This window comes from Peribacillus frigoritolerans (genome assembly GCF_030676415.1).
Taxonomy (GTDB): domain Bacteria; phylum Bacillota; class Bacilli; order Bacillales; family DSM-1321; genus Peribacillus; species Peribacillus frigoritolerans_A.
Genome location: NZ_JAUUTW010000017.1, coordinates 1 through 56,478, shown reverse-complemented (window position 1 = coordinate 56,478; position 56,478 = coordinate 1). Strand labels below are relative to the sequence as shown.

General features: G+C 39.6%; 57 protein-coding genes, 15 tRNA genes, 1 rRNA gene and 1 riboswitch (1 of these 74 only partly in view). Of the genes, 20 read left to right on the top strand and 53 right to left on the bottom strand.

Features of this window, described 5'->3' with window-relative positions; genetic code table 11:
* A protein-coding gene (locus tag Q8G36_RS16690; RefSeq protein WP_370694065.1) for a sigma-54 interaction domain-containing protein crosses the window boundary here: on the top strand, positions 1-764 show its 3' portion. It extends 118 nt beyond the left edge of the window; only the last 764 of its 882 coding nucleotides appear in the window; the start codon falls outside the window, past its left edge; it ends in the stop codon at positions 762-764.
* Positions 761-883 (top strand): hypothetical protein, encoded by a 123-nt coding sequence (locus Q8G36_RS29315; RefSeq protein WP_340874585.1) that lies wholly within the window; start codon positions 761-763, stop codon positions 881-883. The genes Q8G36_RS16690 and Q8G36_RS29315 overlap by 4 nt, the downstream gene beginning before the upstream one ends.
* Positions 884-1,117: 234 nt before the next feature.
* Here the strand turns inward: Q8G36_RS29315 and Q8G36_RS16685 are convergent, their stop codons facing one another.
* The 9 genes from Q8G36_RS16685 to Q8G36_RS16645 form a co-directional block, all read right to left on the bottom strand.
* Positions 1,118-1,840 carry an anti-sigma factor gene (locus Q8G36_RS16685; RefSeq protein WP_305160937.1) on the bottom strand — a complete coding sequence of 241 codons (723 nt, stop codon included), beginning with the start codon at positions 1,838-1,840 and terminating at the stop codon, positions 1,118-1,120.
* Positions 1,841-2,395, bottom strand: a complete 555-nt coding sequence (locus tag Q8G36_RS16680) for an RNA polymerase sigma factor (RefSeq protein ID WP_305160938.1) — start codon at positions 2,393-2,395, stop codon at positions 1,841-1,843.
* Positions 2,396-2,475: 80 nt separating this feature from the next.
* Positions 2,476-2,946, bottom strand: a complete 471-nt coding sequence (locus Q8G36_RS16675; RefSeq protein ID WP_305160939.1) for a COG4315 family predicted lipoprotein — start codon at positions 2,944-2,946, stop codon at positions 2,476-2,478.
* 21 nt (positions 2,947-2,967) lie between these two features.
* Positions 2,968-3,705: an extracellular solute-binding protein gene (locus Q8G36_RS16670; protein WP_370694070.1), complete on the bottom strand. Its 738-nt coding sequence runs from the start codon at positions 3,703-3,705 to the stop codon at positions 2,968-2,970.
* A 426-nt stretch (positions 3,706-4,131) separates the two neighbouring features.
* Positions 4,132-5,241, bottom strand: coding sequence for a GerAB/ArcD/ProY family transporter (locus Q8G36_RS16665; protein ID WP_305160941.1), 1,110 nt, complete (start codon positions 5,239-5,241; stop codon positions 4,132-4,134).
* A 187-nt stretch (positions 5,242-5,428) separates the two neighbouring features.
* Positions 5,429-6,529 carry a GerAB/ArcD/ProY family transporter gene (locus tag Q8G36_RS16660; protein ID WP_305160942.1) on the bottom strand — a complete coding sequence of 367 codons (1,101 nt, stop codon included), beginning with the start codon at positions 6,527-6,529 and terminating at the stop codon, positions 5,429-5,431.
* Between the two features lie 57 nt (positions 6,530-6,586).
* Positions 6,587-6,808 carry a hypothetical protein gene (locus Q8G36_RS16655; RefSeq protein ID WP_305160943.1) on the bottom strand — a complete coding sequence of 74 codons (222 nt, stop codon included), beginning with the start codon at positions 6,806-6,808 and terminating at the stop codon, positions 6,587-6,589.
* The gene (locus Q8G36_RS16650; RefSeq protein WP_305160944.1) at positions 6,805-7,998 is read right to left on the bottom strand and encodes a Ger(x)C family spore germination protein; all 1,194 of its coding nucleotides are present in this window, start codon (positions 7,996-7,998) and stop codon (positions 6,805-6,807) included. The genes Q8G36_RS16655 and Q8G36_RS16650 overlap by 4 nt, the downstream gene beginning before the upstream one ends.
* 53 nt (positions 7,999-8,051) lie before the next feature.
* A complete protein-coding gene (locus tag Q8G36_RS16645; protein WP_370694066.1) occupies positions 8,052-9,644 on the bottom strand; it encodes a spore germination protein in 1,593 nt (530 codons plus the stop codon).
* A gap of 374 nt (positions 9,645-10,018) precedes the next feature.
* Here Q8G36_RS16645 and Q8G36_RS16640 point away from each other — a divergent pair, with 374 nt between their 5' ends.
* Positions 10,019-12,085 (top strand): Na+/H+ antiporter, encoded by a 2,067-nt coding sequence (locus Q8G36_RS16640; protein WP_305160946.1) that lies wholly within the window; start codon positions 10,019-10,021, stop codon positions 12,083-12,085.
* Positions 12,086-12,526: 441 nt separating this feature from the next.
* Here Q8G36_RS16640 and Q8G36_RS16635 read toward each other — a convergent pair whose 3' ends face one another.
* From Q8G36_RS16635 to Q8G36_RS16610, 6 genes are all read right to left on the bottom strand, one after another.
* The gene (locus Q8G36_RS16635) at positions 12,527-12,943 is read right to left on the bottom strand and encodes a DUF3021 domain-containing protein (protein ID WP_305160947.1); all 417 of its coding nucleotides are present in this window, start codon (positions 12,941-12,943) and stop codon (positions 12,527-12,529) included.
* Entirely contained in the window at positions 12,943-13,398 is a 456-nt protein-coding gene (locus tag Q8G36_RS16630; RefSeq protein WP_305160948.1) for a LytTR family DNA-binding domain-containing protein, read from the bottom strand. Before Q8G36_RS16630 ends, Q8G36_RS16635 begins: the two co-directional genes overlap by 1 nt.
* A 192-nt stretch (positions 13,399-13,590) precedes the next feature.
* A complete protein-coding gene (locus tag Q8G36_RS16625) occupies positions 13,591-14,079 on the bottom strand; it encodes a PaaI family thioesterase (protein WP_305160949.1) in 489 nt (162 codons plus the stop codon).
* A gap of 348 nt (positions 14,080-14,427) precedes the next feature.
* Complete coding sequence (locus tag Q8G36_RS16620; protein WP_305160950.1) at positions 14,428-16,218, bottom strand: hypothetical protein; 1,791 nt, start codon at positions 16,216-16,218, stop codon at positions 14,428-14,430.
* Positions 16,219-16,255: 37 nt separating this feature from the next.
* Positions 16,256-16,579, bottom strand: a complete 324-nt coding sequence (locus Q8G36_RS16615; RefSeq protein WP_305160951.1) for a hypothetical protein — start codon at positions 16,577-16,579, stop codon at positions 16,256-16,258.
* A 20-nt stretch (positions 16,580-16,599) separates the two neighbouring features.
* Positions 16,600-17,784: a glycosyltransferase family 4 protein gene (locus Q8G36_RS16610; protein WP_305160952.1), complete on the bottom strand. Its 1,185-nt coding sequence runs from the start codon at positions 17,782-17,784 to the stop codon at positions 16,600-16,602.
* Positions 17,785-18,331: 547 nt separating this feature from the next.
* Here Q8G36_RS16610 and Q8G36_RS16605 point away from each other — a divergent pair.
* Positions 18,332-19,168 carry an RMD1 family protein gene (locus tag Q8G36_RS16605; protein WP_305160953.1) on the top strand — a complete coding sequence of 279 codons (837 nt, stop codon included), beginning with the start codon at positions 18,332-18,334 and terminating at the stop codon, positions 19,166-19,168.
* A gap of 631 nt (positions 19,169-19,799) precedes the next feature.
* Here the strand turns inward: Q8G36_RS16605 and Q8G36_RS16600 are convergent.
* The 7 genes from Q8G36_RS16600 to Q8G36_RS16570 all read right to left on the bottom strand — a co-directional run bounded on the left by Q8G36_RS16600 (position 19,800) and on the right by Q8G36_RS16570 (position 26,205).
* Positions 19,800-20,282: a GNAT family N-acetyltransferase gene (locus Q8G36_RS16600; protein ID WP_305160954.1), complete on the bottom strand. Its 483-nt coding sequence runs from the start codon at positions 20,280-20,282 to the stop codon at positions 19,800-19,802.
* Positions 20,283-20,606: 324 nt separating this feature from the next.
* Positions 20,607-21,176 carry a YdhK family protein gene (locus tag Q8G36_RS16595; protein WP_305160955.1) on the bottom strand — a complete coding sequence of 190 codons (570 nt, stop codon included), beginning with the start codon at positions 21,174-21,176 and terminating at the stop codon, positions 20,607-20,609.
* A 139-nt stretch (positions 21,177-21,315) separates the two neighbouring features.
* A complete protein-coding gene (locus tag Q8G36_RS16590; RefSeq protein ID WP_305160956.1) occupies positions 21,316-21,459 on the bottom strand; it encodes an anti-repressor SinI family protein in 144 nt (47 codons plus the stop codon).
* Positions 21,460-21,850: 391 nt separating this feature from the next.
* Positions 21,851-22,468 carry a hypothetical protein gene (locus Q8G36_RS16585; protein WP_305160957.1) on the bottom strand — a complete coding sequence of 206 codons (618 nt, stop codon included), beginning with the start codon at positions 22,466-22,468 and terminating at the stop codon, positions 21,851-21,853.
* Positions 22,469-23,218: 750 nt separating this feature from the next.
* A complete protein-coding gene (locus tag Q8G36_RS16580) occupies positions 23,219-24,001 on the bottom strand; it encodes an arylamine N-acetyltransferase family protein (protein WP_305160958.1) in 783 nt (260 codons plus the stop codon).
* A 199-nt stretch (positions 24,002-24,200) separates the two neighbouring features.
* Positions 24,201-25,181, bottom strand: coding sequence for an NAD(P)H-quinone oxidoreductase (locus Q8G36_RS16575; protein WP_305160959.1), 981 nt, complete (start codon positions 25,179-25,181; stop codon positions 24,201-24,203).
* 178 nt (positions 25,182-25,359) lie between these two features.
* Positions 25,360-26,205: a manganese catalase family protein gene (locus tag Q8G36_RS16570; protein WP_305160960.1), complete on the bottom strand. Its 846-nt coding sequence runs from the start codon at positions 26,203-26,205 to the stop codon at positions 25,360-25,362.
* Positions 26,206-26,498: 293 nt separating this feature from the next.
* Here Q8G36_RS16570 and Q8G36_RS16565 point away from each other — a divergent pair, with 293 nt between their 5' ends.
* The 3 genes from Q8G36_RS16565 to Q8G36_RS16555 all read left to right on the top strand — a co-directional run bounded on the left by Q8G36_RS16565 (position 26,499) and on the right by Q8G36_RS16555 (position 28,273).
* Positions 26,499-27,017, top strand: coding sequence for a DUF2243 domain-containing protein (locus tag Q8G36_RS16565; RefSeq protein WP_305160961.1), 519 nt, complete (start codon positions 26,499-26,501; stop codon positions 27,015-27,017).
* Positions 27,007-27,795 carry a cytochrome c oxidase assembly protein gene (locus Q8G36_RS16560; protein ID WP_370694067.1) on the top strand — a complete coding sequence of 263 codons (789 nt, stop codon included), beginning with the start codon at positions 27,007-27,009 and terminating at the stop codon, positions 27,793-27,795. Before Q8G36_RS16565 ends, Q8G36_RS16560 begins: the two co-directional genes overlap by 11 nt.
* Before the next feature lie 112 nt (positions 27,796-27,907).
* Positions 27,908-28,273, top strand: a complete 366-nt coding sequence (locus Q8G36_RS16555; protein WP_305160962.1) for a carboxymuconolactone decarboxylase family protein — start codon at positions 27,908-27,910, stop codon at positions 28,271-28,273.
* A gap of 106 nt (positions 28,274-28,379) precedes the next feature.
* Here Q8G36_RS16555 and Q8G36_RS16550 read toward each other — a convergent pair whose 3' ends face one another.
* A complete protein-coding gene (locus Q8G36_RS16550) occupies positions 28,380-29,012 on the bottom strand; it encodes a spore coat protein (RefSeq protein ID WP_305160963.1) in 633 nt (210 codons plus the stop codon).
* A 177-nt stretch (positions 29,013-29,189) separates the two neighbouring features.
* Here Q8G36_RS16550 and Q8G36_RS16545 point away from each other — a divergent pair, with 177 nt between their 5' ends.
* Both Q8G36_RS16545 and Q8G36_RS16540 read left to right on the top strand, forming a co-directional pair.
* Positions 29,190-29,333: a hypothetical protein gene (locus tag Q8G36_RS16545; RefSeq protein WP_167555965.1), complete on the top strand. Its 144-nt coding sequence runs from the start codon at positions 29,190-29,192 to the stop codon at positions 29,331-29,333.
* Positions 29,334-29,433: 100 nt separating this feature from the next.
* The gene (locus Q8G36_RS16540) at positions 29,434-29,943 is read left to right on the top strand and encodes a DUF3231 family protein (RefSeq protein ID WP_305160964.1); all 510 of its coding nucleotides are present in this window, start codon (positions 29,434-29,436) and stop codon (positions 29,941-29,943) included.
* Positions 29,944-30,042: 99 nt separating this feature from the next.
* Here Q8G36_RS16540 and Q8G36_RS16535 read toward each other — a convergent pair whose 3' ends face one another.
* The 5 genes from Q8G36_RS16535 to Q8G36_RS16515 form a co-directional block, all read right to left on the bottom strand.
* On the bottom strand, positions 30,043-30,213 hold the full coding sequence (locus Q8G36_RS16535; RefSeq protein ID WP_179891032.1) for a hypothetical protein: 171 nt from the start codon (positions 30,211-30,213) through the stop codon (positions 30,043-30,045).
* Positions 30,214-30,235: 22 nt separating this feature from the next.
* Complete coding sequence (gene thiC, locus Q8G36_RS16530) at positions 30,236-32,017, bottom strand: phosphomethylpyrimidine synthase ThiC (RefSeq protein ID WP_305160989.1); 1,782 nt, start codon at positions 32,015-32,017, stop codon at positions 30,236-30,238.
* A gap of 135 nt (positions 32,018-32,152) precedes the next feature.
* A riboswitch (TPP riboswitch) is annotated at positions 32,153-32,267 on the bottom strand.
* A gap of 112 nt (positions 32,268-32,379) precedes the next feature.
* A complete protein-coding gene (locus tag Q8G36_RS16525) occupies positions 32,380-33,168 on the bottom strand; it encodes an HAD family hydrolase (protein ID WP_305160965.1) in 789 nt (262 codons plus the stop codon).
* 168 nt (positions 33,169-33,336) lie between these two features.
* Positions 33,337-33,870, bottom strand: a complete 534-nt coding sequence (locus tag Q8G36_RS16520; RefSeq protein ID WP_305160966.1) for a histidine phosphatase family protein — start codon at positions 33,868-33,870, stop codon at positions 33,337-33,339.
* A gap of 237 nt (positions 33,871-34,107) precedes the next feature.
* A complete protein-coding gene (locus Q8G36_RS16515; protein WP_305160967.1) occupies positions 34,108-34,560 on the bottom strand; it encodes a hypothetical protein in 453 nt (150 codons plus the stop codon).
* Positions 34,561-34,976: 416 nt separating this feature from the next.
* Between Q8G36_RS16515 and Q8G36_RS16510 the strand changes: the two genes are divergently transcribed.
* The 3 genes from Q8G36_RS16510 to Q8G36_RS16500 are packed head-to-tail and all read left to right on the top strand — an operon-like array spanning position 34,977 to position 37,907.
* Complete coding sequence (locus Q8G36_RS16510; protein ID WP_305160990.1) at positions 34,977-35,954, top strand: FecCD family ABC transporter permease; 978 nt, start codon at positions 34,977-34,979, stop codon at positions 35,952-35,954.
* Between the two features lie 12 nt (positions 35,955-35,966).
* Complete coding sequence (locus Q8G36_RS16505; protein ID WP_370694071.1) at positions 35,967-36,971, top strand: FecCD family ABC transporter permease; 1,005 nt, start codon at positions 35,967-35,969, stop codon at positions 36,969-36,971.
* A 21-nt stretch (positions 36,972-36,992) separates the two neighbouring features.
* Complete coding sequence (locus Q8G36_RS16500; RefSeq protein WP_305160969.1) at positions 36,993-37,907, top strand: iron-hydroxamate ABC transporter substrate-binding protein; 915 nt, start codon at positions 36,993-36,995, stop codon at positions 37,905-37,907.
* Between the two features lie 345 nt (positions 37,908-38,252).
* Here Q8G36_RS16500 and Q8G36_RS16495 read toward each other — a convergent pair whose 3' ends face one another.
* Positions 38,253-39,392 (bottom strand): zinc-dependent alcohol dehydrogenase, encoded by a 1,140-nt coding sequence (locus tag Q8G36_RS16495; protein WP_305160970.1) that lies wholly within the window; start codon positions 39,390-39,392, stop codon positions 38,253-38,255.
* Positions 39,393-39,569: 177 nt separating this feature from the next.
* The gene (locus tag Q8G36_RS16490; protein ID WP_305160971.1) at positions 39,570-40,490 is read right to left on the bottom strand and encodes a glycerophosphodiester phosphodiesterase; all 921 of its coding nucleotides are present in this window, start codon (positions 40,488-40,490) and stop codon (positions 39,570-39,572) included.
* A 746-nt stretch (positions 40,491-41,236) separates the two neighbouring features.
* Here Q8G36_RS16490 and Q8G36_RS16485 point away from each other — a divergent pair.
* Positions 41,237-42,463 carry an MFS domain-containing histidine kinase gene (locus Q8G36_RS16485; protein WP_305160972.1) on the top strand — a complete coding sequence of 409 codons (1,227 nt, stop codon included), beginning with the start codon at positions 41,237-41,239 and terminating at the stop codon, positions 42,461-42,463.
* A gap of 60 nt (positions 42,464-42,523) precedes the next feature.
* Here the strand turns inward: Q8G36_RS16485 and Q8G36_RS16480 are convergent, their stop codons facing one another.
* A complete protein-coding gene (locus tag Q8G36_RS16480; protein ID WP_305160973.1) occupies positions 42,524-43,348 on the bottom strand; it encodes an ABC transporter permease in 825 nt (274 codons plus the stop codon).
* A 31-nt stretch (positions 43,349-43,379) separates the two neighbouring features.
* Complete coding sequence (locus Q8G36_RS16475; RefSeq protein WP_370694072.1) at positions 43,380-44,150, bottom strand: ABC transporter ATP-binding protein; 771 nt, start codon at positions 44,148-44,150, stop codon at positions 43,380-43,382.
* A 385-nt stretch (positions 44,151-44,535) separates the two neighbouring features.
* Here Q8G36_RS16475 and Q8G36_RS16470 point away from each other — a divergent pair, with 385 nt between their 5' ends.
* Both Q8G36_RS16470 and Q8G36_RS16465 read left to right on the top strand, forming a co-directional pair.
* Complete coding sequence (locus tag Q8G36_RS16470; RefSeq protein ID WP_305160975.1) at positions 44,536-45,525, top strand: ABC transporter substrate-binding protein; 990 nt, start codon at positions 44,536-44,538, stop codon at positions 45,523-45,525.
* A gap of 30 nt (positions 45,526-45,555) precedes the next feature.
* Positions 45,556-46,449, top strand: coding sequence for a TauD/TfdA dioxygenase family protein (locus Q8G36_RS16465; protein WP_305160976.1), 894 nt, complete (start codon positions 45,556-45,558; stop codon positions 46,447-46,449).
* 144 nt (positions 46,450-46,593) lie between these two features.
* On the opposite strand, the gene Q8G36_RS16460 is transcribed toward Q8G36_RS16465, so the two are convergent.
* Positions 46,594-47,181: a DUF6241 domain-containing protein gene (locus Q8G36_RS16460; RefSeq protein ID WP_305160977.1), complete on the bottom strand. Its 588-nt coding sequence runs from the start codon at positions 47,179-47,181 to the stop codon at positions 46,594-46,596.
* Positions 47,182-47,417: 236 nt separating this feature from the next.
* Between Q8G36_RS16460 and Q8G36_RS16455 the strand changes: the two genes are divergently transcribed.
* The gene (locus Q8G36_RS16455) at positions 47,418-48,374 is read left to right on the top strand and encodes an alpha/beta hydrolase (RefSeq protein WP_305160978.1); all 957 of its coding nucleotides are present in this window, start codon (positions 47,418-47,420) and stop codon (positions 48,372-48,374) included.
* Between the two features lie 84 nt (positions 48,375-48,458).
* On the opposite strand, the gene clpP is transcribed toward Q8G36_RS16455, so the two are convergent.
* The 3 genes from clpP to Q8G36_RS16440 all read right to left on the bottom strand — a co-directional run bounded on the left by clpP (position 48,459) and on the right by Q8G36_RS16440 (position 50,528).
* Positions 48,459-49,043, bottom strand: coding sequence for an ATP-dependent Clp endopeptidase proteolytic subunit ClpP (gene clpP, locus Q8G36_RS16450; protein WP_305160979.1), 585 nt, complete (start codon positions 49,041-49,043; stop codon positions 48,459-48,461).
* 30 nt (positions 49,044-49,073) lie between these two features.
* A complete protein-coding gene (locus Q8G36_RS16445) occupies positions 49,074-49,784 on the bottom strand; it encodes a sigma-70 family RNA polymerase sigma factor (RefSeq protein ID WP_305160980.1) in 711 nt (236 codons plus the stop codon).
* Between the two features lie 417 nt (positions 49,785-50,201).
* A complete protein-coding gene (locus tag Q8G36_RS16440; protein ID WP_305160981.1) occupies positions 50,202-50,528 on the bottom strand; it encodes a hypothetical protein in 327 nt (108 codons plus the stop codon).
* Between the two features lie 554 nt (positions 50,529-51,082).
* On the opposite strand from Q8G36_RS16440, the gene Q8G36_RS16435 reads away from it, so the two are divergent.
* Together Q8G36_RS16435 and Q8G36_RS16430 are read left to right on the top strand one after the other, a co-directional pair.
* Positions 51,083-51,577 carry a tyrosine-type recombinase/integrase gene (locus Q8G36_RS16435; protein ID WP_305160991.1) on the top strand — a complete coding sequence of 165 codons (495 nt, stop codon included), beginning with the start codon at positions 51,083-51,085 and terminating at the stop codon, positions 51,575-51,577.
* Between the two features lie 13 nt (positions 51,578-51,590).
* Positions 51,591-51,785 (top strand): hypothetical protein, encoded by a 195-nt coding sequence (locus Q8G36_RS16430; RefSeq protein WP_063235353.1) that lies wholly within the window; start codon positions 51,591-51,593, stop codon positions 51,783-51,785.
* Between the two features lie 282 nt (positions 51,786-52,067).
* On the opposite strand, the gene glsA is transcribed toward Q8G36_RS16430, so the two are convergent.
* A complete protein-coding gene (gene glsA / locus Q8G36_RS16425) occupies positions 52,068-53,009 on the bottom strand; it encodes a glutaminase A (protein ID WP_305160992.1) in 942 nt (313 codons plus the stop codon).
* A gap of 441 nt (positions 53,010-53,450) precedes the next feature.
* On the opposite strand from glsA, the gene Q8G36_RS16420 reads away from it, so the two are divergent.
* Together Q8G36_RS16420 and Q8G36_RS16415 are read left to right on the top strand one after the other, a co-directional pair.
* Positions 53,451-53,654 carry a hypothetical protein gene (locus tag Q8G36_RS16420; protein WP_305160982.1) on the top strand — a complete coding sequence of 68 codons (204 nt, stop codon included), beginning with the start codon at positions 53,451-53,453 and terminating at the stop codon, positions 53,652-53,654.
* A gap of 600 nt (positions 53,655-54,254) precedes the next feature.
* On the top strand, positions 54,255-54,545 hold the full coding sequence (locus tag Q8G36_RS16415; RefSeq protein ID WP_305160983.1) for a hypothetical protein: 291 nt from the start codon (positions 54,255-54,257) through the stop codon (positions 54,543-54,545).
* Between the two features lie 410 nt (positions 54,546-54,955).
* Here the strand turns inward: Q8G36_RS16415 and Q8G36_RS16410 are convergent.
* From Q8G36_RS16410 to rrf, 16 genes are all read right to left on the bottom strand, one after another.
* Positions 54,956-55,036 (bottom strand) — tRNA-Leu (locus Q8G36_RS16410).
* A gap of 8 nt (positions 55,037-55,044) precedes the next feature.
* Positions 55,045-55,118 (bottom strand) — tRNA-Cys (locus Q8G36_RS16405).
* A gap of 8 nt (positions 55,119-55,126) precedes the next feature.
* Positions 55,127-55,201, bottom strand: a tRNA-Gly gene (locus Q8G36_RS16400).
* Between the two features lie 3 nt (positions 55,202-55,204).
* Positions 55,205-55,279 (bottom strand) — tRNA-Gln (locus Q8G36_RS16395).
* Between the two features lie 35 nt (positions 55,280-55,314).
* A tRNA-His gene (locus tag Q8G36_RS16390) sits at positions 55,315-55,390 on the bottom strand.
* Between the two features lie 17 nt (positions 55,391-55,407).
* Positions 55,408-55,481 (bottom strand) — tRNA-Trp (locus tag Q8G36_RS16385).
* Positions 55,482-55,491: 10 nt separating this feature from the next.
* Positions 55,492-55,575: transfer RNA gene (locus tag Q8G36_RS16380), tRNA-Tyr, on the bottom strand.
* A 16-nt stretch (positions 55,576-55,591) separates the two neighbouring features.
* Positions 55,592-55,667: transfer RNA gene (locus Q8G36_RS16375), tRNA-Thr, on the bottom strand.
* A 7-nt stretch (positions 55,668-55,674) separates the two neighbouring features.
* Positions 55,675-55,750, bottom strand: a tRNA-Phe gene (locus Q8G36_RS16370).
* Positions 55,751-55,762: 12 nt separating this feature from the next.
* Positions 55,763-55,838 (bottom strand) — tRNA-Asp (locus tag Q8G36_RS16365).
* Between the two features lie 5 nt (positions 55,839-55,843).
* Positions 55,844-55,917: transfer RNA gene (locus Q8G36_RS16360), tRNA-Met, on the bottom strand.
* A gap of 78 nt (positions 55,918-55,995) precedes the next feature.
* Positions 55,996-56,071 (bottom strand) — tRNA-Val (locus Q8G36_RS16355).
* A gap of 15 nt (positions 56,072-56,086) precedes the next feature.
* Positions 56,087-56,161: transfer RNA gene (locus tag Q8G36_RS16350), tRNA-Glu, on the bottom strand.
* Positions 56,162-56,170: 9 nt separating this feature from the next.
* Positions 56,171-56,262 (bottom strand) — tRNA-Ser (locus Q8G36_RS16345).
* A 5-nt stretch (positions 56,263-56,267) separates the two neighbouring features.
* Positions 56,268-56,342, bottom strand: a tRNA-Asn gene (locus Q8G36_RS16340).
* Between the two features lie 9 nt (positions 56,343-56,351).
* Positions 56,352-56,467 (bottom strand): 5S ribosomal RNA (rrf, locus tag Q8G36_RS16335).
* Positions 56,468-56,478 lie beyond the last annotated feature (11 nt).

Genomic DNA, 56,478 nt, shown 5'->3' with positions numbered 1-56,478 from the left:
TGGCGCCGACTGATTCCACGATTTTGATCCAGGGGGAATCTGGAACGGGAAAAGGAGTGCTCGCCCATTTCATCCACCGGATCAGTACGCGGAAAAGCAAACCTTTCCTGACGATCAACTGTGCAGCCATTCCAGAAGAGCTGCTCGAATCTGAACTATTCGGCTATACAAAGGGTGCTTTTACCGGTGCAAACAAAACTGGAAAACGCGGTTTGATAGAATCTGCAGACGGAGGCACTATATTTCTTGATGAAATTGGGGAAATACCGCTAGCTCTGCAGGCAAAGCTTCTCCAAGTAATCCAGGACAAACAATTCATACCCGTTGGCAGCAATGAAACGAAAAAAGTCGACATCCGCATCGTCGCTGCCACAAACCAGAACTTAATAGAAATGGTCAACGATAAAAGATTCCGTGAAGATTTATTTTACCGTTTAAATGTGATTGATATTCAATTGCCTCCATTACGAGAACGTAAAGAAGATATCATTCCCCTTACGTACAATTTTTTAAATAAGTTCAATGAAAGATATCATGAAAATAAAGTCATTTCGGAAGAATGCTTGAACCTATTAATTCATTATTCATGGCCAGGCAATGTACGCCAGCTCGAAAACTTGATTGAAAGGTTGGTCTTAATAAGTGACTCCGTTATCCTAATGTCCGACTTGCCTGAAATGATAACCGAGAACGTTGAACAGGTAACACAGATTGATCTCCCGACTACTCTCGATAAGCACTTGATGAAACGAAACGGATATTGATCAGGAAATCATACCAAACATACAAATCATCAAGGAAAGTCGCGAAGGACCTTTCTATCAGCCAAACGAAAGCCTCGGCATTGATCCGGGAGTACTGTGAGGACTTAATGAATAAATAGTCACCATGAAAATGACAATTTTTGTCTGACCTTAAACAAGTACATTTGCCCCCAACCGAATCATGCTGGTTATCCGTTGCTAGTGATCGATAGTGAATGGTAAACACTTAAATTCCAATTCATATGAGCTTCCATTGTAAATCACGACTTCTTCTTGTTTAATTCACTTAGCTATTAAATTCAGGTACGAACAGAAAATAAGAGACTCCCCCTTTGCGGGCAAGTCTCTTATTTTTATGAAGATCCTACTATTTTTTCGCCTCTCGGCTTTGTACTATTTGAATCTGGTTCTCTTGTGATTCCAATTTGATTGAATTTATCATTAATGGACAGTTTGTATGTCAATGATCCCGTGCCGGCTTCATCAGGCTTGAAAGTTCCTGCATTTGTCCGTTTTCCATCTTTCAGCAACCACACTTGATACACCTCGGACTCTTGAAGGCTAGGCAAATTCTGAATCTGAACGATTAACCTTCTTTCTTCACCTTGCTGCAAAATGTATGCAGCCCCGTCCGTATTCATATTTACAGCCGTCTTATCGGCAGGCTGCAGAGATAGAGCCGTCTTAACCTCCATTGGCAGATTGATAGCTGCAAGTTCTTTTTTCAGTTGAATATTGGAATATAACAGCACAGACGCCAAAACCAGAGCGGCCAGCAAGAGACCTGAAGTTACTGGTGTAAACTGCTTAAAGAAAAAACTACTCCAATTCCTTTCCCTTCTCACCGGAACTTCATCATCCGTCTCAAAGACAAAATTCATAACCTCTGATTTCAGGGAAGAAGAAGGTTCCATTTCTTCGAAATCCCATTTCAATGAATTCCAGGCTTCCGTCATTTGTTCATACTCCCTAGTGCATTCAGAGCATTGAATTAAGTGTTCCGCGAATGCTTTTTTTTCTTTTTCTCCCAGTTCACCCGATAAAAATGAAAGCAGGTTAGCGCACTCTGTATTCATTTACAAACCACCTACTTCCAAATACTTTTTCAACAATTTAAGCGACTGATGAAGTCTGCTCTTGATGGTACCAATCGGTTCATTTTCAATTTTAGCAATTTCCGTTAACGAGTACCCTTTCCAATACAGTAAATCAATCAGTCTTTTTTGCGGCTTGCTTAACTTACTTTTTGCATTGGCAATTTCACTGTGTAATAGCCCATTTTCTATATCATTATTAGGATCTTCTATGTCAATTGGATGACTCATGTCCATGTGTTTGTTATTCCGGATATGAACGCTGTCTTTACGGACATAATCTACACACACATTTCGTGTAACGGTCAAAAGCCAGCTTACAAAGTGCCCCTTTTCGGAATTGTAACTGCTTTTTGTGGTCCAGAGCTTTAAAAAGACCAACTGCACAATCTCTTTAGTTTTTTCAGCATTTCCATTTGTGAACTTAAAAATAAAACCATAGATTAATTTAATATGCCGATCATAAAGTTCTTCCAGAGCAGGACGATGCTTTTTCACTACTAATGCCATCAATTCCTTATCAAGTTTTTCTTTCAATCGCACCTGCAACTCCTCACCAGTAAATTTGGATAAAACGTGTAACAGGAACGACCATCAGTGATCGTTCCCTTTTTTTCTCATTTTGGAAAAATTGTCTTGTTATTTACAATATACCAAACATTTTTTACACCTTCGCCATTGACATCTCCCGCTGCCTTATCATTCACAAAATGGTAGAGTGGAAATCCTTTGTACGTTACCTGCTCTTCCCCTGTATCTTCCCTTTTAATGGTTCCAAAGTCTTTTTCCTCAAATCCTTTAGGGACAGCAAAATCCCTTTCCATGAACGGCGGCCATTTTTTCAGACAATCACCCATGCAATTGCTTTTTCCTGATTTATCATTCTTGAAAAAGTAAAGTGTCATTCCCTTGGAATCAGCCAGGTATTCGCCTGTTATTTCACTTTCCAATAATTTTAGGGTTACTGCTTTTTCATCGGCAGTACCACTAACCACTTGATCATTTTGGGGTGAATCATTAGCTTCATTTCCACATGCTGCCAAAACTAGGATCATCATAAAAACTGAAAATACCATCCGCTTTTTCATATACTCTCACTCCTCGTCAATTTACTTCCATCCCCATTTTTGAAATACTTGATGGGATTCTTCCGTTTTAAGATAATCAATGAACTGTTTTGCCTTTTTCTTGTTTTCACTCTTACTTGTTATACTTACCGGGGTTCCTCTATAGAGCTTATCTTCCTCAGGGAGCTGAACCAGGTCCGTCACATCCGCCAGACGGTAATGCCAGGATTCATATGTAATCCAGGCGTCTAATTTAGAATTCGCCTTCCATAGATCGATAGCTTCTGCACTGGATTTCACTGAAATGTCAATATTCCTGCGAATTCCAGGAATCAATCCTTTTCTTCCAGCCAAATCTTCCCATAGCCCCAGTTGCCCGGCTCCATTAACATCTACAATCTTTACGCCCTTCTTCGTTAAATCCTCCAATGACTGTATATTCTTTGGGTTTCCTTTTCTAACCAGAATTCCAGCTGACCGTGCATACAATTCTGTACGTTTTTTTTCATCAAGGACCTCCGGATGATCATGCATAAATTCTGTTAGCATATACTCGGACCCTCCGTAAATGATATCCGCATCCTTTTTCGCTTGATCAATCCATTTTGCTTCGGGTCCCGCTGTTACTTCAACTTTTATTCCCGTTTCTTTGGTAAATTGTTCCGCCACTTCCTTGATAGGTCCAAAAGGCCCACCTGGTCCATATACTTTTACGACATCATTGACAGCTTGCCCCCGTTTCGAGCCCATTTCCGGTGAAAATCCTAACAAGACTGCCATCAATGATATCCACCCAACAAAAATGACCTTTTTCAAGTCTTTCTTCTCTCCCTTCTAAAAAGCCTTTGTACTATAGATAACGGGACAAACTTCAAAACGGTTTGAAAAAAATTGTTAATTATTTTTAACCTGATGCAAAATACATCTGATGATCTTAAGCTTCTCTCTTTTTTTCTCAACAAAAAAAACCATTCGAAAACGGAATGGTTTCAGACTGTAGATAAACTCGATAATAATTGAATTTTTCTACAGTTTATTGAGGTGTGTTTAAATTGAACATTGCGTTCACTTCAGGCACTCGCTTTCCGCTGGAGTCTCGTACCTTCCGTTCCAATCAACTTTGTTTTAACATTAAGGCAGAACTCCTTTTGCCTACTTTCATGCCCATACTCTTTTCAAGTCTCTTAAACCACGTGACAGAAAAGGCTAACTTGAATTGCTTCCCTCTCTCTTTCTCTTTCTATTTCTTTTAATAACGGCTATCACCAATAATAAAAGCGGAATAATCGTTTGCATCAAAACTCCATAAAAAGGAAAGGCGATGATATCAAATCGATTGACATCCATAGAGCTAGGATACGACCAAAAGCTGAATTCTACAATCAAAATCCCTATCGGCCATACAACAGGACGATAGTCGGAGAGGTTCAGCCACTGCGCGGTACCTAAAGCAGCCGCATAATAAAACACAGAAATTTTGACAAACGCACCTACTATCCATACGGCCATGATGGCGGACTCCAAATGTTCAAAAAAGTCGGCCAAACTGATGTACCGAGATACATTCATCAGGGGATAATTCTTTGTGGCGGTTGTTGACCCGAGTACAAAAAGAACCAGAAGATTCACCACAACTAACGTCATCATCACGGCAAACACAGACATCATCCCGGATTTCATCCCTTTTTTCATATCGGTTAAAAAAGGGAGGAGAAAAATTATCAGAAAAAACTCGCTGAACCATCCACCCGGTACAATCGAACCCTTGATTGGTGGCATAATTCCATTCCCCAATATCGGGAATATATTCTTAAATTCAAGATCAGGGACCAGTAAGAAAATTAAAAGGAGGATTGGAAAGATAAAAACAGGAACAAACAATTGGGCAGCTCTCCCCAACACCTCTATCCCTCCGCGTACGATAATGGCACAGAGAAGTACCATCGATGCCATGATCACGCTAATCGGGGTTTTGACCAGAAAAGAGTCGACAATAAATTCTCCGTAACTTCTTAGGATTTGCCCTGTGATCGGGATATAAAAAAACAAGAATAAAAAACCGAGAATTTTCCCTGGAATCCGACCAATGATCTGTTCACTGAATTGGATAACCGTTTGTTTCGGATAAAGTTTGTGCAGTTTATAAGCGATATACACCGTCGCAAACCCGATGAGAGACGCCAAAATGGGGGACAGCCATAAATCAGTTTTGGCATATTTGGCTGTGATGCTTGGAACACCGAGAATGGCCGTTGCCACAATCGTCGGATACATCATGAATGCCATCTGTAGAGATGAAATTTTACCTTTCTCCATATGCTTCCTCCTTTCTGTGATAGTATGTAAATTTGAAATTACGCAACCCTCTGATAGATTTACTTTTTCATAAACTCTTCAAACGGCTAAAAAGAGTTTCAATCCATTCAGTTGGTCCTGCCATCTGCGCGAGTACAAACATAGATAGCACCTTATCGATAGGATATTTAGCATAAAAAATGCCCAGTCAGCTGGTTTCGGTTCCTTTACGATTTCTTTTCCTTACAACAGCAATCACCAACAATAACAGAGGGATAATCGTTTGCATCAAAATACTTTGTAAAGGGAAGACGTTGATATCATTACGACTGACATCCACAGAGCTAGGCAACGACCACAAACTGAATATGACAATCAAAATCCCTATCGGCCATACAACAGGACGATAGTCAGAGAGATTCAGCCACTGTGCTGTACCTAAAGCAGATGCATAATAAAAAACGGAAATTTTCACAAACGCCCCCACTATCCATACCGCCATGGCGGCGGATTCTACATGTTCAAAAAAGTCGGCCAAACTGATGTATCGAGATGCATTCATCAAGGGGTAAAGCTTTGTGGATGTTGCTGACCCAAGTACAAAAAGAACCGTAAGATTCACCACAATTAACGTCATCATCACGGCAAACACAGACTTCATACCGGACTTCATCCCTTTTTCCATATCCGCCAAAAAAGGAAGAAGGAAAATGATCAGGAAAAACTCGCTGAACCATCCCCCCGGTACAATCGCACCCTTGATTGGGGGCATTATACCATCCGCCAATACCGGGAATATATTCTTGAATTCAAGATCAGGAATCAGCAAGAGGATTAAGATAAAGATTGGAAAAATGAAAACAGGTACAAATAATTCAGCAGCTCGCCCCAACACTTCTATTCCCCCGCGTACGATGAACGCACACAGAAGAACCATCGATGCCATGATCACACTAATCGGGGTACGTACCAGAAAAGAGCCGACAATAAATTCTGCGTAGCCCCTAAGGATTAGCCCCGTGTTCTGGATATAAAAAAACAAGAGTAAAAAACCGAAAATTTTCCCCGGAATCCGACCAATGATCTTTTCAGTGAATTGGATCACCGTTTGTTTTGGATAAAGTTGGTGCAGTTTATAAGCGATATACACCGTCAGATACCCTATGAGCGCAGCAAAAATGGGGGACAGCCATAAATCGGTTTTGGCATATTTCGCTGTGATGCCGGGAACCCCGATAATAGCCGTTGCCACAATCGTCGGATACATCATGAATGCCATCTGTAATGATGAAATTTTCCCTTTCTCCATCTGCTTCCTCCTTTCTTTAATAGGATGAATTTAATCCCGTAACACCCACTAATGGACTCACTTTTCCATAAACTCTCCAAATGGCCTGAAAAAAGCTTCGATCCATTGAGTGGGCCCTGACATCTGCGGGAGATTGAACATGGACAGAACCAGGCCAGTGAGGAGCAGTGTAAGAAATGCCATTTTATCTTTTTTAGGGTTTTGTTTCATTTTCGGCCATTCAAACAAAATGATTAGAGCTACGATCAGGGTTGTACATAAAAAAGCCCCCCATCTCACTTGTCCTTCACCTCTTTCTCAGACAAACCCGCCGGTCTGTTTATATAGCCCTGTCTTCGAATATGGGCCGCAACATCGACTTCCACTTCCATTTCCGCGAATATCTCATCCCAGTGGTCATCGACCTTATTAAACTGTTTAGGATATTTCCGATAGAAATCTTTACCTAACCCTAAAATGTCCGCTTTCTTATCCTGAGTATTCAGAAAAGCCATTTCGATGCGTTTTTCTATATCTTTTTGATAGGCTCGTTCTGCAGCTTTTAGAGACTTAGGATTTGAAAGGTTTAAATTCGTTCCATTTTGTATTACAGATCCATCTGTATTCACCCTCACCAATAATTTCCATTTCCCATTGATAATTTGCGGAATGATCTTGACTTTGGCTGATACTGGACTTAAAGATATCTTCCCTTTCACCCCTTTGGGTTTTATGGTCACGGTGTATGATTCCACTTCATCCCTTAACCACAATAGCCCTCTTGTTTCTTTTTCCGTCATCATCCCAGTCATTTTATCTTTTTTGAACACGGCTGTCCCGACAATGTAAGGAATTCCCTGTAATTTCGTTTGCCCTTTCGCTGGTGGTAAGATTTTAACGAATGGAAGTGCGGCCGCTTGAGGTATACCCGTTAACATTTCATCTAAATCCTGCATTGTGACCAGCATCCCAATATGTAAATCAGATAGTTCTCTAAGCACTTCCCCTGAATAGTTTTCCAGTGGTGGCAAAGATTCAAGGATAGGCTTTGCTTTCCCTTTGCTGACATACATATTTGCTTTCTCTCTTGGCTGCGGATGGCGCAGCAAAAAATCCAGCTGCTCTTGAATTCCTTCCTTCGCTAACTTTTCACCGAATACAAATATTTTACAATGTCCCCAAAATACTTTTCGCGGAAGCTTGCTTTGAAGCTTGGACAATGCATCTGAAATATTGGAGCCTTTTTCATATCTCACCAATGTCGTAACAGGACCCCCTCCTTGACTGCTCCCTCCTCCTTGTCCGCCGCCTCCACTACTTATTGAACTTGGAATAAAAACTTGGACGGATAGTTCGATGTGATCATTATCCTTCTTATCGATGGCGGCTGCTGTGACAATCGCCAAATCAGTGATTTCCACTCGATCCCAACAACCGCTTAGAAAAGGGGTTGTTCCACAAATACCGAGCAAAAGAAGGACGCTTTTCATGAAAAGACGCCTCTTTACTTTCTCCAATATCTTTGTTCGCCTCCAACCATTATTCACTCCGTTTCACTTCCCCTTTTTGGATTTGGCCCCTGCCCCGGGGGTTGACGGTATACATTAGAATCCCCTGTGAGGCGCGGGCGTGTAGTCATCCTCCACCAAGGAGCTCTCCACAGCACATCTTTTAGCTCTTGGCCTTTTAACGGTGCCAGTGGCGTTAAGTAGGGAACACCGAAGGAACGCAAGCTGCATAAGTGAATGACTATGGCAATGATCCCCATCATGATACCAAGCAGTCCTAATGTACCGGCAAGCAGCATCATTGGAAAACGCAGCATCCGGAAAGCAATTCCGGCAATATAACGAGGCATCATAAAAGAAGCGATTCCCGTAATCGCAACCACAATGACCATTGGCGCTGAAACCAACCCCGCTTGTACGGAAGCTTGACCAATCACTAGTGCTCCAACAATGCTGACAGCAGAACCTACCTGCTTCGGCAATCGAACCCCTGCCTCTCTTAGTGCTTCAAAGGTAATTTCCATAGCCAATGCCTCTACTATTGCAGGAAAAGGGACCGATTCCCGGGATGCCGCGCTGCTTAGCAGGAGTGCGGTTGGGACCGCCTCATGATGGAACGTCAAAATAGCAACATATAGGGACGGAAGCAAAAGAGATAATCCCATAAAAATATAACGTAACCAACGGATAAAAGTGCCTGCCATAAAACGTTGAGCATAATCCTCTTGTGATTGAATCAAAGAAAAGAAGGATATTGGTGCAATTAAAGTAAAAGGGGTTCCTTCTACAAGAATGACAGCCCGTCCCTCCAGCAAGCTAGAACAGGCTACATCCGGCCGTTCTGTCGACATGATTTGAGGGAAAGGTGAATACGGATTGTCCTCAATCATTTCCTCGATGTACTCGCTTTCTAAAATACCGTCTATTTTAATTCGTTCCAACCGAGTTGTAATCTCTTCAATCAGTGTTTTATCCACAATTCCATCAATATAAGCAATCGAAACATTCGTCCTGGTATAAGTTCCGATCTTCATCGATTTTATTTTAAGTGCAGGACTTTTAATAATACGTCGCAATTGGGATGTATTTACCTCTAGAGATTCAATAAATCCCTCTCGTGACCCCCTAACTCCCCCCTCTGCCACAGGTTCTTCAATCGCCCGCTTTTCCCATTTGGACAATCCTAAAGAAAAGCCATCGCTTTCCCCTTCATATAGAAGGATCGGGTTTCCAGAGGAAATCGATTCAATGCAATCCGCCAACATATTCACTTTCACCACTTTAGGAACGGGCATTTTATGTTCAATGAACTCATTTAATGGTTGTGGTTCTTTTGATGACTCTTGCATGAGTGGAGATAGCACATATTGCTCTATCGCCTCGATGTCTGAGAGTCCCGCAATGTAAATAAGCATGGCTCTCGTCTTTCCGAAAAGTAAGAACGAACGGAACATGACATCCGAGCAATTATCATAAACAGAACGAAGTGTTTCTACATTTTGACTGAAATTCGCATCAAGTGCATCTGTAGGCTTAGAATCTTGGTAATTATTTTGTACACTGGGTTTTTTTTCTTTCGTTTTCCTTAACAATCTACCCACATTACGAATCAAGCTGGTTACCCCCATTTTTTTGCAGGTCGCTCTTACTCCATTTTTCTATGTTTCTTCATTAAGGGTATTTTATACAGAAAATCCTGAGCTCAGCCTGAACTAATTTTCATTTCACAAAATTGAAAAGCTATGTTATAAGATGATTTTGAATAAACCGTAAACTCTTGTGATATCCTGTTTGTAATTAATAACTAAGGGGTATATCAAAAACCGAGGCTATTATAGGACCGAAAATGCTGTTTTGGCTAAGTATTGTTTTTTAACAAGATACGCAGAGCATAAAATGGAGGTTATTTTTTCAAGGGTGGATATTCGCTTTAAAATACCTCTGTTTTTTTATAAGTTTCATGGGCAATCAGAATAAAACATTAGAAGATAAGGGAGATTCTATGTCATTCTTAATCACATTGCTCGGATTATTGGTGTCCACAATAATTGCTACCATATTAAATGCCATATGGCCTCGTATTCCACTTCCGATATATCAGATATCCATGGGAGCAGTACTTTCATTATTACCATTTCACTTATCGTTTGATTTTCATTCAGAATTATTTATGATCTGTGTCATTGCTCCGCTGCTCTTTACAGAAGGAAAAAATACGTCCCGTAAAGAAATGCTTGAATTGCGTAAGCCTATTCTGTTATTGGCCTTTGGGTTAGTATTTGTGACCGTTTTTGCAGGAGGTTTTTTCATTCACTGGTTAATACCTGATATGCCGATGGCTGTTGCTTTTGCTTTAGCAGCTACAATTACCCCTACGGATGCCGTAGCGGTACAATCGATTACAAAAGGATTGAAATTGCCAGGAAATATGATGCCCATCCTTGAAGGTGAATCACTTTTCAATGATGCTGCTGGAATCGTTGCATTTAAAGTGGCCCTGGCTGCTGCCTTAACTGGAACATTTTCTATAAAAGATGCTTCGCTTAATTTTATATTTGTAGCTATAGGCGGTATCTTTATAGGTATCCTATTGGGCTATTTAATCGTTAAATTACGATTATTTTTACGGGTTCATGGACTTGAAGAAATCTCCATGTCTATTGTTATTGAACTAATTACGCCTTTTGCCATATATATGGTAGCTGAAGAATTCCATGTATCCGGAATCTTGGCAGTGGTTGCTGCAGGTGTAATTCATGGCATCGAGCGGGATCGACTTCAGAGTTCCACAACTAAATTGCAAATTGTATCAACCAATACTTGGTCTGTATTAGGTTTTGTTTTGAATGGACTTGTATTTGCTTTGTTAGGATTTATGTTGCCGAGTGTTTATCAAGAAATTGAGTCCAACTTAAATAGGGGTAATCTATTTGGGATAAGTGTTTTGATTGTTCTTTTATTATTGGTGATCCGTTTTATTTGGGTCTACCTTCTGCATGATACTTTTACGAAAAACAGAGTGAATCCATTAGAGCAATTCATTATATCGAGGGTTCATCCAGAAGATAGCAAAGACACCGATGAGGAGAATGTTTCAAGATCACGATTTGCATTTTTGACATCCGTTTGCGGCATTCATGGAACCATTACATTAGCTACCGCTTTATCCATACCGTATTTTATGCCGGATGACACTTTATTCCCGATGCGTAATACAGTCTTGTTTATCGCAGCTTGCGTTATATTGTTAAGCGTCATATTGGCTACGGTTCTCTTGCCATTACTGGTCAAGACACCGATTGAATTCAAAGATGAACGCCTAACCACTGAGGAGGCTTATAAAATTGTTTTAAATAAAACGATCAATCAGCTGAACAAAGAAGCAACCATGGATAATCAGAAAGCTGTCCATCAAGTAATGGAAGATATAAATGAACAACTGATAGATTTGGAACGGGGAATAACGAATAGACCGGATAATCGGACAATACTCGATTTAGTGGAGCTAGGGGCCAATAAGGAATTGGAGGTCGTTTCCGGATTAGTCGAAAAAGAGACTATATCTGAAACAGCCTTTGACCTTTATAAAGTGTATATTTCAAGAACCTTAAATTATATGCAAAAATCTTCGCTGAAAAGGGCTTGGATCAATTTGCAGGCCATTCTTTTCAAGAAAAAGATCAATGTCAAATGGGATAAGAAATGGGAAGCCAAATTAGAGGAATCCATCGTTAAAAATGCGGACCTGATCCGGGAGTTCCGTAAAGCACAAAAGGAAGCTTCAAAGAAAGCCATTTCATTGATCAAACAACAAACTACACCTGAAAACCGTCATGAAGTCATGCTTGTCATTCAAAGATATAATCGTTATTTGAATCCATTCGGAACATTAAGTGAAAAAGAAGCAAATCGCTTTGAAGAGATGGTGAGTCATATACAGTTGAATGCGGTGCAAATCGAACGTGATATCATTCAGCAAATGGTTGAAGATGAGCAAATATCCATGCAAACGGCAACTGAGCTTAGACAAAACTTAATCTATGATGAAATGCTGATGATACAAAATTGATAAATTATAAAGAGACACCCGTACAACAGGGAGCCGTGTCTCTTTATTTAAATCCAAAGAGGGTCAAGCAAATGGAGCAATACCTCAGGAAAAATGAAATGAAAAGACCTGCTATAGATCGAGCATTTATAAGGGCTTTCATGGGAAATCTAGAAGATTTTAATTTGAGTTGGTAGGATCTTCATGGCCCATTATTCTTTTTGGGGTTCCTGTTTGGTCACAAGGGTAAGTTAAATCACCGTCTTGCAGCTTTATCTTCAAAGAGAGCTTCCCCTTTTTACTGTAAAAGCAGTAGTTGTTACCATTGAACCTACCTCAGTTGATACAAGTATCATGAAGCCGGCGGAGTATATGAAAATGTCTTTCCTGTCGGTTTATTTTTTTCTTGCTGTTCAGCTCCCACACCGCTCTAACTGATCAATCCCTTGTGTCAATCCACTCTCAACTCCTTCTTTTATCAAGTCCATCATTCAATATTTTCATTTGGAAACGGAAGTAGACATAGAATACGGTCCAAATGATCAAATAGAATGGTATGAAAATCCCAATTCCTATAGCTAATCCTTTTAAGCTGAATGGAATCCAACCAACAAAGAAAGATAATAGGAAGTAAAGAATACTGACAGTAAGGAAGTGCAGAATGGTTTGAGATAACAAACTCCATTTTTCATTTTCAAAGAAGATTGTTGCCGTGCTGAAGAACCAGCCACATAATATGCAGCCTATCGCGTTTTTTACAAATATTCCACTGTCTAATGCAGTGACTTCCCCAAAAGCGATCACTCCAAAACACGTCAGAACCATCACGAGTGCCCCAAAGCAAATCCCAACAAAGCTACGGAATAATATTGTTTTCATCATAATCCCTTCCTTTTCCATTGAAATGCTTTCTTGATCCCTTGAACATAGTGCCGAGAAACATATTCTTTTTCCCCTGATCGGAAATACACACATAAGGTTCCGTTGAAAGATGCCTCGAATCTGCTTAACTCATCTAAGTTGGCAATCACTGACTTGGACAATCGCACGAATTGATTACCAGGAAGGTCCCTTTCCAGTTCATATAATCTTTCTTTCATTTCGAAAGTCCCCTGTTTCGTCCGCACCATTATGGAATCTTGCTCTGTAAACAAACAGATAATTTCTTCTGTCCGGAAGACATGCTGCATTTCTTCCTTCCTGCCAACAAAATACGGTCTTTTCCTCTCTTTCAAACGCTCCATCAGTTCCTGCACTTCCTCATTCCATTCATGATTGCGGATAAGCACCTCTATCGCCTTGATCTCCTCATCTATCTCTACGTTTATTTTCATCTCTGCGACCTCCCTTTGCTTATAATGTAAGTATATTAATATCTTGATATTTCGCTTGTGATTTCCAGCTACATGCAACTTTATAGCGATAACATGCTTGAAATGGATACTCAGATACACTAAATAACCGTCCAAATAATTGGACGGCCCTTTGATATAAAAAATCCACTTTTGCGTTTACATTAATTAAGATCACTCTTTGCTTGTAAAAGTACTTGGCATCACCACAGCGATTACCTCTCCACTGGCGCAAAGTTTATCGATGGCAAATACCTCTGTTTCGATTCTCCATTTCTTAGGATGAATTTCATGAATCGTCCCAACGGCTATTAATGGCACATCATTTGGGGTTGGCTTTACGAACTCCACTTTCAGTGACGCAGTCACGAACCTGGGAGGCTCCACGCCATCTCCAACTTCATGACCATTTTTACGGTGTAAAGCCAATGCAGCGGAACCTGTTCCATGACAATCGATTAAAGATGCAATCAAGCCGCCATAAACAAATCCTGGAATTGCGATATGCTCTGGACGTGGTGTATAAATTGTCCTTGTTTGCCCGCCTTGCCAACCCGTTCGAAAATGATGACCATCTTTGTTTAAGCGACCACATCCATAACACCATGCAAATGCATCTGGATAATCATCTTGAATCGCTTTTAGCACATTCTCCTCCTCCATCATCTCTCCTCCTTTTTCAGAATATTATAACACCACTGAAGGATAATCGGTCTATTTGGATAATTGCTGAAAGGTTAGTTTTTTTGTAATTCCTTGATTCTTTGTTAAGCTTACGTCCAAGTTTTAATTTTCATAGAATAGGAAACTGACGTAGCTTTATACATACGGTGGAAATCGACAACAGACATAAAAAGTTTGTAAGAATCCCTGTCCTTTACTCGATATAAATGACAAAGGCCCCTGTAAGCGAGCAGCATTCAGGAGCTTTCCTTTGACTAATATATAGTTAAGAAGTGTCTTCCATTGCATTGTCTACTATTTTGTTACAGGAAAGCCTTTACCTTCTTTTTAAAAGTTAAGCCTTTTTCTTAAATCCCAATACTTGAATGTCATTTTACCCATTTTCGACTTCGAAAGTGAATCATATTTACGACCAAGTGCTAGGTTTTGTTTTTCTAGCTTAGTAATTTGTTTAAGTTGAACTGTGTTCAGTTTTTTTAATTGCTTTACTTCTTTAGCTAATTCTCTATTTTTCCCTTTCATATCATATTTTTCTTTATCAACAATTGCCCGTTCTTTCATTGAAATTTCCACATCTTTTGGTTTTAATTTAGGATTGCCATAGGTTTCAAATCCTATAGTTTTTAAATACGGCATGTTATTTTGGAAATTCCGTTCAAAATTCCCATAACTTTTATGGATGTTGAGAAATGTATAACATCCAGCTTTTTCTGCTGAAGTGATATGACCATACCCAGACAGTTTAAACAGTTTTTCGACTCGTTTTATTTCTTCAGGTATGTTTTTGACAATATAAGTGAAAACTTCGTCAACATTAAACTCTGCAGGCAATTTTTTCACTTTTTTTGATGGTGCATGCTTATTCAGTTCATCAAAGTCATCCTCATCAATATAAAACACATTTGTGCTTTGATCTACATAATCTGTAATACGCTTACTCCATAATAGTCCTTGCAGTTTTTTTATTGCTTCCGAAAATAAAAACTGCCTGCTAACTTGATACATCCGTTTTGCCGCAAACTCATATATATCCTTGTTACATAGTGCTAATTTGACAGCGTCACGGAAATCCTTCTCTGTAACAGCATATAACGGGTAATCTTCGCCAAAAAGCTTTATATGCATTTGGGTTGGATTCATTATTACAGCCTTCCTTAAAATCCCATACTCCAATAGCTTTGTAGACAGTTCCAGACTGCTGTCCATTTCCTCACTTCTCCAGGTTATCCCAATATCACTGTTCACGATTAATTGTTGCGCATTCTCCCTTGTCAATGCCCCGTACCATGTAAGCCCATCTGTATTTTTAAGGAGGTATGCCGCTTCTTCCTTAAACTGAGAATCATCTTTAACCCATTTGAATTTATCCCCCGCTACATCAAGTGATAGATTCGGAATCTCGCGTTTTAATTCTTTAAAAGCAGTAATGATGGGAATGGTCTTCCAATCCGGGTCGAATTTCCCTGTATATACAAGTTTGTTTTTTAACCGGGTCTGCCCTTCCGCTGATTCAACGTTCGGTATCATCGGGGTAAGCAGGGAAACTTTGTTTTTTTCTTTATTCAAATTAAGTATCTCAATGACAAATTCGCACATCTCTTCTGTTTGACATAAGAAATACGCACACCGATCATATATATTTTTGATGCTCTCAAATTTTTCTTCATTAACATCCTGACCTATGTGAGTCAATCCTGTAGCATAAACTAATGTATTCTTTATGATATGCTTATGCTTTGCTATTTTTTCAACAGTCTCAATGCTTCTAACAAATAGCCAATCATATCCCTTTTGACTCCAATAATGAGAAATGAGCATTTCAGCTATATCAAAATCAATGACACCTTTTTTTACCCATTCATCATCGGTGGCACTAAAAAAAGGATCAACAAAAGGATTGAGAATCGTTATATTATCAAATTTCTCAAGAGGCTGAATTAAGATATCACGTTTGACCGGGCTAGCTAAAAGTAAGTCAACTTCGATGTTGGAATCTAACGCAATGGTCGATGCTAAGGAAGATAAAAATACTGCAGATCCATCCATTGAATTCATGTCGATAAAGCCAAATAGAAGTACCTTCATTTTTCTGTTTTCAACTATTTCATGTGAGTTCAAAGTTATCACTCCAATGACTGAAATCTGATATGAATTTTTATTTTTTCATTTGTTCTTTAATAGATGATTTAAGCGCAAGATATTTTAACGTGAACTTCCCTGCATATGTAACGTTGAATTTATGTTCTAATAACTTAAGTCTCCGTATTTCTTTGTTAAGCATAATATTTTCTTTTTGGGCCATCTTACTTTTTTCTAATTCTTCTCGCAGCCTATTATTTTCTTTTGTAACGTTCTCAATTATTTTTTGTTTTTCAGTGCCATTGCCCTCTATGAGCTCCAATGTCATGGACATCATGTCTTTCATTTGTAATTCAAGTTCCTCATACATAGTTTTCCAATATTCGTTTCGTTCGTCCATATTGAAAAAACTCCCTTCATTTAACCTTGGATAATCTCCAATTCTCTTTTAATAACAACATCTACCGCGCATTTTTCTCGAATCGACTGAGAAGCTTGTTTTGACACTCTTAAAAATACGTCCGAGTTGTAATATAAGCGCTCTATCGCATCGGCAATTTCGATAGGAGACTCAGGTTTTGTTAGAAGGCCAGAAACATCGTGTTTAACGAATTCCGGGATTGCCGTAATATCTGTTGAAATCGGCACTAGCCCACTCGACATTGCCTCACACATAGAAACCCCTTGAGAATCCAAACGGGTCGGGCAAAGGAAAATTCCATACTCCTTATGTAATGCAGCGATTTGCTCCTGGGATAGGAAACCTTTATGAATCGTTACATTCTCGAAATCCCGGATTGGCTCAACGGTTTGATCGAACAATTTTCCATCACCATAAAATGCAAATTCCAACTTATCGAAGTATGGTCTCTTCGATAGTTCCAGCACTGCTTTCACCGATAAATCATTGGCGTATTTTCGTGAAGCGTATGGCCTGATTGAAAGGACTTTTGTCCGCATTTCAACTGGCTTTTCATTAAATGTAAACAGAGTGTCATCTATTACATTAGGAATGATTACTGAATTTTTCGATTCTGCTCTTGCGTCACATTCCGCTATATGTTCTTTGAACCATTTGGAAATATGAACAAAGGTTGTATCCAATTCATTCGTTTGATAAAACCAATTCATGAAAGAAAGCTGTGCTACATAATAGTCGTCCGACATTTCAAGTATCTTCCGCAAGCTTTCAGGGCTTTCCAGAAAATTAAACCATCTTCTATGCCATGCCTCCGTTTCAAATCCATGAATCCAGGTAATAATCGGTAAATCTGTGTTCGTTTCTTTTATCGCTTGTACCATTTTTGGATTAACAAAATGAATGAGCGCTTTTTTATGTACTTTATGATTTAAGAAAATGCGCAGATGCTGTTCAGTTCCTCGATAAACAGGCACATCTTCATACGTATACTTTTCTGCTTTTTTGTAGGCAGGATGCAAAACAAAGACATCAACCTTCAACCCCTTATCCAGATAAGCCTTGACTCTTCGGTGGATAAACCCATTCCGATATAACTGATCTTCATGTGGATAAGCATTCGTAATGATTACATATCTATCTTTTTCACTAAATGTAAGCTCATATAGATTTATAGATTCCTCCATTTGTGTTCACTCCTACTATTCAGTCATCTTCAATCAGCCTGCTACTTATCTGTAAATGAAGGATTTTCAGAAGACCCTTTTCCCATCACTTTTAAAACCGTCAATCGATTATAACAAACATGTATTACTGAATATTGACATCAATATGAGGATTCTGTAAATATAAGTAAAGTTTTCATGAACATTTATATGTTTTTATAAAGTTTTAGTAATGACATAAATGGGAGGATCAGTATTCGTATAAACAAACAAAAAAAGAAGGACGATCCATTTACTGGAATCGTCCTCTTACATATAAACAATTGTATTTTAAGTCTGTTAATAGGACTTGGGAGTGTAGAGCATAAAACCCCTTTTATTAGACTTGATTATTTTTTATATCCTTAATGGAAGTTATTTGTTTAGTTACTTGATCATCAGTATCACTTTCTTTATCCACTTGAACAGTCAGTAAACTTTTTTCTACCTTCAAGAATTATTCAAGCATGTTTTTGTAAGAATAGAATAGAATCGAAAAAAGACCAATTTGCTGAAGAGAGTGATATAGATGGGACCAATTACCTTTAAAGCATGTGCAATCACTAATGAAATTGATTTGAACAAAATCGCCATTCATTGCGGCATTCCTAAAAAATTCACCTGGGAAGAGCCTTTAATCCTTAAAGGCGATATTCTAAGTTCCATCCTTAATAAACATGTGGACGAATCGCAACAGGTGCTGGTTTTTTCCTTTGGCAGCATTGTCTTCATTAATTATTCACACGCGGATGAGATTAAGGAATTTTCATCCTTTATCAATTCTTTCGAGCCGGATATTGATCTCGTTAATGTCAATAGATATACAGACGATTACCGCCTCCACTTCAGTGAAACTGAAAACATCAATTTGACTGACGAATATGTAGTTGTGCCTAAATATGAATTTTTCTACCCTGAATTAATTTCCACTATTCTCGCAAAATCGGTGGCACTTGAAAAAACTGAGGAACAACTCGGAAAAATCCACGACAAGCTCGAAGCCATGATAGACCGACTGGAAAAAGGTAAGCTGAGAATCGGCAACAAGGAACTAGCGAGGACGACGGCAAAAATCGTACGTCACGAGTACAATACCCTAGCGTATATCATGATTCTGGATAAACCTGATATTACATGGACAAGCAGCATTGCCGGCGAATTTTATGACAGAATGCTTGATTTTTTTGAATTGAATGATCGGTATAAAATCTTGAAAAGCAAAACCGAAATTTTATATAACATTATGGATGGGTTTTCTAACATCAGCCATTCGATCAGGGGACTATTCGTTGAATGGATCATTGTGATTCTCATTGTCTTTGAGATTGTTCTGACGCTTTTAGAAATTGTAGGATGGATTCCATAAATTCTGAACATATCCATATTCATGAAATTATGGTGGAAATTTCCCTTCATGATTGGTTGGATGGAATACCTTCCAAAAAATCAGGCTCGTTTAGATGCTTCAGACTGTAGACAAATTCGAAAAACGGATTTGCCTACAGTTTTTTTCTTTGAAAAACGTTCCTGTTGATTTCAGAAATTCGCTCCCTTTCCGCCGACTGTCTGCCAAGCCGCATCAAAGCAAGCGACTGCGGTGGCCAGTTGTTCGGCAGGAGTGTTGCAAATTTCTTCAATCCAGTAAGGGTTTCATCCCATATAAAGAGTAAAAAATCATAGTGATCATTCCCTCGATAAAGCCGTGAAAGGGATTAACCCTATTTTGTCGACAAACTGAAGCATCTTTAAGATGCTTATTTTGCGTTTAACCACTCTTTCATTTTTAAGTTACTGTATACGGAAGTTTAATTAAATTCCATTCATATCGGGGACTAGGTACTATGGGAGATTTTTTTAATGTTTAATCCCTATAGTATCTTTTCTGATAACCGTCTCATGGGAAAACCGTTTTTCTTCTATCATACTCCCACGAGGTGTTTCATTTGCAAACACGTTCCACTTCCCTCTATATATTCCGGAAGTTATCTAAAGCTCCCTTAATCCAAAGCAAAGTGGAAAATAAATTCCTCTCCTTCTTCCCCGTTAAATCTGTATCCTTTGTCAATGAATCCAGCCTTTTTATATAAATTTATCGCTGGAACATTCGAATGATGCACTGTTAGAATAATCTCATCTTTATCTGGATGACTTAGTTTGATCATATCAGGCAACACTTTTAAAGTCTTAAAAGCTAGCCCCTTTTTTTGATGGCGCAAATCCAAGGAGAATGATTTAAGAAGAATCGCATTCTCATTACTTGTATATTCATTTCCCGCTTTATCCGTATATAAGGCAAAACAACCAATCAAATCCTCATCTAAATAAATGACCATGGGGAGGTTATATTTATCCTTCCTGAAGTCTTCGATAACTTTCAAAGGTAAAGAAGTATAGATTGCTTGTTCTATAGGTAAACAATAGTTGCTCAACGCCTCATAGTCATTTTCCATAAAAGGTCTAATAGTTAATCCAGTCACCATACTTGCACCCCATTTTTTACATATCTGATAAAGCCATATTAACAGATGCTAAATTTTTATAAACCAATGCAAACAATAATCTTTCAAGAAAGTAAAAAAAGGAATGGCTTTGTTTACCATTCCTTCAGACTGTAGACAAACTCGAAGAAAAGAGAGTGCCTGGAGGCAACTTTCAAATTTTACAAATCTAAAAAACATGAAGGATAGTCTAGTCTTGTTTTAAAATCATGGTTCGGGATGAGGCCTTCCGAACCCACTTTTGTTACAAACTGAAGGAATTCCAATCCTTTATTCTTCTTCTGATTTGAAAATCATGATGTTAAGTCATTCAGACGCTGATAATTCACTTTCCGTTACCCATTTATGGTTCTTCACTTTTTCTCCTCCCGTAGTCGGTGTGAAATCGACCATATAAACAGTCGTTTTTTCAGCAGATTCTACTTCAGCGACTGTCCCGTTCATCCCTTCCATATGAGAGGCATTTACTGTGACCTCCGCTCCGGGTTCATACGTCTTTTCACCTGAATCTTTGATTTCTTCGTGAATGATCCATTTATGATTTTCCACTTTTTCTCCGCCAGTTGTAGGCGTATACGAAATTGCATAAGCAGTCGTATCAAATGCACCCACTATTGTTGCTTCCGCCCCCTTCATGCTTTCCATATGACCTGATTCGATAATCGCTTGACTTCCAACTTCATAGGTTGGATTTTCTGCAGCTTTTAATCCTTCTGGAACATCACCCGAGCTAGAATGGTTCATGTCCATTTCACTATGTTCCTTTTCTTCTTTAACTTCATTGTTTTTATCATCGCTGTTGGAACATGCGCCAAGGACTAAAAATAGGGCTGCTAATAATGATAGGATGATAGGCAATTTTGTTCTTTTTTTCATATTGAATAAAACCTCCCTTATGATTACATCCATCATACCAATTAAATATGCAGAAAATATGGAGTACACTCGTGGCAAAAGAAATGGAGCCTCATATTTTTCATGTAAATCGCCTAACTGTGGCTGAACAGAATTCTATTTAGCCACCACAATCGCTGCTTTTATTGCTATTCGACTTTTCTTGCAGAAACTTTTTGAATTGCTCTTTTGTAACATCCGCTTTCATTGCCAATGTTACTAATTCCAGCCATTCGTCAGGAAGGTTTCCATCAAAATCCTTCATATCATCATCTCTTTCTTTTTATTTTCAGTTAATTTATCTGTAGCGTAAGGTGCAATTTTCGGTCTATTTTTTCGATAATGTGTAAAACAATATTCGGAATATCATTATAAATTATCTCAATCGTCTATAGCTGCATTTTAGTGTAAATTTAATAAGTCTTTACATTTACATATAAGGCCCCCAATGTTTATTTGTAATCAGGGAATTCCCCATTCTTCTATATTAATAACCTTAATTATCTAATAATAAAAGTGAATAGCATCTATCGAGAGTGGTTTAACAGAGGTAAAAAGAGATGATTTATTGCTAGAGGTTATTTGAGGTTTTCAATCCTGCCGGATTTTGCTTGGAAATCAAGCAAGAAGGACTTGGTCAAAAGTCCTTCTTGTGTCTAGTCTCCCAAAGTTGATTGTTCGATTTTTTGCATGATATGTGAAAGGTTCATGGAGGCATGTTTTTTATAATCCCTGCCTATGGATTTGAATAACCCTTTCGCTATACCTCTTAACATGATTTTGGTATGTCCATCCGAAATATTGGACTTATTAGGAAAACTTGATTCAGCTTGTGTACCGCCAATCTTATTAGCTGTTTCCTTAATAAAATCAATGATTTTAATTTCCTGGATTTCTCCTTCGATATCGGTTTTATAAATAATTTGATTTCTCCAAAGCTTTAGCTCAATCCTCTGTTTAGTATAATCGAAGAGGTCTTCCGTAATATGAACATTGCTCATTTGAATGGGGTCTTTAATGGGATACAATTTCGGGTTAGGATTGATTTTCTTTATTAAGGATTGGTCAATCGTGACCTTTTCCCGCTTTATGCGCGTATTTTTCGTTTCACATAGAATCAGCCTTAACTGTCCGGCAATTATATTGTTGAACTCTTCTAATCCAAAGAATTCAACGAGCATTACGCTATATTCCAAAATGGTGATTGCTTCATCGAATTTTCGTTTAGCAGCAGCATTCGATCTAGTAAAAACCAATCGATTCTTCCTCTCCATATCCTTCTCACCCCACTGAATTCTAATCTATTGAATAAATAGTAAAAACATCCAGATCGGATGTTTCAGACTGTAGACAAATTCGAAGAAAACGAGTTTTCCCTACAGTTTTTCTTTAATAACGCTTAAATTGTTTTCAGAAATCCGCTCCCTTTCCGCCGACTGTCTGCCAAGCCGCATCAAAGCAAGCGCCTGCGGGGTCTCGGCTAGCCAGTTATTCGGCAGGAGTGTCGCAAATTTCATCAATTCAAAGAGAATTTCATAAAACATAAATTATAAACTAGTCTTAATAATGGTTCGGGATGAAACATTCCGAACCCCCTTTTGTCGAAAAACTGAACATTTATAATGGATGTTTTACTTATTAGGTCTGAACTTTTTCGACTCCGATTTATGAACCTTTTTCTCCTGTATATTCTGATTACATTAGCCAAATTGATATGTTTGCCCCGGCTTGCAGCCACGTCGCATTTTGAGTTAATTGCAATTTCATGATACTATTCGCTTCATCAGAATATTGTTCATTCGTCTCTACCTCTTCTTCTCACCATTCACATAATAAAATTTATATTTTACTTACTCATTTTCATCAGCCTCTACTCAACTACTTCATTCGACAAGGAATGACAATTGTCCTGCTTTCAGCAAAGTTAGATAGTCTTGCACATCAATGACGGCCCATGGAATGAACATACTATTCATAAAAAGACTGTCGAATGGACAGTCTTTCGGTATGGACGCCTTTGATATTCAGACCTTTTTTCCATATCTATCGAAGTGCTGTTTCATTAACTCTTTAAATCGTGTTCCATCTATTTCTTCTTTCGTCACTTTCCCATCTTCCCACTGTGTAAAGGATGTATCAGTTAAAGTGATGTTCCCGCTGTTTGTCAAACGGGTGATTAATGGATGCTTATTAAATGGAGATTGCGGATTTTCCCTGATGATCGTTTGGACCTCATTAAGTTCCGCTACATTTCCTACGGGTTTTGAAGAATCGAAAGCATACCCTATTCTCCAATCGCGATCTTTATGTTTCAGTTTTAATTCAAGGATATGATCTCCATGGTCGGTACTTTCTTTCTTTATCCTGAATTCACCATTTTGGGAAACGACCGTTTCTCCATTCAACGGAACTGGTTTTAAAGGCAGATTCCCGCCAAAACCCGTATCGATCAAAAAGGTTTGGCCCTCATGGTTCAATAGAATCGTGACATGGGTCCTTCCTATGGTCATCCACCCCTGATTATAGATGACACCCCGAACCAAGAATACATCAAAGTCATTTTCCATCAGGAAAAAATAAAGGGCTGCATTCAATTCATAGCATAATCCACCCTCATTCCTCACGAGGACTTTGTTCATGATATTCTCTTTATTGATATCACTCAGATGGGATGCCATGATTGATAAGTTTTCAAAAGGAATGGTTTTCGATGTCTTATCCAGAATTTCATCTAATTTCTCAAATGTCAGATTCACATCTTCCTGGAGCCCTATTCTTTTCCTGAATAATGCATTCAGTTCATTCATTAAGATTCCCCCCTTTAGACAGATACCGACGAAGAGTATCTTGACTTTTTATATATTCATTATACTTTGTCCGTATTTCATTCTTCAATCAATCTGCCATTAGCTCCACCTTTTCCTTATCACATGAAAAGAGGTCGCCCAATCGTGTCTTAATCCTGGGCAACCTCCTCCATTCATGCTTCGAACCAGTTTCCTTTAATCATTCATTTACCTGTAAGATGATTTTACCTAAATTCTTATTGGCTTCCATATGTTCATGCGCCTTTTGTACCTCTTCAAAAGCGAAGACATGATCCACGATTGCCTTGATTTCATTTTGGAGGAACAACGGCATGGCCCTTTTAACGAATTCTTCCGTTAACTCTTTTTTATATTCATCACTCCGAGGAGTTAATAGAGTACCTTTTAATTGAACTCTTTTTAAGAGAAGTTCCATCAAGTTCACCTTCTCGACTACAGTTCCGCCTAGAATGCCTATCAGTACCCATCGTCCATCGGTTTTTATGCTTTTAAGGTTTTTCTCCCAGTAAGAAGCACCGATGAAATCCAGGATAACATCCACTCCTTGATTATTTGTAGCCTTCAGCACTTCTTCATCAAAAGATTGTTCTTTATAGTTGATACAGATATCCGCTCCTAGTGAGTGACAGGTATCCAATTTTTCCTTTGAGCCGGCTGTAGTGATGATCTTCGCTTTTGTCAGTTTTTTTGCCAGTTGTATAGCTGCTGTGCCTACACCGCTTCCGCCAGCATGAATCAATACCGTATCTTGATCCGTCAATTCTCCTAACCAAAACAAGGTTTGGTACGCAGTCAAGAATACCTCAGGAATCGCTGCCGCTTCTTCAAATGACAGGTTATCAGGGATCTTCATTGCTCGATCAGCCGGCATCAAGGCATATTGAGCATAACCGCCGCCGTTTACAAGGCCCATCACCCTTGTCCCTAATTGTATATTTGCCCCTTCCCCTGTATCCACCACTTCCCCAGAAACTTCAATCCCCAATATTGGATTGGCCATATAACCGGATTTCCCTTCTCTTGAAACAATATCCGTTCTATTTATCGCAGAGGCTTTCACCTTAATTAATATTTCCCCTTTTCCGGGCATGGGCTTTAAAAAACCTTTAAAAAGTAATTGTTCTGCACCACCCGGTTCTTTAACCACTACTGCTTTCATTTGTCCACTCCTTACAATTAAATTAGTGACCATCCTCTAAAATGGTTTGTCTTGAAGATGGAAACTATGCTACTCCAAAAAATATTCACAAGCAAATAATTAGGTTTTGGTAAACATGATAGAATAAAAAAAGCCGATGTCCCTTTCGGGTCCATCGATCTTTTTTGAAGAGTTTCAATTACCTTTTATTAAGCGATTGACTTCTATCCAGGTCATGATGCAATTGTGCTGCCGGTACCTTAGGTTTAGGAATCTGCCCTTTTGCAACTGGTTCAGCTACATAAACAAAATCTCCTGTACCATCCGGGGCGCTTCCTGTTGCCCACAGGCCGTCTGCCGATTCATTACCTTCTGATAAGTTCCAGAATTCATACGCTTCCGGTTGGGATTCCATTTCCGCTTCCGGTGGGAATGACGCGGGAACGACAACGCCATTTTTTTCTTCAAGTTCTGCAATGGCCGCCATCCATTGATATTGATGGTAACGATCACGGGCTAACATTTTACGGAAGGTAGCACGTACCCCTTCATCTTTGGTCATATGATATAAACGGGCCACTTGAAGGCGTCCTTGGCTTTCAGCATGCAGATTCGATCGCATGTCCGCTAATAGATTTCCGCTCGCTACAATATAAGATCCGTTCCAAGGCACCCCATTGGAGTTGGTTGGCAGTCCGCCAAGACCGCTTACGAGCAAATGCTGGGGATTAATTCCACCCATGATCGCTGCTGTAGCAGGATCTTTTGCGGCTTCTGCCTGATCTTCCGGAGAAGCGCCATCAAGCAATTGACTAATGAGCGAACAAAGCATCTCTACATGTCCAATTTCCTCTGTTCCAATATCCATCAGCATATCTTTGTATTTTTCTTCTCCACGGCAGTTAAAACCCTGAAAAAGATATTGCATCATGACAGTCATTTCTCCAAACTGTCCACCTAACACTTCCTGAATTTGACGGGCAAGCATCGGATCTGGTCGATCTACCTTAACTTCAAATTGCAATTCTTTTTGATGACGAAACATATTAACTCCTCCTTTTATTATAGGTTGTTTTTATATGATCCACGGTTTTTTATTACCCGCCTGTCCATGCTTGAAACATGAACCCACAATAATTAGAAAAAATTTACATGCGGTTAAAAATGATCAATCAACTTAAAAGCCAAGGATTATCTTAGGGCTATGAATCCCTCTATAAATAAGATTTATAAAAAGGTCCATTTACCTGTCTATAACTTTACAATACAGGGTAAAGTAGAAAGAACCATATATAGGAAAATGACCCATATCAAAGAAACCTAAAAGGAGGATGGAAAATGGATTTCAAGCCCCGAAATCAAAAAGATCAATCCATTTCAGAATTACGTTATACTTATTCCGCTCGTAATCTATGGTCCGGTTTTCTATTCGGGATCGGACTGGTGGCATTCATCGATGAGGCCATCTTTCATCAACTTTTACATTGGCACCATTTCTATGACAAGTCCACATCCAATATTGGGCTTGTCTCGGATGGTTTATTTCATGCACTAAGCTGGTTCGCAACGGTCGGGTCTTTGTTCATGTTCGCTGACCTTCGCCGTCGAAAGGGATTATGGCTGAAAAGGTGGATAGGAGGAGTTTTGCTCGGGGCAGGTTCCTTTCAGTTATATGATGGGATCATCCAGCACAAGCTCATGCGTCTCCATCAAATCCGTTACAATGTCGATATTCTCCCATACGACTTGATTTGGAACATTGCAGCCACAATCATGATTTTGATCGGCATTACCCTCGTCATTCAAACAAGGCGCAGCTTACTTAAAATGAAAGAAGACGGCCGCAATGCACAGTAATGGCCATGGACATATTCATGATAATGGGACTGGTTTTGAACCGATTTTATTGATTTTATTCGCGCTTGTTATAATGATTTATATTGCAGCTGTCGTAATTTCGAGCCGCCGCTATAAAAAATGGCCCTTATACCGTACGTTCTTTTGGATTCTTGGCACCGTCTGTACAGCCTCTGCAATTATTGGCCCCATAGCCAATCGCGCGCATATGGACTTCACGGCGCATATGGTAGGTCATTTACTGCTTGGAATGATTGCACCCATCCTACTCGTTCTTGCTGCGCCTATTACTCTTGCACTGCGAACACTTGATGTGCAATCTGCAAGACGCCTTTCACAGGTGTTGAAAAGTTGGCCGCTGAGCATTTTAAGCAATCCAATCACTGCCTCCGCGCTTAATATTGGGGGGCTTTGGATACTTTATACGACTGGGGTATATGGGGTGATGCATCATAATGCCCTTCTACATGCATTGGTGCATTTTCACGTGTTCTTAGCGGGCTATCTATTCACTGCGTCTATGATTTATATGGACCCTGCGCCCCACAGGTTCAGCTTCATGTTTCGAGCTATCGTATTTACAATTTCACTGGCCGGCCATGATATCCTTTCTAAATATATTTTTGCCCATCCTCCAAGCGGGGTCACCAAGGCACAAGCGGAAAATGGCGGAATGTTAATGTACTATGCCGGTGATGCCATTGACGTTGCACTTATCTGCATCCTTTGCTATCAATGGTTCAAAGCCACCCGGCCTAAGGGATCACTTGCCTTGTAGGGAGGCCGGTTCCATGATTATTTCGGTAAACTCCTATGTTTCTGTTTAATCGACCAACATTTAGCTCATACTAATTTTTGATGAAAAAATTTAGGATGGAGCTGAATGGAAAATGGAATTTGAAGCTAACAATTCTACTGAAAATGCTCTTCGTGATTATAAAGCTGGAATCGGTGCCTTTACACATAAAATGCCTGATCTCGCAGAGAAATTCAATTCGTTTACGGAAGAGTGCTTTAAAGAAGGTCAATTATCCAAGAAAGAAAAACAGCTTATCGCACTAGGAATAAGCTTATATTCACAAGATGAATACTGTATTATCTACCATACAAAAGGATGTCTTGATCAAGGCTGTTCCGAACAAGAAATTCTTGAAGCCATTGGTGTGACCGCAGCATTTGGCGGAGGAGCCACCATGAGTCAGGCTGTAACCCTCGTCCAGGAATCCATTCAGGAAATAAATCAGATGAAACAGTAAGAAAAAAGGGGTAGGACAGTTTGTCCTACCCCTTCTTTCTGTTTTTTACAAAGAAATCCATTTACCTTTTTTCATGGCAAAAAGCATTGTTATTTAATGAATCCTTTTAATGACTCATATTGTTGTTATTTCCTTGTGCGGGTGCATACGAATTCATCATTTGTTGCATATCCTGCTGTGCAAGTTGTGGAACTTGGTAGTAATGATGTTTGTTTTGATATAACGAAATCTCATATGCCATTTCAATGCAGTTCGGAACGGAATCTGCAAATACGCGGCGAACCACCGGATTCGTTATTTCAAGCGCTGACATCGCTTTCATGGATGCTGCAGACTTGACAGCTCCGAGCATCATGGCTGAAATGCATTCATCCGTAATTTCCGAGACGGATTGCAAAGGTTTCTTTGGCTGTGTTGGTGTCAATCCATATATAAAATCGTTACCTTGGTTCATTTTGTAACTCTGGGTCGGTTTAGAAGGATCCTGTCCCGTTTGGAAGCACTCCAATGTAATATTATATTCATCTTGGATGAACTGATATTGACGATCCAGAATGTCCATCAATTCCTGATCCTTTACATGCTGACGCAGAAGAGTATAAGTGTTTAAAGTAACAATCGTTCCAGACAACACTTCATGTACATCGAATACTTCGTGACCACCGTGATTCATTTGTGGGGGAATAGCACCCGTTTGCATGTTCTGGTGCACTTGACCTTGTTGATATTGGTTTTGCATCGTATTTCCTCCTCTTTTTTCAATGATGCGAACAAGTTTAGTATGTTAAACTCCAACAGGATTATTCAATCTAAACTCTTCCATGGGACCAATAAGCTGCATAAATCATGTTTTCTGTATAAAAAAAACCGTGACGTTTTAAACTATAAACACTTTATATGTATGGGAGGATTTCTAATGACACATAAATGCTTCTATTGTACTGATGACACGGAAGAAAAAAAAATCCATGTCGTAACATTTCAAGTTACTGACACGGATAGAAATGAAATGCTCTGTGATGAATGTTATCAAGAATGGCTACAAGGAATAAAAGGTTAAGCATTAAAAGCCCTCTAATATTAAACATTAACGATGCATACATGGATAAATTCAGGGTAACTTACAATGCTTAAATAGTGTATTTCAAGGAGGATGGGGTATGGGAATTTTAAGCGGAAATCCGAAAGAAGAGCCTATGCATTACGGAGAGGTATTTGGAACATGGGCATTTCTAACAACAACAAAAGGCTTGATTGCCTGTCATCAAACTATGCTTAATCATACTGGTGACAAGGATTTGCATAAATTACTTGTAGAAGTAATCAATCAAGGGAAACAGGAACATGACCAAATTGAGTTATTGTTAAAAGAAAATAACGTAGGACTGCCTCCATCACCACCTGAAAGGCCTAAAGCTAATTTAGAGGATATTCCCGTTGGGGCACGTCTTCAAGATCCTGAAATCTCGGCTTCAGTATCAATCGATATTAATGCAGGATTAGTTGCTTGCAGCCAGATCATGGGTCAATGCATCCGCGAAGATATTGCACAGATGTTCGCACAATTCCATACCAAAAAAGCGGCATTGGGTGCTGACTTCCTAAGATTGAATAAGGAAAAAGGATGGCTTGTCCCTCCTCCACTTCATGTTAATAAAACAAGTTTGTAAATAGTAATGAAATATCCCTTAATCATGTTGACTTTGTGATTGAATGTCCAACATGATTAAGGAATTAATTCCGATAATGAAAGGAAGATTAAGGAATCACTACCATTGCAGACTTTCGATTAAGTAGCACTTTGTGCATTGTTGACTATAATCATTTTTCACAAATTCATGATTACAATTCTCCCGAAAAATGTTCAGCTCCCTTTTCAGCTGTTCCAATTGAGTTTCCAACTGTTTCATTTCAACTTTTATCTGGATTACCCGATTCATCGAATTCTCCCTCTCGTCGGAATCATTGATAGATTTCCCCGTCCGTTTTCCTAAATTCATTCGCTTTTTCTTTAAGCCCTTCATCGATCACCGACTCAAAACCCAGACCCTTTTCCTTCGCCAAATCACGGATGTCCTGAGAAATTCTCATACTGCAGAATTTTGGTCCGCACATTGAACAGAAATGGGCTGTTTTGGCACCTTCAGCCGGAAGAGTTTCATCGTGATATTCAACCGCCCTTTCAGGATCAAGGGAAAGATTGAATTGATCTCTCCAACGAAATTCGAATCTAGCCTTCGAAAGCGCATCATCCCGTTTTCTTGCATGCGGATGCCCTTTAGCAAGGTCAGCTGCGTGCGCCGCAATTTTATAAGTGATGACCCCTACTCGAACATCCTCTTTATTCGGAAGTCCCAAATGCTCTTTCGGTGTCACATAACAAAGCATGGCTGTTCCAAACCATCCAATCATGGCAGCACCAATCGCAGAAGTGATATGATCGTATCCAGGAGCTATATCCGTTGTCAATGGTCCCAGCGTATAGAATGGTGCTTCTTGACAGACTTCCAGCTGCTTATCCATATTTTCTTTAATCAAATGCATCGGTACGTGACCGGGTCCCTCCACCATGACTTGGACATCGTGCTTCCAAGCAATCTTCGTCAGTTCCCCAAGTGTTTCCAATTCAGCAAATTGTGCCTCATCGTTTGCATCTGCAATGGATCCAGGACGGAGGCCGTCACCTAATGAGAAAGAGACATCATACGCCTTCATGATTTCACAAATCTCTTCAAAGTGAGTATAGAGAAAACTTTCTTGGTGGTGGGCCAAGCACCATTGTGCCATGATAGAGCCCCCCCGGGAAACAATTCCCGTAACTCGCTTTGCTGTCATGGGGATGTATCGCAAAAGCACACCAGCGTGTATGGTGAAGTAATCGACACCTTGCTCAGCCTGCTCAATTAATGTATCCCGGAAAACTTCCCAATTTAAATCTTCCGCGACTCCATTCACTTTTTCCAATGCTTGATATATCGGAACCGTCCCAACTGGCACAGGTGAATTCCTGATGATCCATTCCCGCGTCGTGTGAATATTCTTTCCGGTGGAAAGATCCATTATGTTGTCTGCACCCCATCGTGTAGCCCAAGTCATTTTCTCCACTTCAGCTTCGATTGATGAACTAACAGCGGAATTTCCAATATTCGCATTTATTTTCACATGAAAATTACGTCCGATGATCATGGGCTCACTTTCAGGATGGTTAATATTTGCCGGAATGATCGCCCGCCCGCTAGCTACTTCTTCTCTTACGAACTCAGGGGATACATTTTCCCTGATCGAAATGAACTCCATTTCTGGAGTAATGATACCTTTACGGGCATAATGGAGCTGGGTTACGTTTTTCCCTTTCACTGCACGCAATGGTTTTCTTTTCAATCCCGGAAAAACTTCGGCGTTGGATTGTGACTCAACTTTTTTATACCCGTTATCTTCGGGCTTTATTTCACGGCCTTCATACTCTTCAACATCTTCCCGTTCCAAAACCCAGCTTCGTCTAATCGGGGCAAGACCTTTATGAATATCAATGGGATATTCTGAATCCGTATAAAAACCGCTTGTGTCATATACTCGTAATGGCGGATTTTCCTCTTCGCCGAATGCCCCTGTAGTCGGACTTAGCTTAATTTCACGCATAGGTACTTTAATATCGGGTCTAGACCCCTCAACATACACTTTTTTACTCCCGGCAAAACTGGACATAATTGAAACGTTCATGTCATTTACTGAATTACTCATAATGATTTCATTTCTCCTTTTTAAGTTCATTTAAAAAGGACAAAATCCAATCCATTTCGCACGAAAAAGCCAGATCTCATATTTAAGACCCGGCTAACGTTAGTATGACTACAAAAATGACCGATTGAAAAGTCATTGTTTAGTAGATTCTAACTTCCCCACGCTGGTATGAACCAGATCAGGTCCTGAGGGTTAAGAAGCTTAAGCGCTTCTCTCTCAGCCCAACTTTTATTGGACACCCCTAGTCTGAATAATTTAATTGATTACAGGGTAACTATATATCACCCTTTTCATTCTGTAAATGCTTTGAAAGACCTAATATTTCCTTTACATTCTCCAAAACTTATTTGGAGGAGTACCGCCAATTAATTCCCCAGGCTCTCAAGGATGGGGAATAGCTCCTCTAAATGCTTGATTTCATAGGTTGGGAGCACTTCATTCCGTTGCTTATCATGGCGATTTATCCAGACCGACTTTATGCCTACCCGTGATGCTCCAAGGATATCAGTCATTAAATTATCGCCGACCATCAATACTTCATCCTTATCAAGCTCCATGATTTCCAAAGCATGCTCAAAAATGGAGGCATCCGGTTTACCTCGTCCAAATGCGCCTGAAATCACGATTTGGTCGAAATAAGGAACCAATTCAGGAGTAATTTCAAGTTTGGTATTTTGAAGTTCAGGAGATCCGTTCGTAAGCAATAGCAATTTGTACTTCCCTTTTAATTCATCCAGAACACGGAATGATTCTTCATAGATAAATGGCTTTTTGCGTCTCTCGGCCGGGAAACGTTCTGCCAGTTCAAGCCCAAATTCCGGGTCATCGATCCCTAATGCCTTCAAACCTCTCGTCCACGCTTCTTTCCGATAAGCCGGTGCAATCCCGGCCATCTTCCGGAATTCCTCATGATCATCCTGAAAATTCCCCCATAGTCCCTCAAATGGGTTGATTCCGATCATTTGAGTGAATGCATATGTATCGTAAGAGGAATAAAGCTCACGCGCTTCCTTTCGCACCGCTTCTTCAAACTCTTCGACATTCAGATCATATTTCTCCTTGGCCACTTGGCATGTGGCCACAAAAGCCTCTTTTACACTTTTCTGATCCCATAATAATGTATCATCTAAATCAAAAAAAACTGCCTTAAGCAAAATGTCCACCCCTCTTTCCCTATTATTGAATTCGTAAAAATTACGCTATTACAATAATAAACCACAACCAATAAAAAAAGAATAACTATTCGGAAAATGTCTTCCTCTTTCTTAAAATCAGCAAAATAACTTACTCTTCCTGGTGGTAAACCCTATATTTTCCCCTCATCATCTTTCAAATACATAAAGCTTTCCATTACTGGCAACCTTGAATTTTGGACCGGTGAACCCCCGTCGGATCAGCTCTTTCCTTATATATACCATGAGGGCGGCATGACTCACGATCAGAACATCCCTTTCCCCCTTTGCAAGGACTTCATCCAATACTTTATTGATCCTTTGCTCTGCAATCTTAATTTCCGCCCTTGTCTGCTTGTTGATCACCGAGCAGCAGCGAATCCAGATGGCCCAAAGGATGAACGGCAGCTTCACCCTTCCTTTTAGAGGGGGGGAAGGTATTTCCCGCAGCTCCTCCAACCGATGAACCGTACCTGGATAGATATGTTCCGCTGTCTTGACAGCCCTCAACATATCACTGCTATAACATTCCTGCCATTCCTCCACGCCAAATAAAGTCGTTCCATAAATAATATCCGCTGCATCATAGTCCTCAAACCATTGCTTCATATCATCTGCCGTTACAGATCTCCCAGTAGGAAATTCATGTGCCACCTTAAAATGCCTTACCAAACCAATTTTCATATATTCTCCTTTTTATCTTTTAAAAATATTCGTTTAGTTTTTCTTGTAAAAGCCCTTATCAATATATTACCCTATGTAAAACTATATAATAAATGCAAGTTGAAACCATTAAAAACCTTACTGAGCTCTCCTTGACATTGTGTATGTTTAAAAAATTTTACAGTTTGTGTCACTGGTAAGCTTTGAATATGATAGCATCGAAAAAAGAGAAAGCATTTCGCCTTCTCCAGTCATGGTTTAATCTATGAATTGAAGTTCTGTTATCGTACATCTTTTCCTGAATTTATATTTCCCGCTCAAATCACTGAATTGATAATCATTGAGGGATTTCCCCAGTTGTTCCTTTAGCTTATCCACCGTGATGGATTCCTCAATTGTCTCTTTCCAATTTTCATTTCCTATTAAATCTTCGAACGGAATGGTATTCAGGACTTCATCATATATCTGGATGCTTTGATCGATGCCGAAGCTGCCATAGATACTGCCATTTTCATCAGCAAAGATATGCTCCGATTCCAATTCTTCCACCAATACTTCTAGATATTCCTTTGACTTAACAGGCTTGATGGCAATCTCTGCTTCTGCCTTTACAGGTCCCAATCTCTTATCGATGATCCCTATCGTCAATTTAACATGAACGGGCGGATACCCAAACCCTTCACAAAGTTCTGCTGCCGAATTATATACCATCTGTACATCCTCCTTTTGTCACTATCATTATATAATATAAATACTCCATTTCATTACCAAAAACCCTTATTCAAGTTAACTTGGCAACGTGTCTTTTTTGAACATCAACTCATTTTTTTCCTTATCATAATAATAGGTTTTGAATGTTTCATCCGCTTATTTTTGTACTTCTGATCTTCTACAAATCTACAATTCATCCACGATTCTACTTCCTTTAGAAGCGCTATGGAAACACCTATCAATCATTCAATATTTTAATATATTGAAAAATAGTTTGATTTCAACAAAGAGTAAAGTTATACTCATCGTGATAATGATTATCAACTTCATCTATTGAAAAGTAAAGGATGAACTAACGAATGTTACATACTCTCTCTCTAAAGGAACTTAAAAATCGTTCAAATGTTTTTCTGTTAATGTGTTTATTCATCCTGGTGATTCTTGGATTGGTTGTGTCCATGTTTTTGGCTGTAACATTTGGGGCAAAAGAGGTTACCTTCAATACCGTGTGGTCAGCGGTTTTTAATTATAATCCCACACTGACACAGCAACAGATTATCCACGAACTACGGCTTCCACGGGTTATTGGCGCAGCATTAGTCGGAGCAGCTTTTGCAGTTGCAGGTGCATTAATGCAAGGAGTAACCCACAATCCCTTAGCTGACGCAGGAATACTTGGAATTAACGCAGGGTCAATGTTTGTGGTAGCCCTTAGTTTTGCTTTCTTTCCAAACATTCCATATTCTCTTTTGATGATTTTTTCATTTATTGGAGCTGTATTGAGTACATTATGCATTTTTGTTATTGGATCATCTGTGCCAGGAGGATTAACACCCATTCGATTAACAATCTCAGGTGCCGTGATAGCAGCGCTCTTGCATTCACTTAGTTCAGGAGTGGCTATTTATTATGATTTGAGTCAGGATTTAGCATTCTGGTATGCGGGAGGTGTTGCGGGGATAAAGTGGAGTCATTTGAAAGTGTTGGTTCCTATTATTCTCATTACGATTATTTGGGCAATATCGTTAGGGCGATCTGTGTCACTCATTTCATTGGGCAATGATATTTCCACCAATCTTGGTGTGAATACGAATCGAATTAGAATACTTGGAATGATAATAGCGGTTATTCTGGCAGGTGTTTCTGTTTCGGCCGCTGGTTCAATAGGGTTTGTTGGACTTGTAATCCCACATATTTCTCGAAAATTGGTTGGAGGATATTATCAGCTCATCATTCCCATGTCAGCATTACTGGGTTCGATACTGTTAGTACTGGCTGATTTGGGAGCCCGTACGTTGAATCCACCTAGAGAGCTGGCTATTGGTATAATGGTAGCCCTTGTCGGTGTTCCTTTTTTTCTCTATATTGCTCGTAAAGTAGGGAGGAACTTATAGGTGAAATACCTTATGAATGCAGACAACAAGAGGGCATATACAGTTACTATGGTATTTATTTTAATGAGTATAGTCGCAGTATTAATAAGCTTGAATACAGGTACATTGCGGATTTCACCTTTAAAAGTAATCCAAACACTTTTTGGCTACGGTGATTTTAAAAGTTCTACTGTGCTGTTTGATTATCGTATGCCACGAATCTTGATTACCATGTTGGCGGGAGTTGGATTAGGAATTTCAGGAGCCATCTTACAAGGTTTATCACGTAACCCTTTGGCAGATCCAGGAATTTTAGGCTTACATGCAGGTGCGTCCTTTGGTCTCATTATCTTTGTTACATATTTTCATTCATTAGATGAAAAAGCATCAATCCTTATACCGTTATTTACCTTTTCGGGCGGAGTCTTAACTGCATTTCTTATTGTTTTACTTGCCTTTGATCGTTACAAAGGCATACTGCCCATTCGACTTATTCTCATTGGAATTGCGATTTCTGCTGGTTTTAGTGCTATTACACTTTTTCTGTCTCTTCGTCTTGATGAAGAAACCTACTCATTTGCTTCAAGATGGTTAGTTGGAAATGTATGGGGAAGAGATTGGATTCATGTTATTGCCCTTTTTCCGTGGATCCTTATTTTAGCACCTTATGCTTGGTTCCAATCCAACACATTAAATGCCTTATCACTTGGTGATGACGTAGCAGCTGGACTTGGTGCTTCCGTTCAAAAACAACGTTTGCTGATGCTAGTAACTGCTGTTGGTCTGTCATGTGCGAGTGTAGCGATGGCTGGCGGTATTGGATTTATTGGTCTAGTCGCCCCTCATCTTGCCCGTCGGCTTGTTGGCCCAATGTACCAACATTTCCTTCCTGTTGCAGGACTTATAGGGCTCATTATTTTGGTGCTTGCGGATACCATTGGTCGATCCATATTTCAGCCAAATGCTATTCCAGCTGGTATAGTAGTCGCTGCTATAGGAGCTCCGTATTTTCTTTATTTGCTCACAAAAACAAAATAAATTTTCAATAAGGAGAAAAAAATGAACAAGAAACTTACTATTTTATTTAGCATTATGTTAATTCTTATTTTGTCGGCTTGCGGACAAACTTCTTCAAATGATAGTAAATCAGCACAAAAAAATAAACCTGGTAGCGAAGAACATAGAATCGCTTCACTTTCCATCCACCTAACAAATGATTTGCTTGCATTAGGTATAACTCCAGTTGGTTCTGTTATTGGTGGAGAATTAAAGGATTTTCTGCCTCATGTGAAGGATCAATTAAAAGATACGGAAAAGCTTGGACCTGTGAAAGATCCAGATATGGAAGCGTTGATTGAACTAAACCCTTCTGTGATTTATCTTGATAAGGAATTTTCAGGACAAGATGTATCAAAATATGAAAAAATCGCACCGACTCATGTATTTAATCTTGATGAAGGAACATGGAGAGATCATTTAAAGTCCGTAGGTAAACTTGTCGATCGTCAACAGCAAGCAGAAAAATTCATTTCAGATTATGAAAAACAAACAAAAGAAGTGAAAGGTTTAATTGAAAATAAACTTGGTGAAGGCAGTAAAGTTATGGCAATGCGTGTTACGGCAAAGGAATTACGAGTATTTAGTACAAAACGACCAATGGGACCTATCTTATTTCAGGATTTAGGTTTTAAACCTGCTAATGGTGTTGAAGACATTGATAAAAATCTACCTTACGAAGTCATATCTCAAGAAGTTCTTCCAGATTTCGATGCAGATGCTATATTTGTCATTGTCAACGGTGACGATGAGTCTCAGACAGCTTTTAAGCAGTTAGAAGATACACCCATTTGGAAAGGGTTGAAAGCAGTTAAAGGAAAACATGTTTACGTAGTTCCGGACCAGCCATGGCTTGACTATTCAGCACTAGGAAATAAAATGGCCATGGACAATGCAAAAGAAATCTTTTCAAAATAATAGATTGAGTTATTATTGTTGGTCTATTTTTATAGTATCTTTTAAGCATATGATAGGTTAACACCGATGGAATTATCTAACCCGGTCTCAATAGATTCAAAAAAGGAAGAATCAGCCTTACTCGAATAGTCAATAGAGTAATTATGCATGGAAAAAGGCTCTTATTAGTTAAGAGCCTTTTTGATGTTTATAGGTATATTAATTCAATCCATTCATTTAATATTTTAGTTATCATCCATTGACGGTTATTGGGGGAAGAGCAAAGAACAAGAAAAAACAAGACAGCTAACTGTGAATATTTTTTATTTCAAACGTGAACTGCCTTATTGTAAGTATGCTATCACATTATGGCTTTAACACCACTTTAATACATTCATCTTCGTGATCATTAAAGATTTGATACGCTTCACTTGCTTTTTCGAGAGGGACTTTATGGGATATGATTTCCGTGGGGTCGAACTCTCCTGCCGTGATTTTATCAAAAAGCTTGGGCATGTAGTGAATGACTGGTGCTTGCCCCATTTTCAGGTTAATGTTCCTTTCAAATAAATTGCCTAATGGGAACATATTATATTTGGATCCGTATACGCCAGTCAGTTGAATCGTGCCGAATTTACGTACGGCATTAAGTGCAATCTCAATCGCACTTAACGTTCCACCCTGAAGTTTCAACTTTTGCTCAATCGCCTCAATCGTTGATTTCTTGCCATCCATTCCCACACAATCTATGACCACATCTGCCCCGCCTGAAGTGATTTCCTTAATGTAGCTGCCCATATCGTTATATTCATCGAAGTTATACGCCTCAACCTTATTCATCTGTTTAGCCCTATTGAGTCTATAAGGAAGATTGTCGATGGCAATGACCCTTTTTGCACCTTTCATCCAAGCAAACTTCTGAGCCATCAAACCAATCGGACCACAGCCCAGTACCGCTACCGTATCATCTTTCTTGACGCCAGCGTTCTCTACACTCCAATATGCGGTTGGCAGCACATCGGACATGAACAAAAGTGCCTCATCTTCAAATTCACATGACTCTGGGATGACAAACGGCATGAAGTTTCCATATGGGACCCTTAAATATTCTGCCTGCCCGCCCGGATAGTTCCCATATCGTTCCGTAAAACCAAAGTACCCGCCTGTATCCACCGCTTCATTGGGGTTGGAATTATCACATTGACTCTCCATATCATGTTCACAATAATAACAGTGCCCACAAGAAATGTTGAAAGGCAGGACAACCCTGTCCCCTTTTTTCACCTTCATCACTTCCGGACCCACTTCTTCAACGATGCCCATCGGTTCATGGCCAATGACATAATCTTTATGCGTCGGCAAAGCACCCTGATATATATGGAGGTCGGACCCGCATATAGCCGTTGAAGTCACTCGGACGATGATATCATCCTTTTGCTGAAGTTTAGGATCTTCAACTTGTTTTACCTGTATATCTTTTGCTCCTTGAAAAGTTACAGCCTTCATAAGCAACCTCCTAAAATATTCTTAATACATTTGATATACCCGTCAAAAAGACTACTAAGCCTATGAACACCTAATTTTCCCAAGAATTAAATGCCCTTCATTTTATGCTGCACCTGGATGGCAAAAAAAAGCCCCGGAAAACCGGGACTCACCCATGAAACCATTTATTTAGTAACTTTATTTATCGCCATTATTATTGTGCTTGTACTCTTCTAGTACCTCATTGAATACATCGGGATAATTCGTAAACAGCCCCGTTGCACCCCATTCAAGAGCCTTTTTCATATCCGCTCTTTCATTTACTGTATATGGATGGAATTGGAGGTCATGGCTGCGAACCATCTTCACATATTGTCCGTCAACCTTACTGAAGTTCGGGCCAACGCCAATTGCATATTCCTTAATGGATTCCAATTCTTCATCGGAAATGGTTGCTTGGCTCTTATAAGAAAAAAGTTGCACAAGCGGTAACTTTGGATTCATGTCATGAACCTTCATAAGGCTTTCTTTACTGAACGATTGTATTAATACATTCTTGGTACGGCCTTTTGAATCCACCATTTTATATTCTTCCAGAACCTGCAAAAGTTCTTCTTCCATTCCTGGATAAACTTCAGGGGACTTTGTTTCGATATAGTAATTGGCCTGCTTTCCGAACTTCTTAAAGACTTCTTCAAGAGTGGGAACCGTTAACCCTTCATATACCTCTTTTGCCAATTGCGGATATTTTTCATTGAACCATGTACCTGCATCCAGTTTCTTGATTTCTGCCAGCGTTAAATCCTTCACCAGGCCAGTACCATTCGTTGTACGATCCACCTTTTCATCATGCATTGCTATCAATCTTCCATCCTTGGTCATTTGAAGATCGATTTCTATGTAGTCGCCTTTCATTTGTTCTCCCAATTGATAAGCGGGAATGGTATGTTCAGGTGCATAACCAGAAGCTCCCCGATGTGCGATATTCACGATTTTCTTCTCATAAATAGATGAATTGGAATGATTTCCATTTGCAGCAAGGGCCCCCATGGAAGTAGCCTGCAATATAAAAGCCGCACTCATCATACAAAAACCGATTTTCTTAATATTCGTTTTCATTTTCCCTCTCTCCCTCCTATTATTACCATCATTTTAGAAGGGCAATGTGAATCCACAGCAAATATAATGTAAAGAAATGATATATTAGTTAAAATGATTAAAATAACCTATCAAATACAGGGCATTCATGTAGTTTGTTATACCCAACCCAAAAGTTGAATGACAGCTTAATTATTGATTAATTATTAGAAACCCACTAAAAGCCTCTTTTTCTAAAATACTCATAAATGAAAAATGTGCTATATATGGATACTGGTAATCCAATAAGAAAAGATAAAAAGTTTCTTGGTATATACATATTGAAATAGTAGAAAAAAACAGTCATCCAAATGAATATAACTAAATATTTCCAGATTATTCTCTTTTCTTACTCCGCTTTTATATAAGTCTTTAACTGTTTCTTTATCGTTCATCCCCATTAGGGTTTGTTCTTCCACACTTGATTCATAATTTTTTCACACTTTAAATTTTCCATATCCATAATAAACCAAACTCAAGGCTGATAAATTCCAAATATTAGATCCGGTGTTCCAATGTTGACAGACCAAGAGGAACTGGACAGAATGGTTACTTAACTCCTTGCCCTCCCCTTTCCAGTACTAAATTCCACCCGAACCTTTCCTGGAGAATAGCCCTTTATATATAGATAGAGAGACTATCGATACAAAATCTATCTTTTTCTGATTTACAAAAAACTAGTATCATATTACTATTAAACAAACAGAATATTAATATTAAGGGGAATTATGCTAAAAAATTATCAATATTATCAAAGCAAACACCGATTTATACTGAAAGCATTCATGGCAATGATATCCTTTTTACTATTAGTTGGGATTTCTGTATCACCTATAAGTTGGAAAGATAATCCTTACGAGATGACATTACAGGTCATTTTAATATCGGGGATGATAATTTCTCTGTTATTTTTCTTAAAAACAGAAGTCAATTTTTATAAAACCCTATTCATTTTCTTAATTACTGTTTATTCATATAGCAAATTCTGGATCTTTCCGGATACTGCAATCATGCTGGCTTTATTTGCTATAGCGCCCTTGATTCCCATTTTTCTCTTTGATAAAATCGGATTTTATATTGTTGCCGCTTTAAATATCATATTTGGTCCCGCTTCAATTTTGATCATTTCAAAGACGGATCTTCAATACACTTATGAATATGTCGCTTCGGATAGTTTCGGCAACACGCTTAATTTCATCGCTATACAAATCATATTGGTATTCGTATTCATAGGAACCAATAATAGGATGGAATCCACTAATGCATTTCATAAGGAGATACAGCAGGCCAAGCAATTGAACTCAGTCGGACAGCTCGCTGCCACCATTGCACACGAGATACGTAATCCGATTACAGTCGTGAAAGGATTTGCCCAGTTATTAGATCAAGAGAAGGAACTGAATGAAACGGAAAAATTTTATGTACAGACCATGCTTACAGAACTTGAATATACTCAAGTGATAATCAATGACTATTTGTCTTTGGCAAAACCGCAAACCGATAACGTACAGGTCATTCCTTTAAATTATGAAATCCAAAAGATTTCCGATCTATTAACCAGTTTCGCCAATAATCGCAACATAGGCTTTCTCCTGGATTTCCGTGACGACCTGTTCATTAACATGAATCCCATCGAGCTTAAACAGATACTGGTCAATATCATGAAAAATGGAATTGAGTCAATGAACAAACCCGGATTCATCAAGGTGGAAACAGAGCAGGAACGGACTATGGCAAAAATACGAATAACGGATACAGGAATAGGCCTCTCAAAAGAACAGCTTGAAATACTAGGTACCCCATTTTATTCACTTAAAGATAGGGGAACCGGTATCGGCCTGACCGTTTGTTATTCCATCGTTCAAAAATACAAAGGGAAAATCGTGGTACAGAGCGAAGTGAACAAAGGAACCTCGTTCACCATTTATTTGCCCTTATATAAAGAAATAGATTAAACATACATTCCAAACAAGAAAAAGGATGACCTCCCATCACCGGGCGGTCATCCTTTTCAATTAGGCTTTAAAACTATCTTGCCATTTGAGCAAATGATTTTCTAAAAAGCGGACAAACGAGTCGGAGATTTTACCAGCCAGGGCAAAAATGATGATGCCTACGAATACGACGTCCGTTTGCATGAATGAACGGGCATCCTGGATCATGAAGCCCACCCCTCTATCCGCACCCAACAATTCAGCGACGACTAGGCACATCCAAGCGGCACTTAAGGCTAAACGGATACCAAGTAATATGTTTGGTAAAGCTGCTGGAATCATGAGCTTCGTTATTTGTTCCCGACGGCTAAACTCTAAGATTAGGGCAACATCGTATAGTTTTTTATCCACATTCCGAAGGCCCAAAAAAGTTTGTAAATATAAAGGGAAAAAAGCACCTAAAGCAATAAGCAGCACTTTAGACAGTTCACCAAATCCGAACCACATAATGAATAAAGGAGTAATCGCAAGTAAAGGAACCGTTCGTAACATTTGAATGCTTGGGTTTAGATATTCTTCGGATTTTTTTTGCATGCCAACGATGACTCCTAGCGATAAGCCTAAAAAACCACCGAATGCAAAGCCAAGAAGCGCCCGCGTTAAACTGATTTGTAAATGCATGCCCATTTCCCCCGACTGTACAAGATCAATGAAAGTCATGACGATCAATAAAGGTGATGAGAATAATTGGGCAGGCAGGATGCCAACCGATCCTAATGTTTGCCATGCAATCAACACGACAACGGGAAGGACCGAACCCCGCAGTGCCGATTTGGCAAGTTGGGATTGTTTTGTCGTTTCTCTTATGACAAGTGGCTTGTTTTGAGCAACGGTCTGTGTAGACATAATTTTCTTCCTTCCTTTTTAAAAAATTTAATTAAATGCTCCAATCTTCCACTTCTACTGGATGATGATCAAGTTGGGTTAATATGACGGACCTGAATTCCTGAAATGCTTTGCTTGTTCGAGTTCTAGGATATGGTAAATCAATTGGAACAATAGCTTTAATCCGCCCAGGCTTTGCATCCATGACGACCACTTTCCTCGATAAAAAGATGGATTCATCAATATCATGGGTGACAAGCACCATCGTGGTCTTATTCCTCTCCCATATTTCTAGTAAAGCCTCTTGAAGATGCGTTCGCGTGAATGCATCCAATGCACCGAATGGTTCATCCAGCAATAAAACTTCAGGATTACGCAATAAGGCCCTGGCAATGGCAACACGCTGCGACATTCCACCGGATAATTGACGTGGATAGGCCTTTTCAAATCCATTTAGTTTAACAAGTGAAATCAAATCATCCACCCTTTTTCGAATGTCCGGTTTTTTTAATGGAAGGTTACCCGCAATATTCTTCTCCACATTTAGCCATGGAAATAAGCGGTGCTCCTGAAAAATGAAACCACGGTCTTTAGAAGGGCCGCTAACCGGGTGATCCCCTGCTATGATCGCACCGTCAAAGTCTGAATCAAGTCCTGCGAGCAACTTTAATAATGTGCTTTTCCCGCAGCCGCTCGGACCAATGATGGTGATGAACTCGCACTTGTTGACGGTCAGATTTAAATTATCCAAAACATGGATACTTTCATTCTCATTCTTAAATGTTTTGCTTACATGATTAATTTCTAATGTCGCAACCAATATCCTCACCCTTTCTCAAATAAAAAAAATAGAGATCCAGCAATAAGGCACATATTGTCCCTTTGCTGAATCTCTAGTTAACTAGTCGATTCAATATTTCATTTTATATTAACTTATCGATTATTTATAATCAACACCTAATACCAATTTATTTTATCGGATTAATAGTGAAAAAATAATTGACAGATAATTCTAACAGCTGTTAAGATGCATTCATACACAAATCCGCTTCACACTTGGAGCCAATTAAATAAAGGTCATGTGAATCAACTGGACTACCGGAGATTCAATGAAGAGTAACCCCGGCATACTCTTCGTTGAATCTCTTTTTTTTGTCATTAATCTGACTATCCAGATGTGGTAAGTGTATTAAAAAAGGAGGGAGTTCATGAAGGAATATCGTAAAAAGTTAACCGCAGTACTACTTGCCATCATTAGCATCGCTGTATTGTCAGGCTGTAATTCCGATGCCGGCAAAGCTTCCGGGAAAAGTGATCCATTGAAAGTTCATATTGCCTTAAATGGCAAGATGGGGCCATTGGTCATTGCAAAGGAAAAGGGATTGTTCAACGAAGAGTTTTCTAAACTTGATGCCCAAATCGAGTGGAGTGAATTCCCGAGTGGTCCCCCGCTCTTGGAATCCCTCGCTTCCAATCGGGTTGACCTGTCTTTTTTAGGGGATGGTGCACTGATTGCCGGCATTGATAAGAATCTGCCATTCGAAGTGATTGCACAAACAGGTCGAGGTGAGTCATCTGTCAGGATCCTGGCTCAAGCAGAAGGTAACATAAAGCAGCTTGAAGACTTAAAGGGAAAAACGGTCGGTGTTGCCTCGGGGACAACGGGTCATGTGTATTTAATCAAGGCATTGAAAGCCCATGGTTTAACGACTGATGATATTAAACTCATTAATTTACAACCGGATGATGCTCAAGCCGCATTTGAAACCAAACAATTGGACGCCTGGGCAATATGGAACCCTTATTACCTTAATAATATTGAAAAAGGAAATGCTGTCGCACTTAAGGTAAAAGGAAAAATATTAGCTCCTGGTGCAATCATTGCACGTAAAGGCTTTGCCGAAGAACATCCTGAAATTGTCGAGGCCTATTTAAAGGTTTATAAAAAAGCGGCCGATTGGCAAATTGAAAATCCAGATGAAGCATCTGAAATTCATTCCAAAGAAACTAAATTGCCTGCGGGAACAGTCAAGGCAATAATAACGGCCGAAAAACCAAATATCTTCTTTACCGAAGATGCCATCAAAGCACAACAAGAATCAATCGATACTTTAGCTGGTGTGGGTTATATCAAGAAATCATTTAATTTCAAAAACCAGATCCACAATGAATACATTGATGAAGCCTTTAAAAAATAAAAAAACAAACCTTACAGGAGGAGATTGATTATGACGGAAACTAAAACACAACAAATAAAAGTGGTACCCGTAGCAGGTAGGATTGGAGCGGAAATTCAAGGAGTCCAATTAAGCGGAGACTTGGATTTAGCTATTTTCAGTAAAATCAAACAAGCGTTAAACGATCATAAAGTCGTATTCTTCAAAGGTCAAAATCATTTGGACGATGCCAGCCAAGAAGCATTTGCCAAGCTATTGGGTGAGCCTTATGCACATCCTACAGTACCGGTCAAAGACAATACTAACTATATTTTTGAACTTGATTCCGATCGGGGTGCTAAAGCAAACCATTGGCATACTGATGTCACTTTCGTTCCAGAAGTTCCAAAATACTCTGTTTTAAGAGGGGTAACCATCCCTAATGTCGGCGGAGATACAGTTTGGGCAAATACGAATGAAGCATATGAGGACCTGCCGGATGGATTGAAGGAATTAGCGGACGGACTATGGGCGATCCATACAAATGAATATGATTATGCTCAATTTAAACCAGCTGAAAACATCGATGATGAGGTTAAAAAGAAATATCGTGATGTATTCGAATCGACAATTTATAAAACGAGGCACCCAGTCGTTCACGTGCACGCAGAAACCGGAAAAAGGCATTTGTTATTAGGCGGCTTTGCTGGAAGAGTGGAAGGATATACAACAAGTGAATCCGAAAGATTATTAAGTATCTTCGATTCATACGTCACGCGCCTAGAAAATACCGTGCGTTGGCAATGGAGTGAAGGGGACGTGGTCATTTGGGATAACCTTGCCACGCAGCATTACGCTATTGCCGATTACGAAGACCAGCACCGCGTCGTTCGCCGGGTCACAGTAGGAAAAGACGTTCCCGTAAACAAGGAGAACGAATCCAGCAGACTAATTATTAAAAAATAAAACTCCTGTATAGAGAGAAAGGTTCGAAGACACTCAAACCTCCTGAGGAACTGGCCTTCTTGCAGGAGGTTTAAGTGTTTTCTTTATTGAAAAGGTCTTGCCAGCTCACCCTTTGGCATTTTCAGTACTTCCATGCAAATGGCCTCATTTAAAATTCACTTCAATGTATTCAATCTCTTCTGCCGCACTTAATGTGCCATGGGCTTTTCCAACGGTGCCTTCTTTGTCTTCCCAAAAGAAGTTATGGTCCTGAACGATCGTGCTAAAATCTAAGTTTCGCCACCGGGTAGCAATGCCGAGCAATCTATCTCTATGCTGAAAATCACTTGAATCCACTATTTTATATACTTCTTCTATAATCTTAGGGGACATCGGTATAGCTCCCCATTTATCTTGCGATCGAACCTTTTGATGAGTCATTTTATGCATGACATCCATGACTTCCGTTTCGGTTGAGTCTACATCAAGTCCCGTTTCAAATTCAATCCCATCATATATCGCCGTTTTCGCTTCAAGTTCCGCCGCTTTAGCTTTCGCTTCCCTTTGGGCTTTGATTTTCACATCCTCTCTTTCTCTTTCAATTTGTTCCTTGGTTTCCCTGGCTTCGATTTCCAGTTGGGCTTTTTCGTACTCATTGGAGTTTTCCATGATTTTAAAGGAAGCAATCCCCAATCCGGATAATGCAACAAATGAGATTCCACTAATAAGTAAAACCTTTTGCGTTTTCTTCATAAAAACTTCCTCCAAGATATTGATAATATTAGATAATATTTATTTTAACATATTAAATGGATGGACTATCCAGAAAAGCAGATATCCAAAATCCTTGTCTCTGCCCTATTCATAGATAATTTCAGTAGTTTCAGAAATTAATAATAACCCTAGGCATCATTCTATTTTTATCACAAGCACTATAAAATATTGTACTATTAAAAAATGATGGGTAAGTTTTTTGGAGGGAGTATTGAATGAAGAAATTCAGTATTGCTGCAATATGCATTATTGCAATTCTAGTCGTTATGTATGGCTTTACCGGGAACTACTTTTACAATATCGCCTTAAATCCGAATAAGGAAAAAGACTTTTTAAGCGATAACCCCCATCTTTCCCAGTCTGAAGCCGTTTCAGGTGAAGTGGCTGAATCCAGTAAATTGGCAGATGTGGAATTTGCCAAAGAGCATCAACCGGATGAGATGAGCATCGTTTCTGCAGATCAATTAAAACTTAGTGCTAAACTTTATGAAAATAAAAACAATGACCATAAATGGGCTATTATCGTTCATGGTTATACCGGCAATAACACACAAATGATTCGGTGGGTACGCAATTTTCATGGGAATGGATATAATGTGCTGGCACCTGATCTTCGCGGACATGGAAAAAGCGAAGGAAATTACATTGGAATGGGCTGGGATGACCGGAAAGATATGCTTTTATGGATCAAGCAAATTACCGATAAAGATCCCCAGGCAGACATTGCATTATTCGGGATATCCATGGGAGGGGCAACCGTCATGATGACCTCTGGGGAAAAGCTGCCTTCCAATGTTAAAGTGATTGTAGAAGATTGCGGTTACTCCTCGGTAATGGACGTATTCACCTATCAACTTGATGATTTGTTCGGATTGCCAAAATTCCCAGTAATGAATGCAGCCAACACGGTAACAAAGCTGCGTGCAGGCTACGATTTAACTGAAGCATCAGCTGTCAAACAAGTGCTCAAAAGTAAAACACCCATGTTATTCATCCATGGGGAAGATGATTCATTCGTCCCTTATTCCATGCTGGATGACGTATACAATGCAGCGAACGTAGACAAAGAAAAATTGATAATACCGGGTGCTGGGCATGGTGAAGCTGAATTAGTGGATCCGGAAAAGTATTGGAACAAGGTATGGGGTTTTGTGGATAAATATATGGAGTAAGTAAGAAGGTAAAAAAGAAACTGCCGGTATAGATATCGACAGTTTCTTTTCGTTTTCATCAAGCTTATTTTTATCCAGGTCTTTTTAATTACCTTTAATGATTATTTCATCGATTATACCGTAATCCATCGCCTCATTTGCGCTTAAGAAGTAATCACGATCTGTGTCCTTCTCCACCTTTTCGATAGGCTGCCCAGTTCTTTCCGAGATGATTTGATTGATATGATCCTTTAGTTTCAAAATCCTTCGGGCAGAAATTTCAATTTCCGTGGCTTGCCCCCTCGCCCCACCAAGCGGTTGATGAAGCATGATTTCACTATTGGGCAAAGCGCACCTTTTTCCTTTCGTACCCGCCAGTAAAAGCATGGCACCGAATGATGCAGCCATCCCCGTACATACAGTCCGGATATCTGGCTTAATATATTGCATTGTATCATAAATGGCGAAACCGGCACTGGTCGATCCCCCCGGACTGTTTATGAAGATGGTAATTTCTTTATCAGGTGCATCTGCTGCCAAGAATAACAATTGGGCAACCACACTATTGGCTAAATGATCGGTGATCTCTTCCCCAATCATGATGATACGGTCTTTTAGAAGTCTGGAATAAATATCGTACGAGCGCTCACCCTTGCCGGATTGCTCAATTACATATGGAATCGTGGTCATATCTCATCTTCCTCCTAACAATAATATTGGCTATGCAGCCATTGAGAGTGTGTTTGAAGGAGTGAAGCTTGATTTGGAAAGAATCGGACGATTCATCAGTTTAGGAATCATCGATTCACTGTTCAGGGATTTGAAAGATGGGATGCTTCTAATGAGGATATCAGGATTTTGGGCTTTTAATGCCTGTGTCATCAGGGACATGAGCCGCTGTTCCTCCTCATCTTGCCAATCTTCCACGCAAGACAACCTACGCTCTTCAACGTCATTGGCAAAACGCTTTTTCACACGGTTCAAGATTGACTTTACAGCCGTTTCCGTGGTGTTCAAATAATCTGAGATTTCTTTTGACCGATAGAGGAATCCTTCCTTTAACATGAACACTACAGCTTGTTTCGGGGTAAGGGATTTTACTATATATTCAACCGTTTCAAAGGCATTTTCCCCAACTGATCCCTGCTGTTCGGTATCCAAAAGATCCTCTAAAGATTCTTTTTTTCTTTTTCTAATCGTATCAATCCAGGAATGGCGGGCTATTGTCTTCAATAAAGCGGTTGTTATCTCCGTTTTCTTCCCATAGCCCTGCATTGCCTTCAATATCGTTTCCTGTGCCAAATCATCCCCATCCCAATTATTTTGGGTCAGGAATCGGCAAAACCGAAGCAATTCAGGATAGACCCCACGCAAAATCGCACCGTTATCCTTTTCTTCAGAAATAATATCTTCCCTCAACTTATTTATCATTTTTCTCACTCCTTCAACACCCTCTATCCTATAAACGTTTCAGAAAGAGAAAAAGATATGGGGGTGAAAAATTTTCCTTCATTCTTCATTATATTCTATTCCATTTTTTCCATTGGATTTCCTTTCATACTAAAAACCTGTTTGGTTATGATCCAAACAGGCAAATGTCAATATTCTGTATGCAAAAAATAGGGCCTCCCCGGCTGTGTACCCGGTTCGTCATCAATCATTTCAGCGAAGCCCTTATTTTCCAAAACAATTAATATTCTCCGAGCATTACACTCGTTCACAACCAAATCTTTGGATGTGACCTCCCGCTTACGTTTTCCCAAATCGCGTTTTGTTCCGATCCTCCATGATGTCCGTGTTGTGAATCCTGAATTTCAAATTTCCGGGTGATCCATAGTAACTCTGCTGCTATTCCAAGTGTTCAATGCATTCAACCGTGTATTCGCTAGGTTCCATTTCGTTTTCTTCAATACCAAACCAACTGGAGGAGCGACTCTCATTAGCGCTATCTTTACAATAGTTCACCAAAGAACCTGCTGGCTTCTCTTCCGATTCTTGATCGCTCATCTCTTCAAAATTCACTGATTGCTCGTTATGATGCTCTCTGTCTGCCTTTTCATTCTCCAGGTCTGCGAACATGAACATACAGTAAAAAACCGCAATCATAATTGCCATAGTAAACAACCTTGACATTAAAGGCAGTAACTTTTTCAATATAGCTAAAACTCTCTTCATGGTGGTTTCCCCAATCCTGATAAAGCATAATAATTATAAAAGACCTATTCGTTGTGAATGAACCTAACCCTTTTCCTTTAGATTGACCTATTAAATATCCATCAATAACACTAGTTTAGAAAAATATTACTATTGATTCATTATATCAAGTTTCAGTATTTTTTATAGCTATCCACACTTAAAATTCAACCTTAATACGAATGGGCAAGGCCGTTCATGACTATATCGAAAACTCTATACCATCTTCATTAAATCTAGGGAATGTACCATGAATAGTGAAGTTTTCACTTACCTAAAAACGCGGCCCTTTCTTTAAGAGGAGGCCGTGTTTTTTTTATCTCAATTCGTCCCGATATCTTAACCTCCCCTGTATACCATGCTATCAATGTACCCAACACATTGACTTCCATCCTTTTTCAGTGTTACTCTTAAATTAATAAAAAGTATACATTCAAAATACCGATTCCACTAGCGTGAAATAAGGGTGATCACATTTGCCAAAAGAACATTTAATTGACGTTCAACCAATCAGATCATTGGAAAAGTTAGATGATATGAAATGGTCATTGAAAAGACATTGCAGCGAGAGAGACTACATATTGTTCTTGTTAGGCATCAATACCGGCATGCGTGTGTCAGATCTATTATCGTTGAAGATAAAGGATATTAAAGGCAAGATGGAGCTCACCATCAAGGAAGGCAAAACAAAGAAGCCAAGGATCATACAGCTTAATACTGTATGCAAGGAATTGGCAGCCTATATAGATACCATTGATGGTGAATGGCTATTCCCTTCACGTAAGGGTGATAAGCCAATAAGCAAGATACAAGCCTACAGACAGCTTAATAAAGCAGCTGACATGGTAGACATCGAGAGCGTCGGAACCCATACCATGCGGAAAACATTCGGGTACTTGTACTATAAACGAAGTAAGGATATTGAAGAGTTACAAATGATCCTTAACCATCCACACCCTGAAATTACACTAAAGTACATCGGGATTACGGATGAAGGAACAGAAGACAGCTTAAATGACTATGCACTATAGGAGGACGGAAGAAATGTCACTGACTGAATACAATGCAAAATACGAATATATCATTCGCAGCAATATTTCCGACAGACAAAAGGCATTGAAATTAGCTGATTTAATGACCGATATGGAAGGCCAGCTAAGAAATGAAATCGGGGAACATCGAAATAAAGAGGTAAATGCTTTATATAAAAAAGTATCTCTTTTCTCCAACTTGTTATAATCAGCTTAAGACCTTGCCCTTATGTGCAGAGGTCTTTTTTTGCCGTGAAAGTAAATGCTTTGTTTCTGTAAGACTTTAGACTGAACCTCATTTAATACTGCCACCGTACCAATCGCATCTGGCAAGCCTTAACCTCGTGGAAGACCACGCCTAACTTTAACGAAAACGCTCTATTCCAAGCTTCATCCTCTCTCTTTAAGGAAACAATCTTTAATTCCAGACAACATTCGAAAAAAAATAACGTGATTAATATCATCGACTCATCGCTAAAGGTGTCAATGTTTACAAATTAAACATACTTAAGGAATACTTTTTCGCCAACATTTCCAAGATTTTTATCCCGGCAACGCTGTTCCCCTTCTCATCCAGTGCTGCACTATAAATTCCAATCCCACATTTTCCGGGGACGGCCCCCAGGATTCCCCCTGACACACCGCTTTTAGCCGGAATGCCAACATTAATGGCAAATTCACCTGATGCGTTATACATGCCGCAAGTAACCATGAATGTCTTGCAAATACGAGCAATGTCCTCGGGGATGATTTGCTTTCCCGTCAACAAATCTTTCCCATTCATGGCCAGCACACAGCCTATCCTCGCCAAATCCTGACTGTCCATTTCAATGGCACATTGCTTCGAATACAATTCGATTAATTCTTCCACATCCTCATTTATTACATTATGCTGCTTTAAAAAATAGCTTAACGACCTATTTAAGTCTGCTGTATTGTATTCTGACCGGGCAACATCTTCATTAAAACCGATAGTAGGATTTTGCGTCAATTCCCGGATAAATTGTAAAATACGCTGAAATCGCTCATTTACACTGTCACCTGCAATCATGTGGGTCACAGTCAATGCTCCTGCATTGATCATCGGGTTTAACGGCTTAGATGGCTTGTTTGTCTCTAACTTGGCAATCGAATTAAAAGGGTCCCCAGTGGGTTCTTTTCCTACATAGGAAAAGACATATTCCTCCCCTTTTTCCATTAATACCAGTGCAAGTGTCAAAACTTTTGATATGCTTTGCAGGGTCATTTTAGCTCTTACATCCCCCGCACAATATCCTTTTCCGTCAGGATAGTATATAGCAACAGACAAATCCCTAGGATTCGCCTTTTCAAGAGCCGGTATATAGTCTGCCACTGTTCCCATATTTGTATATTTTTTTGCTTTATCGACCAGTTGCTGTAATTCTTCATTGGAACTGCATTGACATCCCATATTGTTCACAATTTTCCGCCCCTTAGAAAATTTATTATGTGAAGTATTTTAAGATAGTGATTTTTTATTTATTACCATATTTCATCGATATTATTTACAAAACCAGGAATCTTGATAATAAATAGAAGAAAGGCTAGAGGAACTACTTTCCTGGTTTTAGATTTCTTAAAGTTACAGGTCACTACTTCTTACCATACTTTCCTCCCCTCTAATCTAGAGGTTCTGAATTATTTTCGTCGTGTTAAAGACAAAGAAAAAGAAAAACATATACGGCAATTGTCAAGTAGTAAGACAGGTAAACTAACACCTTGTAAAAAAATAAGGAGCAACTTCACTGTTCTTTAAAGTGAAAAAAGAAGGAATTAGAAGCGCTCAGACGGAAATATATATTATCATAAGCTTTCATATGTATTTCACACTTGATGGAAAGTAGGAAAAGCCATGGGAAAATCGAAGAGTTTACAAGAAATCTATAACGCCAACCGTCCAGAAAATAATGAACTTTTCCGAGCGATACAACAGCATCTACAAATGAAGCATCCAGACAAACGAATGACAGCTACGAGAACATTGCAAATAATTGTGGCTGATAGTGTTTCATCTGGAGAGCTGCGTAATGTGGAAGCCCGCCTTCTTCACAGTTAATAAGGATCTGTTGTTTCATAAGCCCTTTGAAATTTTCGAACACAGAAAGGATCCACCGAATGCCTAAGGTTTCCTGAGGAAGACTCGTCCGCTCAGGGTATCTCATCAATGAAAGAATTTCTAAATTCCTAAAACATTCGGCTTAATCGTGCCACTTGTGACACTGGCTTTTTTATAATTTTAAGCAGCTATTCACTGGATGCCCAACAAGATACAACTTAAATAAAAAGACAACTCGATTATGAGCTGTTTTTTTTTAAGCAGGTAAAATCGGTCCATTTGTTGAATAAAGTAAATGGAATGAAGGTTATGATCGAGCCTGAGGCCTAGCAATCGAGCTTGAATCAACATGTCGCATGTAATTTGGTTCGTTTCGTAAACTCGGTAACATTCCTTCTTTCGCTTACCCCGTGCGCTTCGGTGCAATCACTTTTGCCTTTGGAAAAGTCGTCTGTTTTCTATTTACTCAATTTGAATACAGCTTTACTTTCAACCGGTGAGTAAAAATGCTCAAAAGATAAAGATTGACAACGTTTTTAGAGTGACTCATACTAGTAGTAGTTTAAATGACAGAATATTACGAATAGTGGAGGGGTAATTATGAATAAGATTTTCGTTCCTAACGCAATCGCCACTTTAACGAGACTTTTCTACAGTTCGACTACAATGAATGAGTATTTAGCGATGAGAACCGCTCAATTCTACATTGAAGACCTGAAGTTACTGCAAGACGTGGAAGCTGTTGCCTTGGCAATTGAAAATCAAAATGCTTTCGCTTTAATGTCTAAATTTAAATTATTTGATTATAAGGCTGCTGAAGAAATTGAAATCGCACTATCCTCTTCTGGCTATACGGAAGCAGAACTAAATGCTATGAATATTGAAATCTAAAATCATTGGCCAATCTGTTTACGGAACGAATGGTAGAGTTAATACTCTTTGACCCATTCGTTTTTATATTTAATCGTAAGAACAAACGTGCTCTAAATATTTGTGTTAATATACATTATTTAAAAGGGAATATTTATTATGACTCTCCCCCATATCAGTGGCCAATACCTTCATGTATCATTTCGTATCTTCCATAGACGTATGTCACAGTGTAGATTGAAAGTGAAATGCCACCCACCATTTTAGCGAATAGTCTAGCATGAGTGTGTCTAAGTGTATGGCATGATCTCCTAACACCTTTAATAAGGTTTGATTCGATATTGTATGTTTGTAGTGCATCATAAACACAAAAAAGCTTCACACAATTAAGTGTGAAGCTTGATGTAATAGCGATCCTTCGCTATTGATGATACCGGTGGCCGGGGTCGAACCGGCACTCCAGAGGAACACGATTTTGAGTCGTGCGCGTCTGCCAATTCCGCCACACCGGCATGTATGTTGGAGGCGGCAACCGGAATCGAACCGGTGGTAAAGGTTTTGCAGACCTCTGCCTTACCGCTTGGCTATGCCGCCAACGTTTTTGGAGCGAAAGACGGGATTCGAACCCGCGACCCCAACCTTGGCAAGGTTGTATTCTACCACTGAACTACTTTCGCATATGGCTGGGCTAGAAGGGATCGAACCTTCGCATGACGGAATCAAAATCCGTTGCCTTACCGCTTGGCTATAGCCCATTAACGTTGTATTCATTATACCATGTTTTATTAAATGGGGCGACTGATGGGAATCGAACCCACGAATGCCTGAACCACAATCAGGTGCGTTAACCACTTCGCCACAATCGCCATTATAGGATTGAAATTGGCAGGGGTAGTAGGACTCGAACCCACACTGGAGGTTTTGGAGACCTCTGTTCTACCTTTAAACTATACCCCTGTAAGAAAGATGGTGGAGGGGGGCAGATTCGAACTGCCGAACCCGAAGGAGCGGATTTACAGTCCGCCGCGTTTAGCCACTTCGCTACCCCTCCGCATATGGATGAAACATGGTGCCGGCAAGAGGACTTGAACCCCCAACCTACTGATTACAAGTCAGTTGCTCTACCAGTTGAGCTACACCGGCACTACTATGGTGGCTCAGGACGGAATCGAACCGCCGACACAAGGATTTTCAGTCCTTTGCTCTACCGACTGAGCTACTGAGCCAAGCAATAAAAATGGCGGTCCCGACGGGAATCGAACCCGCGATCTCCTGCGTGACAGGCAGGCATGTTAACCGCTACACCACGGGACCATAGATTGCGGGGACAGGATTTGAACCTGCGACCTTCGGGTTATGAGCCCGACGAGCTACCGGACTGCTCCACCCCGCGACGGTAATAATGTTGCTATTATGCATCAAGTTTTCGTGTTGAGCGTTTCAGCAGAAACAACTTGATTTCGTTAAGAAATGGTGGAGGATGACGGGATCGAACCGCCGACCCTCTGCTTGTAAGGCAGATGCTCTCCCAGCTGAGCTAATCCTCCAATATGTTGTCTAAATGGTGACCCGTACGGGATTCGAACCCGTGTTACCGCCGTGAAAGGGCGGTGTCTTAACCGCTTGACCAACGGGCCAGGTATAAATGGCGGAGAGCAAGGGATTTGAACCCTTGAGACAGGGTTACCCGTCTACACGATTTCCAATCGTGCTCCTTCGGCCACTCGGACAGCTCTCCAATAATGGCTCCGCAGGTAGGACTCGAACCTACGACCGTTCGGTTAACAGCCGAATGCTCTACCACTGAGCTACTGCGGAACAATATAAGCTTGGCGACGTCCTACTCTCACAGGGGGAAACCCCCAACTACCATCGGCGCTGAAGAGCTTAACTGCCGTGTTCGGAATGGGAACGGGTGTGACCTCTTCGCTATCGTCACCAAACAATGTTAACA

What these genes read in the sequence shown, in the direction of transcription:
- Q8G36_RS16685 (WP_305160937.1), bottom strand. Translation starts at nt 1,840, where the DNA reads ATGAATACAGAGTGCGCTAACCTGCTTTCATTTTTATCGGGTGAACTG.
- Q8G36_RS16675 (WP_305160939.1), bottom strand. Translation starts at nt 2,946, where the DNA reads ATGAAAAAGCGGATGGTATTTTCAGTTTTTATGATGATCCTAGTTTTG.
- Q8G36_RS16670 (WP_370694070.1), bottom strand. Translation starts at nt 3,705, where the DNA reads ATGGCAGTCTTGTTAGGATTTTCACCGGAAATGGGCTCGAAACGGGGG.
- Q8G36_RS16665 (WP_305160941.1), bottom strand. Translation starts at nt 5,241, where the DNA reads ATGGAGAAAGGTAAAATTTCATCTCTACAGATGGCATTCATGATGTAT.
- Q8G36_RS16660 (WP_305160942.1), bottom strand. Translation starts at nt 6,529, where the DNA reads ATGGAGAAAGGGAAAATTTCATCATTACAGATGGCATTCATGATGTAT.
- Q8G36_RS16650 (WP_305160944.1), bottom strand. Translation starts at nt 7,998, where the DNA reads ATGAAAAGCGTCCTTCTTTTGCTCGGTATTTGTGGAACAACCCCTTTT.
- Q8G36_RS16645 (WP_370694066.1), bottom strand. Translation starts at nt 9,644, where the DNA reads ATGGGGGTAACCAGCTTGATTCGTAATGTGGGTAGATTGTTAAGGAAA.
- Q8G36_RS16640 (WP_305160946.1), top strand. Translation starts at nt 10,019, where the DNA reads ATGTCATTCTTAATCACATTGCTCGGATTATTGGTGTCCACAATAATT.
- Q8G36_RS16635 (WP_305160947.1), bottom strand. Translation starts at nt 12,943, where the DNA reads ATGAAAACAATATTATTCCGTAGCTTTGTTGGGATTTGCTTTGGGGCA.
- Q8G36_RS16630 (WP_305160948.1), bottom strand. Translation starts at nt 13,398, where the DNA reads ATGAAAATAAACGTAGAGATAGATGAGGAGATCAAGGCGATAGAGGTG.
- Q8G36_RS16625 (WP_305160949.1), bottom strand. Translation starts at nt 14,079, where the DNA reads ATGGAGGAGGAGAATGTGCTAAAAGCGATTCAAGATGATTATCCAGAT.
- Q8G36_RS16615 (WP_305160951.1), bottom strand. Translation starts at nt 16,579, where the DNA reads ATGGACGAACGAAACGAATATTGGAAAACTATGTATGAGGAACTTGAA.
- Q8G36_RS16610 (WP_305160952.1), bottom strand. Translation starts at nt 17,784, where the DNA reads ATGGAGGAATCTATAAATCTATATGAGCTTACATTTAGTGAAAAAGAT.
- Q8G36_RS16605 (WP_305160953.1), top strand. Translation starts at nt 18,332, where the DNA reads ATGGGACCAATTACCTTTAAAGCATGTGCAATCACTAATGAAATTGAT.
- Q8G36_RS16600 (WP_305160954.1), bottom strand. Translation starts at nt 20,282, where the DNA reads ATGGTGACTGGATTAACTATTAGACCTTTTATGGAAAATGACTATGAG.
- Q8G36_RS16595 (WP_305160955.1), bottom strand. Translation starts at nt 21,176, where the DNA reads ATGAAAAAAAGAACAAAATTGCCTATCATCCTATCATTATTAGCAGCC.
- Q8G36_RS16590 (WP_305160956.1), bottom strand. Translation starts at nt 21,459, where the DNA reads ATGAAGGATTTTGATGGAAACCTTCCTGACGAATGGCTGGAATTAGTA.
- Q8G36_RS16585 (WP_305160957.1), bottom strand. Translation starts at nt 22,468, where the DNA reads ATGGAGAGGAAGAATCGATTGGTTTTTACTAGATCGAATGCTGCTGCT.
- Q8G36_RS16580 (WP_305160958.1), bottom strand. Translation starts at nt 24,001, where the DNA reads ATGAATGAACTGAATGCATTATTCAGGAAAAGAATAGGGCTCCAGGAA.
- Q8G36_RS16575 (WP_305160959.1), bottom strand. Translation starts at nt 25,181, where the DNA reads ATGAAAGCAGTAGTGGTTAAAGAACCGGGTGGTGCAGAACAATTACTT.
- Q8G36_RS16570 (WP_305160960.1), bottom strand. Translation starts at nt 26,205, where the DNA reads ATGTTTCGTCATCAAAAAGAATTGCAATTTGAAGTTAAGGTAGATCGA.
- Q8G36_RS16565 (WP_305160961.1), top strand. Translation starts at nt 26,499, where the DNA reads ATGGATTTCAAGCCCCGAAATCAAAAAGATCAATCCATTTCAGAATTA.
- Q8G36_RS16560 (WP_370694067.1), top strand. Translation starts at nt 27,007, where the DNA reads ATGCACAGTAATGGCCATGGACATATTCATGATAATGGGACTGGTTTT.
- Q8G36_RS16555 (WP_305160962.1), top strand. Translation starts at nt 27,908, where the DNA reads ATGGAATTTGAAGCTAACAATTCTACTGAAAATGCTCTTCGTGATTAT.
- Q8G36_RS16550 (WP_305160963.1), bottom strand. Translation starts at nt 29,012, where the DNA reads ATGCAAAACCAATATCAACAAGGTCAAGTGCACCAGAACATGCAAACG.
- Q8G36_RS16545 (WP_167555965.1), top strand. Translation starts at nt 29,190, where the DNA reads ATGACACATAAATGCTTCTATTGTACTGATGACACGGAAGAAAAAAAA.
- Q8G36_RS16540 (WP_305160964.1), top strand. Translation starts at nt 29,434, where the DNA reads ATGGGAATTTTAAGCGGAAATCCGAAAGAAGAGCCTATGCATTACGGA.
- Q8G36_RS16535 (WP_179891032.1), bottom strand. Translation starts at nt 30,213, where the DNA reads ATGAATCGGGTAATCCAGATAAAAGTTGAAATGAAACAGTTGGAAACT.
- Q8G36_RS16520 (WP_305160966.1), bottom strand. Translation starts at nt 33,870, where the DNA reads ATGAAAATTGGTTTGGTAAGGCATTTTAAGGTGGCACATGAATTTCCT.
- Q8G36_RS16515 (WP_305160967.1), bottom strand. Translation starts at nt 34,560, where the DNA reads ATGGTATATAATTCGGCAGCAGAACTTTGTGAAGGGTTTGGGTATCCG.
- Q8G36_RS16510 (WP_305160990.1), top strand. Translation starts at nt 34,977, where the DNA reads ATGTGTTTATTCATCCTGGTGATTCTTGGATTGGTTGTGTCCATGTTT.
- Q8G36_RS16505 (WP_370694071.1), top strand. Translation starts at nt 35,967, where the DNA reads ATGAATGCAGACAACAAGAGGGCATATACAGTTACTATGGTATTTATT.
- Q8G36_RS16500 (WP_305160969.1), top strand. Translation starts at nt 36,993, where the DNA reads ATGAACAAGAAACTTACTATTTTATTTAGCATTATGTTAATTCTTATT.
- Q8G36_RS16495 (WP_305160970.1), bottom strand. Translation starts at nt 39,392, where the DNA reads ATGAAGGCTGTAACTTTTCAAGGAGCAAAAGATATACAGGTAAAACAA.
- Q8G36_RS16490 (WP_305160971.1), bottom strand. Translation starts at nt 40,490, where the DNA reads ATGAAAACGAATATTAAGAAAATCGGTTTTTGTATGATGAGTGCGGCT.
- Q8G36_RS16485 (WP_305160972.1), top strand. Translation starts at nt 41,237, where the DNA reads ATGCTAAAAAATTATCAATATTATCAAAGCAAACACCGATTTATACTG.
- Q8G36_RS16480 (WP_305160973.1), bottom strand. Translation starts at nt 43,348, where the DNA reads ATGTCTACACAGACCGTTGCTCAAAACAAGCCACTTGTCATAAGAGAA.
- Q8G36_RS16470 (WP_305160975.1), top strand. Translation starts at nt 44,536, where the DNA reads ATGAAGGAATATCGTAAAAAGTTAACCGCAGTACTACTTGCCATCATT.
- Q8G36_RS16465 (WP_305160976.1), top strand. Translation starts at nt 45,556, where the DNA reads ATGACGGAAACTAAAACACAACAAATAAAAGTGGTACCCGTAGCAGGT.
- Q8G36_RS16460 (WP_305160977.1), bottom strand. Translation starts at nt 47,181, where the DNA reads ATGAAGAAAACGCAAAAGGTTTTACTTATTAGTGGAATCTCATTTGTT.
- Q8G36_RS16455 (WP_305160978.1), top strand. Translation starts at nt 47,418, where the DNA reads ATGAAGAAATTCAGTATTGCTGCAATATGCATTATTGCAATTCTAGTC.
- clpP (WP_305160979.1), bottom strand. Translation starts at nt 49,043, where the DNA reads ATGACCACGATTCCATATGTAATTGAGCAATCCGGCAAGGGTGAGCGC.
- Q8G36_RS16445 (WP_305160980.1), bottom strand. Translation starts at nt 49,784, where the DNA reads ATGATAAATAAGTTGAGGGAAGATATTATTTCTGAAGAAAAGGATAAC.
- Q8G36_RS16440 (WP_305160981.1), bottom strand. Translation starts at nt 50,528, where the DNA reads ATGAAGAGAGTTTTAGCTATATTGAAAAAGTTACTGCCTTTAATGTCA.
- Q8G36_RS16435 (WP_305160991.1), top strand. Translation starts at nt 51,083, where the DNA reads ATGAAATGGTCATTGAAAAGACATTGCAGCGAGAGAGACTACATATTG.
- Q8G36_RS16430 (WP_063235353.1), top strand. Translation starts at nt 51,591, where the DNA reads ATGTCACTGACTGAATACAATGCAAAATACGAATATATCATTCGCAGC.
- glsA (WP_305160992.1), bottom strand. Translation starts at nt 53,009, where the DNA reads ATGGGATGTCAATGCAGTTCCAATGAAGAATTACAGCAACTGGTCGAT.
- Q8G36_RS16420 (WP_305160982.1), top strand. Translation starts at nt 53,451, where the DNA reads ATGGGAAAATCGAAGAGTTTACAAGAAATCTATAACGCCAACCGTCCA.
- Q8G36_RS16415 (WP_305160983.1), top strand. Translation starts at nt 54,255, where the DNA reads ATGAATAAGATTTTCGTTCCTAACGCAATCGCCACTTTAACGAGACTT.